General features: G+C 38.2%; 60 protein-coding genes and 1 other RNA gene (2 of these 61 cut by a window edge). 28 read left to right on the forward strand and 33 right to left on the reverse strand.

Features of this window, described 5'->3' with window-relative positions; all coding sequences use genetic code 11:
• A protein-coding gene (locus ACS604_RS14110; protein ID WP_151963481.1) for a UPF0149 family protein crosses the window boundary here: on the reverse strand, positions 1-394 show its 5' portion. 236 nt of this gene lie to the left of the window's left edge; only the first 394 of its 630 coding nucleotides appear in the window; its start codon is at positions 392-394; its stop codon lies off the left edge, out of view.
• Between the two features lie 64 nt (positions 395-458).
• Here ACS604_RS14110 and ACS604_RS14115 point away from each other — a divergent pair, with 64 nt between their 5' ends.
• The 3 genes from ACS604_RS14115 to ssrS all read left to right on the forward strand — a co-directional run bounded on the left by ACS604_RS14115 (position 459) and on the right by ssrS (position 1673).
• Positions 459-1019 (forward strand): hypothetical protein, encoded by a 561-nt coding sequence (locus ACS604_RS14115; protein WP_003652857.1) that lies wholly within the window; start codon positions 459-461, stop codon positions 1017-1019.
• Positions 1016-1300 carry a cell division protein ZapA gene (locus ACS604_RS14120; protein ID WP_003652859.1) on the forward strand — a complete coding sequence of 95 codons (285 nt, stop codon included), beginning with the start codon at positions 1016-1018 and terminating at the stop codon, positions 1298-1300. The genes ACS604_RS14115 and ACS604_RS14120 overlap by 4 nt, the downstream gene beginning before the upstream one ends.
• A 189-nt stretch (positions 1301-1489) precedes the next feature.
• Positions 1490-1673: non-coding RNA, 6S RNA (gene ssrS / locus ACS604_RS14125), on the forward strand.
• 132 nt (positions 1674-1805) lie between these two features.
• On the opposite strand, the gene ACS604_RS14130 is transcribed toward ssrS, so the two are convergent.
• The 3 genes from ACS604_RS14130 to ACS604_RS14140 all read right to left on the reverse strand — a co-directional run bounded on the left by ACS604_RS14130 (position 1806) and on the right by ACS604_RS14140 (position 2790).
• Positions 1806-2126, reverse strand: coding sequence for a hypothetical protein (locus tag ACS604_RS14130; protein ID WP_151963432.1), 321 nt, complete (start codon positions 2124-2126; stop codon positions 1806-1808).
• Positions 2127-2218: 92 nt separating this feature from the next.
• The gene (locus ACS604_RS14135) at positions 2219-2332 is read right to left on the reverse strand and encodes a hypothetical protein (protein WP_004793930.1); all 114 of its coding nucleotides are present in this window, start codon (positions 2330-2332) and stop codon (positions 2219-2221) included.
• 113 nt (positions 2333-2445) lie between these two features.
• Positions 2446-2790 carry a hypothetical protein gene (locus ACS604_RS14140; protein WP_174760277.1) on the reverse strand — a complete coding sequence of 115 codons (345 nt, stop codon included), beginning with the start codon at positions 2788-2790 and terminating at the stop codon, positions 2446-2448.
• Between the two features lie 223 nt (positions 2791-3013).
• Between ACS604_RS14140 and ACS604_RS14145 the strand changes: the two genes are divergently transcribed.
• The 5 genes from ACS604_RS14145 to ACS604_RS14165 all read left to right on the forward strand — a co-directional run bounded on the left by ACS604_RS14145 (position 3014) and on the right by ACS604_RS14165 (position 9422).
• On the forward strand, positions 3014-3598 hold the full coding sequence (locus ACS604_RS14145; protein ID WP_312821423.1) for a 5-formyltetrahydrofolate cyclo-ligase: 585 nt from the start codon (positions 3014-3016) through the stop codon (positions 3596-3598).
• Positions 3599-4043: 445 nt separating this feature from the next.
• Complete coding sequence (gene lon, locus ACS604_RS14150) at positions 4044-6473, forward strand: endopeptidase La (RefSeq protein WP_004793933.1); 2430 nt, start codon at positions 4044-4046, stop codon at positions 6471-6473.
• A gap of 303 nt (positions 6474-6776) precedes the next feature.
• The gene (gene rlmH, locus ACS604_RS14155; RefSeq protein WP_003652981.1) at positions 6777-7256 is read left to right on the forward strand and encodes a 23S rRNA (pseudouridine(1915)-N(3))-methyltransferase RlmH; all 480 of its coding nucleotides are present in this window, start codon (positions 6777-6779) and stop codon (positions 7254-7256) included.
• Between the two features lie 111 nt (positions 7257-7367).
• Positions 7368-8144, forward strand: a complete 777-nt coding sequence (locus tag ACS604_RS14160; protein WP_151963430.1) for a DODA-type extradiol aromatic ring-opening family dioxygenase — start codon at positions 7368-7370, stop codon at positions 8142-8144.
• Between the two features lie 168 nt (positions 8145-8312).
• Positions 8313-9422 (forward strand): META domain-containing protein, encoded by a 1110-nt coding sequence (locus ACS604_RS14165; protein WP_474772026.1) that lies wholly within the window; start codon positions 8313-8315, stop codon positions 9420-9422.
• A 54-nt stretch (positions 9423-9476) separates the two neighbouring features.
• Here ACS604_RS14165 and gdhA read toward each other — a convergent pair whose 3' ends face one another.
• Positions 9477-10880: an NADP-specific glutamate dehydrogenase gene (gene gdhA / locus ACS604_RS14170; RefSeq protein ID WP_474772027.1), complete on the reverse strand. Its 1404-nt coding sequence runs from the start codon at positions 10878-10880 to the stop codon at positions 9477-9479.
• A 272-nt stretch (positions 10881-11152) separates the two neighbouring features.
• Here gdhA and ACS604_RS14175 point away from each other — a divergent pair, with 272 nt between their 5' ends.
• Together ACS604_RS14175 and nth are read left to right on the forward strand one after the other, a co-directional pair.
• A complete protein-coding gene (locus ACS604_RS14175) occupies positions 11153-11944 on the forward strand; it encodes an RnfABCDGE type electron transport complex subunit B (protein WP_474772028.1) in 792 nt (263 codons plus the stop codon).
• Positions 11945-12634 (forward strand): endonuclease III, encoded by a 690-nt coding sequence (gene nth / locus ACS604_RS14180; protein ID WP_474772029.1) that lies wholly within the window; start codon positions 11945-11947, stop codon positions 12632-12634.
• Between the two features lie 37 nt (positions 12635-12671).
• Here nth and ACS604_RS14185 read toward each other — a convergent pair whose 3' ends face one another.
• The 4 genes from ACS604_RS14185 to ACS604_RS14200 all read right to left on the reverse strand — a co-directional run bounded on the left by ACS604_RS14185 (position 12672) and on the right by ACS604_RS14200 (position 15514).
• A complete protein-coding gene (locus ACS604_RS14185) occupies positions 12672-12809 on the reverse strand; it encodes a hypothetical protein (RefSeq protein ID WP_004793939.1) in 138 nt (45 codons plus the stop codon).
• Between the two features lie 71 nt (positions 12810-12880).
• Entirely contained in the window at positions 12881-13534 is a 654-nt protein-coding gene (gene adk / locus ACS604_RS14190) for an adenylate kinase (protein WP_004793940.1), read from the reverse strand.
• A gap of 86 nt (positions 13535-13620) precedes the next feature.
• Positions 13621-14934 (reverse strand): DUF445 domain-containing protein, encoded by a 1314-nt coding sequence (locus tag ACS604_RS14195; protein ID WP_004793941.1) that lies wholly within the window; start codon positions 14932-14934, stop codon positions 13621-13623.
• A 61-nt stretch (positions 14935-14995) separates the two neighbouring features.
• Complete coding sequence (locus ACS604_RS14200) at positions 14996-15514, reverse strand: hypothetical protein (RefSeq protein ID WP_474772031.1); 519 nt, start codon at positions 15512-15514, stop codon at positions 14996-14998.
• A 235-nt stretch (positions 15515-15749) separates the two neighbouring features.
• On the opposite strand from ACS604_RS14200, the gene mrdA reads away from it, so the two are divergent.
• Together mrdA and rsmD are read left to right on the forward strand one after the other, a co-directional pair.
• Positions 15750-17771 (forward strand): penicillin-binding protein 2, encoded by a 2022-nt coding sequence (gene mrdA, locus ACS604_RS14205; protein WP_107881131.1) that lies wholly within the window; start codon positions 15750-15752, stop codon positions 17769-17771.
• Positions 17771-18316 (forward strand): 16S rRNA (guanine(966)-N(2))-methyltransferase RsmD, encoded by a 546-nt coding sequence (rsmD, locus tag ACS604_RS14210; RefSeq protein WP_151963426.1) that lies wholly within the window; start codon positions 17771-17773, stop codon positions 18314-18316. Before mrdA ends, rsmD begins: the two co-directional genes overlap by 1 nt.
• A 73-nt stretch (positions 18317-18389) precedes the next feature.
• On the opposite strand, the gene ACS604_RS14215 is transcribed toward rsmD, so the two are convergent.
• From ACS604_RS14215 to ACS604_RS14255, 9 genes are all read right to left on the reverse strand, one after another.
• On the reverse strand, positions 18390-18845 hold the full coding sequence (locus ACS604_RS14215) for a hypothetical protein (protein ID WP_238612018.1): 456 nt from the start codon (positions 18843-18845) through the stop codon (positions 18390-18392).
• Positions 18846-18902: 57 nt separating this feature from the next.
• On the reverse strand, positions 18903-19472 hold the full coding sequence (locus ACS604_RS14220) for a HupE/UreJ family protein (RefSeq protein ID WP_151963425.1): 570 nt from the start codon (positions 19470-19472) through the stop codon (positions 18903-18905).
• A gap of 9 nt (positions 19473-19481) precedes the next feature.
• Positions 19482-20096 (reverse strand): urease accessory protein UreG, encoded by a 615-nt coding sequence (gene ureG, locus ACS604_RS14225; protein ID WP_002117800.1) that lies wholly within the window; start codon positions 20094-20096, stop codon positions 19482-19484.
• A 24-nt stretch (positions 20097-20120) separates the two neighbouring features.
• The gene (locus ACS604_RS14230) at positions 20121-20786 is read right to left on the reverse strand and encodes an urease accessory protein UreF (RefSeq protein ID WP_174759046.1); all 666 of its coding nucleotides are present in this window, start codon (positions 20784-20786) and stop codon (positions 20121-20123) included.
• A complete protein-coding gene (gene ureE / locus ACS604_RS14235; protein ID WP_474772032.1) occupies positions 20773-21255 on the reverse strand; it encodes an urease accessory protein UreE in 483 nt (160 codons plus the stop codon). Before ureE ends, ACS604_RS14230 begins: the two co-directional genes overlap by 14 nt.
• A 71-nt stretch (positions 21256-21326) precedes the next feature.
• A complete protein-coding gene (ureC, locus tag ACS604_RS14240; protein WP_004793950.1) occupies positions 21327-23027 on the reverse strand; it encodes an urease subunit alpha in 1701 nt (566 codons plus the stop codon).
• Between the two features lie 37 nt (positions 23028-23064).
• On the reverse strand, positions 23065-23373 hold the full coding sequence (locus ACS604_RS14245) for an urease subunit beta (RefSeq protein ID WP_013198608.1): 309 nt from the start codon (positions 23371-23373) through the stop codon (positions 23065-23067).
• 11 nt (positions 23374-23384) lie between these two features.
• On the reverse strand, positions 23385-23687 hold the full coding sequence (gene ureA / locus ACS604_RS14250; RefSeq protein WP_002117495.1) for an urease subunit gamma: 303 nt from the start codon (positions 23685-23687) through the stop codon (positions 23385-23387).
• A 100-nt stretch (positions 23688-23787) separates the two neighbouring features.
• Positions 23788-24663, reverse strand: a complete 876-nt coding sequence (locus tag ACS604_RS14255; RefSeq protein ID WP_217484081.1) for an urease accessory protein UreD — start codon at positions 24661-24663, stop codon at positions 23788-23790.
• Positions 24664-24864: 201 nt separating this feature from the next.
• Here ACS604_RS14255 and ACS604_RS14260 point away from each other — a divergent pair, with 201 nt between their 5' ends.
• Together ACS604_RS14260 and ACS604_RS14265 are read left to right on the forward strand one after the other, a co-directional pair.
• Entirely contained in the window at positions 24865-25188 is a 324-nt protein-coding gene (locus ACS604_RS14260; protein ID WP_004793955.1) for a hypothetical protein, read from the forward strand.
• Between the two features lie 186 nt (positions 25189-25374).
• On the forward strand, positions 25375-25845 hold the full coding sequence (locus ACS604_RS14265) for a copper resistance protein NlpE (protein WP_005303368.1): 471 nt from the start codon (positions 25375-25377) through the stop codon (positions 25843-25845).
• Positions 25846-25903: 58 nt separating this feature from the next.
• Here ACS604_RS14265 and ACS604_RS14270 read toward each other — a convergent pair whose 3' ends face one another.
• Positions 25904-27508 (reverse strand): isocitrate lyase, encoded by a 1605-nt coding sequence (locus ACS604_RS14270; RefSeq protein ID WP_004793960.1) that lies wholly within the window; start codon positions 27506-27508, stop codon positions 25904-25906.
• A gap of 587 nt (positions 27509-28095) precedes the next feature.
• On the opposite strand from ACS604_RS14270, the gene ACS604_RS14275 reads away from it, so the two are divergent.
• From ACS604_RS14275 to ACS604_RS14285, 3 genes are all read left to right on the forward strand, one after another.
• The gene (locus tag ACS604_RS14275; RefSeq protein ID WP_004703082.1) at positions 28096-29085 is read left to right on the forward strand and encodes a LysR family transcriptional regulator; all 990 of its coding nucleotides are present in this window, start codon (positions 28096-28098) and stop codon (positions 29083-29085) included.
• Between the two features lie 112 nt (positions 29086-29197).
• Entirely contained in the window at positions 29198-30523 is a 1326-nt protein-coding gene (paeA, locus tag ACS604_RS14280; RefSeq protein WP_004793961.1) for a polyamine export protein PaeA, read from the forward strand.
• 569 nt (positions 30524-31092) lie between these two features.
• A complete protein-coding gene (locus ACS604_RS14285) occupies positions 31093-32430 on the forward strand; it encodes a CitMHS family transporter (protein ID WP_004793962.1) in 1338 nt (445 codons plus the stop codon).
• A 41-nt stretch (positions 32431-32471) separates the two neighbouring features.
• Here ACS604_RS14285 and ACS604_RS14290 read toward each other — a convergent pair whose 3' ends face one another.
• On the reverse strand, positions 32472-32984 hold the full coding sequence (locus ACS604_RS14290) for a hypothetical protein (RefSeq protein ID WP_004793963.1): 513 nt from the start codon (positions 32982-32984) through the stop codon (positions 32472-32474).
• Between the two features lie 222 nt (positions 32985-33206).
• On the opposite strand from ACS604_RS14290, the gene ACS604_RS14295 reads away from it, so the two are divergent.
• Positions 33207-33755, forward strand: coding sequence for a DUF2239 family protein (locus ACS604_RS14295; RefSeq protein ID WP_474772033.1), 549 nt, complete (start codon positions 33207-33209; stop codon positions 33753-33755).
• 52 nt (positions 33756-33807) lie between these two features.
• On the opposite strand, the gene cysN is transcribed toward ACS604_RS14295, so the two are convergent.
• From cysN to lysS, 5 genes are all read right to left on the reverse strand, one after another.
• Complete coding sequence (gene cysN / locus ACS604_RS14300) at positions 33808-35421, reverse strand: sulfate adenylyltransferase subunit CysN (RefSeq protein ID WP_474772034.1); 1614 nt, start codon at positions 35419-35421, stop codon at positions 33808-33810.
• Positions 35422-35451: 30 nt separating this feature from the next.
• Complete coding sequence (cysD, locus tag ACS604_RS14305; RefSeq protein WP_000140408.1) at positions 35452-36360, reverse strand: sulfate adenylyltransferase subunit CysD; 909 nt, start codon at positions 36358-36360, stop codon at positions 35452-35454.
• The gene (locus ACS604_RS14310; RefSeq protein WP_002117520.1) at positions 36353-36484 is read right to left on the reverse strand and encodes a hypothetical protein; all 132 of its coding nucleotides are present in this window, start codon (positions 36482-36484) and stop codon (positions 36353-36355) included. The genes cysD and ACS604_RS14310 overlap by 8 nt, the downstream gene beginning before the upstream one ends.
• Positions 36485-36739: 255 nt before the next feature.
• Complete coding sequence (locus ACS604_RS14315) at positions 36740-38182, reverse strand: capsule assembly Wzi family protein (protein WP_353158239.1); 1443 nt, start codon at positions 38180-38182, stop codon at positions 36740-36742.
• Between the two features lie 186 nt (positions 38183-38368).
• Complete coding sequence (gene lysS, locus ACS604_RS14320; RefSeq protein ID WP_004793971.1) at positions 38369-39898, reverse strand: lysine--tRNA ligase; 1530 nt, start codon at positions 39896-39898, stop codon at positions 38369-38371.
• A 258-nt stretch (positions 39899-40156) separates the two neighbouring features.
• Between lysS and ACS604_RS14325 the strand changes: the two genes are divergently transcribed.
• Positions 40157-40645, forward strand: a complete 489-nt coding sequence (locus tag ACS604_RS14325) for a YqiA/YcfP family alpha/beta fold hydrolase (protein ID WP_004793973.1) — start codon at positions 40157-40159, stop codon at positions 40643-40645.
• A gap of 52 nt (positions 40646-40697) precedes the next feature.
• Here the strand turns inward: ACS604_RS14325 and ACS604_RS14330 are convergent, their stop codons facing one another.
• Positions 40698-41138, reverse strand: coding sequence for an SRPBCC family protein (locus tag ACS604_RS14330; protein ID WP_004793974.1), 441 nt, complete (start codon positions 41136-41138; stop codon positions 40698-40700).
• 435 nt (positions 41139-41573) lie between these two features.
• Between ACS604_RS14330 and rubA the strand changes: the two genes are divergently transcribed.
• The 4 genes from rubA to oxyR all read left to right on the forward strand — a co-directional run bounded on the left by rubA (position 41574) and on the right by oxyR (position 44927).
• Positions 41574-41738, forward strand: a complete 165-nt coding sequence (gene rubA / locus ACS604_RS14335) for a rubredoxin RubA (protein WP_000760495.1) — start codon at positions 41574-41576, stop codon at positions 41736-41738.
• Between the two features lie 94 nt (positions 41739-41832).
• Complete coding sequence (rubB, locus tag ACS604_RS14340; RefSeq protein WP_474772042.1) at positions 41833-43014, forward strand: rubredoxin reductase RubB; 1182 nt, start codon at positions 41833-41835, stop codon at positions 43012-43014.
• 53 nt (positions 43015-43067) lie between these two features.
• Positions 43068-44012: an esterase EstB gene (gene estB, locus ACS604_RS14345; protein WP_252060292.1), complete on the forward strand. Its 945-nt coding sequence runs from the start codon at positions 43068-43070 to the stop codon at positions 44010-44012.
• A 6-nt stretch (positions 44013-44018) separates the two neighbouring features.
• A complete protein-coding gene (gene oxyR / locus ACS604_RS14350; protein ID WP_004793979.1) occupies positions 44019-44927 on the forward strand; it encodes a LysR family transcriptional regulator OxyR in 909 nt (302 codons plus the stop codon).
• Between the two features lie 29 nt (positions 44928-44956).
• Here oxyR and ACS604_RS14355 read toward each other — a convergent pair whose 3' ends face one another.
• Positions 44957-45547 (reverse strand): SPOR domain-containing protein, encoded by a 591-nt coding sequence (locus ACS604_RS14355; protein ID WP_051075350.1) that lies wholly within the window; start codon positions 45545-45547, stop codon positions 44957-44959.
• 57 nt (positions 45548-45604) lie between these two features.
• Between ACS604_RS14355 and ACS604_RS14360 the strand changes: the two genes are divergently transcribed.
• Complete coding sequence (locus ACS604_RS14360; protein ID WP_174728552.1) at positions 45605-45748, forward strand: hypothetical protein; 144 nt, start codon at positions 45605-45607, stop codon at positions 45746-45748.
• Positions 45749-45792: 44 nt separating this feature from the next.
• Here ACS604_RS14360 and ppk1 read toward each other — a convergent pair whose 3' ends face one another.
• Positions 45793-47874, reverse strand: a complete 2082-nt coding sequence (gene ppk1 / locus ACS604_RS14365) for a polyphosphate kinase 1 (RefSeq protein WP_004793981.1) — start codon at positions 47872-47874, stop codon at positions 45793-45795.
• Between the two features lie 105 nt (positions 47875-47979).
• Positions 47980-48657, reverse strand: coding sequence for a monofunctional biosynthetic peptidoglycan transglycosylase (mtgA, locus tag ACS604_RS14370; RefSeq protein WP_004793982.1), 678 nt, complete (start codon positions 48655-48657; stop codon positions 47980-47982).
• 76 nt (positions 48658-48733) lie between these two features.
• Between mtgA and ACS604_RS14375 the strand changes: the two genes are divergently transcribed.
• On the forward strand, positions 48734-49543 hold the full coding sequence (locus ACS604_RS14375) for a rhomboid family intramembrane serine protease (RefSeq protein ID WP_107881116.1): 810 nt from the start codon (positions 48734-48736) through the stop codon (positions 49541-49543).
• Position 49544: 1 nt separating this feature from the next.
• Here the strand turns inward: ACS604_RS14375 and ACS604_RS14380 are convergent, their stop codons facing one another.
• On the reverse strand, positions 49545-52007 hold the full coding sequence (locus tag ACS604_RS14380; protein WP_474772043.1) for an ABC transporter permease: 2463 nt from the start codon (positions 52005-52007) through the stop codon (positions 49545-49547).
• A 3-nt stretch (positions 52008-52010) separates the two neighbouring features.
• Positions 52011-52703 (reverse strand): ABC transporter ATP-binding protein, encoded by a 693-nt coding sequence (locus ACS604_RS14385; protein ID WP_005303339.1) that lies wholly within the window; start codon positions 52701-52703, stop codon positions 52011-52013.
• A gap of 44 nt (positions 52704-52747) precedes the next feature.
• On the opposite strand from ACS604_RS14385, the gene ACS604_RS14390 reads away from it, so the two are divergent.
• The gene (locus tag ACS604_RS14390) at positions 52748-53371 is read left to right on the forward strand and encodes an arylesterase (protein WP_004793988.1); all 624 of its coding nucleotides are present in this window, start codon (positions 52748-52750) and stop codon (positions 53369-53371) included.
• A 35-nt stretch (positions 53372-53406) separates the two neighbouring features.
• Here the strand turns inward: ACS604_RS14390 and ACS604_RS14395 are convergent, their stop codons facing one another.
• Positions 53407-54021, reverse strand: coding sequence for a carbonic anhydrase (locus tag ACS604_RS14395; protein WP_004793989.1), 615 nt, complete (start codon positions 54019-54021; stop codon positions 53407-53409).
• A gap of 285 nt (positions 54022-54306) precedes the next feature.
• On the opposite strand from ACS604_RS14395, the gene ACS604_RS14400 reads away from it, so the two are divergent.
• Positions 54307-55332: an alpha/beta fold hydrolase gene (locus ACS604_RS14400; protein ID WP_474772044.1), complete on the forward strand. Its 1026-nt coding sequence runs from the start codon at positions 54307-54309 to the stop codon at positions 55330-55332.
• A gap of 26 nt (positions 55333-55358) precedes the next feature.
• Entirely contained in the window at positions 55359-56366 is a 1008-nt protein-coding gene (locus ACS604_RS14405; protein ID WP_474772045.1) for a hypothetical protein, read from the forward strand.
• Positions 56367-56388: 22 nt separating this feature from the next.
• On the opposite strand, the gene ACS604_RS14410 is transcribed toward ACS604_RS14405, so the two are convergent.
• A protein-coding gene (locus ACS604_RS14410) for a ligand-gated channel protein (RefSeq protein ID WP_474772046.1) crosses the window boundary here: on the reverse strand, positions 56389-57671 show its 3' portion. It continues 757 nt past the right edge of the window; 1283 of the gene's 2040 nt are visible here — the last part of the coding sequence; its start codon lies off the right edge, out of view; its stop codon occupies positions 56389-56391.

A 57671-nucleotide genomic window follows, 5' to 3' on the forward strand; every position in this document is an offset into this window, starting at 1 on the left:
GAAGGTTCTCAATCAACTCAAGTTCATCTTGACGAATATGACCTGATGCTAAACCGAAACCTAATACAACCCCTGCACACCAATCTGACAATGCTTGTACACGCTCTTGAAGTGGGTGCTCATCATCAGGAAGCATTGGTAAATAATCTAATTCATCATCAGATATAGCGTGAACGACATCTTCTGCTTCATCAGTTAAAAGCGTTAAAGCATCTTCACTTAACTCTGGCACATTAAGGGTTGTTAAAATTTGTGACCATTGTTCACGCGTTGGCGCTTCTGTCACACAAACAATACCTGTTAATAGACCATGTAACTCACTAGGGCTTGAAATTTCTTCAATTCCTTCAAAATGAGCGTTCCAATCTGTCCAGCCTGAAATATCGTCTTGCATTCGTTTATCCAATCTCTATACTTTGTATATATTACCTTTGATTGCAATTCTGTGCGACCTCGTTATGTTAGAACAATTACAGCGGCTACAAGCGCATATTAGCGTATTAAAAACACGCTTACATCATTTAGAGAGTGAACATGCGGCACTCTCAGAAGCTAAAGAACTGGCTGAAACAGAGCATCACGCACAAGTTGTGCAAAAAAATAGTATTATCACTAAAAAACAAGAGGAAATTGAGTCGGTAACTGAGCAACTATCTCAGTTAAAAGGTCAATTTCAACAGTTGAATCAGGATGCTAACACACTTGCGGAACGTTATAGCCGATTAGAAAAAAGTACGACTGATTTAAAAAATCGTTTTCAAGAAATTCTTGCCGAACGTAATGAATTACGTGTTGCAAAAGAAAAGTTACAAGCCCACCAGCGTCAAACTCAACAAGAACTTCATGATTTACAACAAGATCGTGATCGTTTGTTACAAAAAAATGAGCTTGCTAAATCAAAAGTTGAAGCCATTATTCAACGTTTAGGAATTTTAGGCACTGCCCAAGATCAGCATGCTCAAGAAATTCAGCAGCTTGCCCATCCTAATGCTGAAACTGGTGAGGAGACCCAATCATGAGTGAACAAGTCATGGTAGAGCTTAGGCTGATTGAGCAGACCTTTAGACTCGCGACTACTTTAGACAAAAAAGATGAACTTGAACGTGCAGCAGAACTTCTCAATGAGAAATTTAATGAGATGCGTCGTAGTGCTCCACGTGTTGAACACAACAAATTGGTCATTATGGTTGCTTTACAACTGACTCAAGAAGTACTGAGCCTTAATAAGTCTTTGCAAGAATACACTCACTGTGAACGTTTACTGCAAACGATATTGGATGATGTTGAACAAATTGTTTAAATAAATTATCCATACAAAAATGCCTTGCTCTATGAATAATAGATGCAAGGCGTTTTTTATTGGCACTATTAAGTGTAATTCAAATTACTTTATGCTTGTGAATGTACAAAGCTTCATCAAACGCAAACTAAGTTTACAGTTCCAGAGGTTTAGGTGATTGCCAACATGGTCAGATCGGTTATACTTAAACTGTCTCTGGGATGTTCGCCAGCGGGTCTATTCCCCTGCCGATACTTAAACTTATGGATGTGTTCTGTATATTTAGAGTGTATGCCTACCCTCGTGTAGGAAACCCAGCAAGTATACGTCGCGTCCACCTTGAACTCATCGGGTTCAGGGTAACGACACATGCAGCGGCATCTTCGGAGCATTTAGTTTTAACTTTAAGAGAAATTCAAAATATTTATTTTAATTTAGCTTTGCATACAGACCTTTCAGTCTAAAATTTTCTTTTTAAACATTAAATTGCAGCTTAACTGATTAATCTACTCCGCCTTCTCTAATATTATTTCTTATTTCTACTCAGACACTCTTCATACCAGCCTGTTTGAAAGTCTTCTATTGCCTTTCTTTTAAAGAAACTGGTTCTAAATACTTTGGCAGAGTAAGCCGAGTTAATTAAATCTTGGTAAAGTTGTTTGGCTTTTGGGTCTTCAAGACCATTCGCTATCTGTTGCAAGTCTTGAGATGGAACTTTTTGTTGACGTGCTTCCATGACAGTATGAGCCACTTTTTTTACCACATTACAAATATCAGGATCACTTACATTGTCGTCGGCATGACATCCTAAAGCTAAAAAACTAAGAAAAAATAATTTATACTTCATGATCCTACCTTATTTTTATAGTTTGAAATTTATAACAAAATTTAATTATAAAAAAAGAAATAGAAGATTTCTTACTATTTCTTTTTAAAAGATTACGCTGGATTAATCACGTAAAAATAAATAATAAGCCCAGCTAAAACAGTTGAAGCAATCGTTAAGTATGTACCGACGGTATTAAAACTCTGTAAGAATTTCAAGATTTCCATATCTAGAACCCCCTAAATTAGCAACTATAAAGACAAAATGAAATTTACCACAACTTAATAATGCCAATCAATTCACACTTATCGGATTTTTTGAGAGTTAATACATCAATTAATTATTGGTTACACCTAATTGCAAAGGCATCTTTGTAGTAATCAGTTGCACTCTTCAAATCTGACAATAATTTTTCTTCGGTATAAGGTTTAGGTGAAATTCTAATTAATGCAGGCATATATTGGGTCTTATAAACCTCAGGATAGTCATGGCACAAGATTTTGACTTTAACTTCTTGTGGCGTATTCGGATTATCCAGTTGATCTAAAAACTCTCCAATTTTACGGTCAGACTCTTCGAATTGAGCTTTATAGTCCACTTCAGCAGCTTCAGGTTCTGTTTGTTTTGTACACCCGTTTAGCATCAATACGGCGCTTATTGTAGTGGTTAAAATTTTTAACTTCATAGGCTTAACAATTTCACATTCATCCTTTTAAATATTCTTATCTGATTAAATGTAAATAAATACTGGTAATACGTAAAGAAATAGAATTTTTTATCGCTAAAGAAAATACCTCGCATCAAGTAAATTTTAAGTTATTTCTTAATTAGTCCTCTATTTCCATAAATCTTAAGAAAAATAGGTATAATTTTGCTCGACTGATCTCAAATCTTTGTTAGATTTACGCATGAATGAACTTACTTTTATTAGAAAAAATTTAAGATCTAAAAGACGCTCTTTGTCCCCCTTAGTGCAAAAAAAAGCTCAGCTTAATGTTCTGCATCATTTAAACAGTCTTGCTATTTTTCATTCATCAAAAAAAATTGGTTTATATCTGCATGCCTTCGGAGAAGTTCATACAGATCTGATCATAAAATTATGTTTTCAAAAAAATAAACAAGTTTATTTACCTATGATTTGTTCTATGAATCAACGTTTAGTTTGGGTAAAAATATCTAGAAACCAATATTTAAATCGACGTTTTTCTCATCATCCATTGGGTATGAAAGAACCCATGGCAACAAGAGGAAAACATGTATCAAAACTTGATTTACTATTAATGCCACTTTTAGCTTGTGATCACTACGGTACGCGTATTGGTATGGGAGGCGGCTATTATGACCGTACATTGGCTAGTGCAAAACATAAACCTTATCGTTTGGGAATGGCTCATCAATTTCAATTTATTGAACATACTTTAAAACGTCAAAGTTGGGATCAACCTTTAGATGCTTTACTCACCCCTCAACATATTTATTATTTTAAAAGATAATATTTATATGAAAATTAAAATTAGTCTTAAGTTTTTAATGCCCCTAAAATCATAAAAGTAACCACCCTAAGGATGGTTACTTCTACGTGACAGACCGATTTACCAATTTATAGTAACACGGCTATTTAATGTTCAACATTAAATAAGTTTTGCATTATTGTTAATTATACAATGCCGATAAATGACATAAGAAAATGGTTATTTTCCATCCAAACGTCTTTTCTACTATATGAATATTTCATAATTATTAAGCTAAATTACCTATCCTTTCTACAAAATTATATTCTTCTTAAGAATTAATCCATTGATTCATAATATTTTAATAAAAAAGTTGACTAAATTAGTCATTTTTTCCACATTTTCTATAGAGAGGCCCTTGTAATTTTTGAAATACACATCACTATAAAAAACATGGCAACCTCGTTGTCACTCATTAGGAGTGCCCATGTCTGAACTTATTATGAATGAAAAAACTGACTTAGAGCCTCAGGTTCCAAGTGTATTACCACTTTTAGCGTTACGTGATGTAGTGGTCTATCCACACATGCAAATTGCGTTATTCGTGGGTCGTGAAAAATCGATCAATGCAGTTGATGTGGCTCGTAACAGTGACAATTTAGTATTTGTAGTTGCGCAAAAAGATTCGCTTACAGAAGATATTGATCACGATAACCTTTATCAGTACGGAACTGTCGCTAAGATTGTTCAAGTTGTAAATCATGAGAATGATGAAAACTGTATCAAAGTACTGATTGAAGGGTTACAGCGCTCTAAGCTTGAAAAAATTATCGATGAAGATAGCCATTTGACTGCTGAGCATAGCTTAAGTCCAATGACAATTAACGTAGATAAAGCTACTCAAGAAACTCGTTTACAAGAGTTGCGTAATTTATTTGCTCAATATGCTGAAGCAAAATTACGTAATGCACGTGAACTCGTTGCAGCTGCTAATAAAATTGAAGACTTGCTACAGCTTATGTTCTTCGTGGCTACACGTGTACCTCTAAATATTGAAATTAAACAGAAGTTTTTAGAGCACGATGAATTTGAAGCACATTTGCAAGAGCTTATGAGCTACTTGGTTAATCAATCTGCCGAACAGCAAATTGAACAAACTTTGCATGACAGCGTAAAACGCCAAATGGAAAAAAACCAACGTGAATACTTTCTAAATGAAAAAATGAAAGTCATTCAACGTGAACTTTCTGACATGAATGGTGGCGCTGAAGATGACGTTGCTGAAATAGAAAAACGTCTAACTGAAGCTGATTTACCTGAACACGTACGTAAAAAAGCTGAAGCTGAGTTCCGTAAGCTTAAAGCAATGCAACCTGCATCTAGTGAAGCGGCTGTTGTACGTAACTATCTAGAAGTAATTTTAGATACGCCGTGGAATAAAGCGAGCAAAGTCAGCATTAACCTTGCGAAAGCTCAAGAGATTCTTGATACCGATCACTACGGCTTAGATGACGTTAAAGATCGTATTGTTGAATACTTAGCTGTTCAGTCTCGTGTTAAAAAACTCAAAGGTCCTATCCTATGTTTAGTAGGCCCTCCTGGTGTAGGTAAAACTTCGCTTGGTGAATCAGTTGCGAAAGCAACAGGTCGTGAGTTTGTTCGTATGGCACTCGGTGGCGTACGTGACGAAGCTGAAATTCGTGGTCACCGCCGTACTTATATTGGTGCGATGCCAGGTAAAATCGTGCAGTCTTTAACAAAAGTTGGCGTGAAGAACCCACTGTTCTTACTCGACGAAATTGACAAGATGGCACAAGACTACCGTGGTGATCCTGCTTCTGCATTGCTTGAAGTATTAGATCCATCACAAAACAGTAAGTTCAACGATCACTATTTAGATCTTGATCTTGACCTATCTGAAGTGATGTTCATCTGTACTGCAAACAGCATGAATATTCCTGAGGCATTGCTTGACCGTATGGAAGTTATTCGTCTACCGGGTTATACCGAAGATGAAAAAGTTAACATTGCTGAACGTTACCTTGTTCCAAAAGCGATTAAGAACAATGGTCTGCGTGCAAAAGAGTTAACAATTCATGAAGAAGCGATTCGTGACATTGTTCAGCGCTATACACGTGAAGCTGGTGTACGTAATTTAGAACGTGAAGTGTCTAAAATTGCGCGTAAAGTGGTAAAAGAAGCAGTAAGTAAAAAGTCTAAAAACTTACAACTTGATGTGACTTCTGCCAATCTTCCAGAATACTTAGGTCCACACAAGTTTGACTTTGGTATTGCAGAAGATGAAGCGCAAGTAGGCCGCGTAAATGGTCTAGCTTGGACATCTGTAGGTGGTGAGTTGCTTACCATTGAAGTTGCAGCTGTCAAAGGTAAAGGTAAATTCATTACGACTGGTTCACTCGGCGACGTAATGAAAGAGTCTATTACCACAGCAATGACTTTAGTACGCACACGTGCTGATGAGCTAGGTATTGAAGCTTCTCGTTTTGAAGAAACTGATGTACACGTTCACTTACCAGAAGGCGCAACACCAAAAGATGGTCCATCTGCTGGTTTAGCATTAACAACTGCGCTTGTATCAGCATTTACAGGTATTGCGATTCGTCCTGATATTGCAATGACTGGTGAAACAAGCTTAGGTGGTCGTGCAATGCGTATCGGTGGCTTAAAAGAAAAACTTCTTGCAGCACACCGTGGTGGTATTAAACTTGTATTTATTCCACAAGATAACGTTCGTGATTTGGCAGAAATTCCAGCCAATGTTAAAGAAGGTTTAGAAATCAAAGCTGTGAAAAGTATTGATGACATCTTGCCTTTAGCATTAGTTTCGATGCCAAAGCCTTTACCTAAAACACCGATTGTAAAACCGGTGGAAGGTTCAAAAGCAGCACGTCACTAATTAAAATGTGAAAAAAGAGAGCTTCGGCTCTCTTTTTTTTGTTACACAATTTGATTGAAAAATATCCAACCATCCTCATAATAGGTATTAAGAGTATTTAATTAAATTAAGTATTCTTCGTTATCTATTATTTTATAGATAGCCTTGTTTTATTCTCTATGATCATCTGAACTCCAGACAGATGATCATTTGATCGCAGTCCAACACCGTTTTTTGGACTGCGTTTTTTATGCCTATTTTACTACCACGAACTTATCTCTTCCTCAGGTATAATACGCCAGCTGTTTTAAATGAATAGATAATATGAAAATTCGTATTCTGACCATTGGTCAAAAAATGCCTGCTTGGGTTCTCACTGGTTTTGAAGATTACTTCAAACGTATTCAACCTTTTGTGCAAACTCAAGTCATTGAACTTCCTATGGCCAAACGTGGTAAGAATGATTCAGAAGCGGATATTTTAAAATATTGTCAAATTGAAGGTGAAAGTATTTTAAATGCTTTAAAACCGAATGAAACTTTAATTGCTCTAGAGGTTGGTGGCCGAGAACTCAGCACAGAGAAACTGGCTGACACCATGAAACAGTGGATGCTTGAAGGCAATGATGTAGTACTTGCTATTGGTGGGCCAGATGGTTTATCAGATCAAGTACGTAAAGCCGCCGCATGGCATTGGTCACTTTCAAAACTCACAATGCCCCATCCTTTAGTACGTGTTTTATTAATTGAGCAACTATATCGGGCAATGACTATTAATCATAATCATCCCTATCACCGTGCATAAAAACAACAACCGTTTCATTTTAGGAACAATCCGTTGAAATCAGGATACTTTTAACATGTCCTGATTTTGGCATAATAACTATTATTCTGCTTTTAACTCAGGTGTAATGCAATGGAACTACAAACCCTTCCCGGACTGTTTATTTCACATGGTTCACCCATGCTTGCACTTGATCCAGAACAAGTAGGCCCTGCTCTACACCGCTTAGGTGCTAATCTTCCAGCACCTAAGGCAATCATTGTGATGTCTGCGCATTGGGAAAGTAAAGCACTTGAAGTGAGTATTTCGACTCGCCCTGAAACATGGCATGACTTCCGCGGCTTTCCTAAAGAGTTATATGAAATTCGCTACAGCGCGCCTGGGCAACCAGAACTTGCTGAAGAAATCTTAAAATTACTGGCAGATGCTCATTTAGTTGCACATGCGAATAGTACGCGCCCTCGTGACCATGGTGTATGGATGCCTCTATTGCATATGTATCCTGATGCTGACATTCCTGTCGTCGAGATTTCTTTGCCAACTAATTTAAGCGCACAAGAAATTTATCGTATAGGACAAACGCTCGCGCCTTTACGTGATAAGCAGATTTTACTCATTGGTTCAGGCAGTATTACTCATAATCTTGCAGAGCTATCTTGGCAAGGAGACAACTCTAAAGTTCCAGAATGGGCCTCAACTTTTAGAAATGCTGTTGTGAATAAACTTACCCACCAAGATTATGATGGCGTACTGGACTGGCAATCGTTGCCGTATGTAAAACGCAATCATCCTACCCTAGAACATTTTGCCCCGTTGTTTTTTGCTATGGGCACAGGTAATCGTTTTACGATTGTTCACAGCAGCTTCACAATGGGCTCACTAGGCATGGACATCTATCGTTTTGATTAATTATTAGCAAATACCCCGTTTCGCGGGGTATACCATTATTTTTGTTGAAAATTAGAATAACTTACAAACTTATACATTTTAAAAACCGAAACAATCAAATGTTTACATTTTCTTTTTTTAAGAATGTTTTAAGCTTATTGCTGTTGTTTTTTTACTTGAAGTTTTTAAATGAAAATTAAATATTTAATTCTTGCGTTATTACCTTTTTCTTTGATGGCGTGTCAAACAGTTACTAATACTCCTGCTCCAATTGTATCTGAGCAACAACAAAACCTTGCAGCCACTTTAGGTGAATATGCTTGGACTTATCAAAATGTAAAAGCTTCTAAACCACTTATCCTTAACTTTAATGCAGATGGCAAATTAGCAATCAATACAGGTTGTAATGGCCAAGGCGGTACTTGGAAAGTTGAAGGTAACCAACTTGTTACATCTAACCTTGTTTCAACAATGATGGCTTGCCAAGATGATTTAATGAAACAAGAACAATTGTCGAATAGCATCTTTAGTGACGCAATATTACCAATCGAAATTAGTAACAATAATGGTCAGGTGATTTTAAGCGTGACAGACAAAACTGGTCAAAAGCATATTTTCCAAGGTCAAAAAGCAGTGAATACTCAAGCTTTAACAGACTACTCTTGGTCTTATCAGCCTGAAAATACAAAAAAACCTATCGTTCTTAACTTCACCAACGACCGTTTATCAATCGCAACAGGCTGTAACCGCCAAGGAACAACTTGGAAAGTTGAAAACAACACCATCGTAACTGCTGATGTAATGTCAACAATGATGGCGTGTGAACCTGCTTTAATGAAACAGGAACAATTTTCTAGCAGTCTTTTCCAAAAACGTGCGATTCCATTTGAACTCAATACCACAAACGTTGATCAACCAACACTAACGGTATCTGATGCTCAAGGTCAAAAATATACCTTTACTGGTAAAATGACACCTGAAGCAAAATATCAATCTGAAGGAAAAACTGTTTTCCTAGAAGTTGCTCCACAAACTAAATCATGTACTGGTGTCGCACCACAAACTTGTATGCAAGTTCGTGAAATTAAATATGATGACAAAGGCGTTAAAACTTACGCTGACAAAAACTGGTCATTATATTATGGCCAAATTGAAGGTTTTGAACACAATCCAGACCAACGCGTAATTTTACGTGTGAAACGTTTTGAAGTGAAAAATCCAGCAGCAGACCAATCTAGTCAAGCTGATGTATTAGATATGGTTGTTGAACAAGAATTAGTTAAAAAACCTAAAAAATAAGTTTTTAAACTAAAAAAATCCGATGCTTTTGCATCGGATTTTTTATTTCTATTTTTAGAAAATACCTTGAGCAAGCATTGCATCAGCCACTTTTACAAAACCTGCAATATTGGCACCATCAACATAGTTCACAGTACCATCTTCTTTAGTACCGTATCTTACACAATTGGCATGAATGTCTTTCATAATTGCATGTAGACGCTCATCGACTTCAGCATGTGTCCAGCTTAAACGAATTGCATTTTGAGACATTTCTAAACCAGATGTTGCTACCCCACCCGCATTAGATGCTTTTCCTGGCGCATACAAAATTTTAGCTTCGATGAAGTGTTCAACTGCTTCAAGTGTAGATGGCATATTAGCGCCTTCAGCCACACAAATTACACCATTTGCAATAAGCGTTTTAGCATCTTCACCTGTTAATTCATTTTGCGTAGCACATGGTAAAGCAATATCGACAGGAATATGCCACGGCGTTTTTCCTTCAAAATATTCAAAACCATGTTTAGAAGCAAACTCGGAAATACGACCACGCTTAACGTTTTTCAGCTCCATGACTTCAACAAGCAACTCATCTGTAAAACCTTTTTTTACATAAACCGTGCCGTTAGAGTCAGACAAAGTAACAACTTTTGCCCCTAAGAACATGGCCTTCTCTGCCGCATATTGTGCAACGTTACCAGAGCCAGATACTGAAACAGTTTTACCAGCAAAAGATTGTCCACGTGCTTTGAGCATTTCCTCTGCAAAATAAACCGTACCATAGCCAGTTGCTTCAGGGCGCATTAAGCTACCACCAAATGAAATTCCCTTACCAGTAAAGACACAAGCGGTGTCATTACTCAGCTTTTTCATCATGCCTGCCATATAACCGACTTCACGCGCACCCACACCAATATCTCCCGCAGGAATATCAGTATTTGGTCCTAAATGGCGATAAAGCTCAATGATTAATGCCTGACAGAATCGCATAATTTCAGCATCAGATTTACCTTTAGGATCGAAATCTGAACCACCTTTTCCCCCACCCATTGGTAAAGTAGTAAGTGAGTTTTTAAAAGTCTGCTCAAAACCTAAAAATTTTAAAATTGATAGATTGACCGATGGATGGAAACGCATTCCACCCTTGAATGGCCCAATTGCTGAATTGTATTGAACACGGAAAGCTCGGTTAACTTGAGTCTGACCTTGATCATCCATCCATGAAACACGAAATTGAATCACACGCTCAGGTTCAACTAAGCGTTCTAACAAACCCTGCTCTGCATATTCCGGATTTTTTTCAATAAATGGCCACAAACTCGTCATGACTTCTTCGACAGCTTGTAAGAACTCAGGTTGATGCGGATCACGCGCTTGCACGTAATTCAGGAATTCATTCAGGTTGTTATATTTCAATGCACGGTCCTCAGCATAGTAATGAATTAAATTGGTGCAATACATTATTAAATGCATCATTTAGCAGCAAAATATTAAATCCCTTTCCATCAATTTTAACAATAGTTATTTTAAATTATTTTATTAACCTTAATTATCAAAAACTTATTTTTAGAAAAACTACTCAAAGATAAGAAATAGTCATTTAACTTTTCACTTTTATTGATCTATTATTGTGCAGAATTAGCGACATTTTAGGTCAATTAAAAACCCGATAAATTCGTTAAAATCCATTGACCTTACTTAGCTTTTTCTTCATTATCGCATCGTTTTAACCAAGCTATTTGCCCACTATGAATTCATCTATTTCTCTCATACGCGAGATTGATGCGTTATTACCACAGACACAATGTGGTCTATGTGGACATCGTGATGGATGTCTACCCTACGCAAAGTCGATTGCTGAAGGTGAAGAAGCAAATAAATGTGTTCCAGGTGGACAACCTGTTGCTGATGCACTCGCAAACCTATTAAATCGCTCTCCATTAACTGCTGAAAGAAGCGTATGGCCTGTACAAACAGATGGCCGCCCACAGCGAATGAAGGCAATTATTCGTGAAGATGAATGCATTGGCTGCACCAAATGTATTAGTGCTTGTCCTGTAGATGCTATTATTGGCAGTGGTAAGCTCATGCACACCATTTTGACTGACTTATGCACAGGTTGTGAGTTATGTATTCCACCATGTCCCGTAGATTGCATTGATTTGGTTGAAGACACGCAAGCTTTACCAAATGAACAACAACGTACCGCAGAGCAAAATGATTTAAGACAACGTTATTACGCTCATATTCAGCGTGAAGAAAAGCGTCGCAGTCACCGTAAAGGTCCAGTGGTACGTGCTGAAATTGATACTCAACTGTTTGCGCAGTTCTCTCAGGCACTTGATGAATTACCTTCAATTGAACTCATTGAGAAATCTAAAGAGACTGTGCCAACTGATGCTAAAACTACAATTGAGTTAGCTAAAATTCGTACACAAATTAAGAAACTGGAAAAACAGCTAGGTGTACGTGAAGATGCTAAAAAACGTCTTCAACTCGAAGAATTACAACAGCAACTCATGCAACTACAGGAGGTCTGAATGGCTGTCAAAAACATGACGAAAAAGCAGATTCAAATTTTCTTTGAACGCCTTCGCGAACAACGGCCCTCTCCTCAAACCGAGTTAAAATATTCATCTTCTTTTGAGTTACTCATTGCAGTTATGTTGTCAGCTCAAGCGACCGACGTAAGTGTGAATAAGGCAACTGATAAACTTTACCCTGTGGCTAATACAGCCGAGAAAATCTATAACTTGGGCGTAGATGGGTTAAAGGAATATATTAAAACAATTGGCCTTTACAACGCTAAAGCCGAAAATGTCATTAAGACCTGTAAGATTTTAATGGAGCAATTTAACGGCGAAGTTCCAAGCAACAGAAAAGATTTGGAAGCTTTACCCGGCGTCGGACGTAAAACCGCTAATGTTGTTTTAAATACAGCTTTTGGACAACCGACTATGGCTGTCGATACCCATATTTTCCGAGTGGGAAATCGAACTGGTTTAGCCGTAGGTAAAAATGTACTTGAAGTTGAGCATCGCTTAATTAAGGTCATTCCTAAAGAATTTATTTTAGATTCCCATCACTGGCTTATATTGCACGGTCGTTATTGTTGTATTGCCCGTAAACCTAAATGCGCTGAATGTGTAGTTGCAGATGTTTGCAACTGGCCTGATCGCTTTGAATTTGGTGCACAAAAGCAAATTGCTATTAAAAATATTAAAGCCTAAAAATATGTTTGGGTATAGGGATCATACCCAATCAAACTTACTTTAGACGTTTTTTCTCATTACGCTCTTCTTTTGCTTGTTTTTGTACCTGCCTAAGCATTTTATAGCTCTGATAACTTAAAAATATGACGAGTGCCAGACTTAGCAATACCACCAAAATCAATATGATTTTCATATTGTTCTCCTGCACTGAATGAAAGAAAAGAGCCCTCACAAAGAGGGCTCTTTATCACAAATAATATTAAATTATTTGTCTAAGATGTTGAACAAATCTTTTTGTACATCTTCAATTGTACGCAAGCCATCAAGCTTGTCATAAGTCGGTGCATTCTCACCAGATGCAGCACGGCTTTGATAGAATCCAACCAATTGCTCAGTTTCTGTATGATAAGACGCTAAACGTTTGCGGATTGTTTCTTCTTGGTCATCTGGACGTTGAACAAGATCTTCACCAGTTTCATCATCTTTACCTTCCACTTTAGGTGGATTGTAAACTGTATGATAAACACGGCCAGAAGCTGGATGCTGACGACGACCAGAAAGACGTTGTACGATTTCTTCGTCAGGAACATCAATTTCAATCACGTGATCAATGCTAATCCCTTCTTTTTCCAAAGCTTCAGCTTGTGGAATAGTACGTGGGAAACCATCGAAAATGCAGCCATTTACACAGTCAGGCTGAGCAATACGTTCTTTTACTAAACCGATAATAAGTTCATCTGAAACCAAACCACCAGATTCCATTACACTTTTAGCTTTGAGACCTAATTCAGTACCTTCACGAATTGCAGCACGGAGCATATCACCGGTTGAAATTTGTGGGACATTGTAGCGCTTACAGATCAACTGAGCCTGAGTCCCTTTACCTGCCCCAGGTGGTCCGAGTAAAATAATGCGCATAAAAAACATCCTCATTTAAAACAATGAATATGAAGTCCGGCAGAAAAAGTCTCGTTAATCTTCAATAGATCCTGCCCGACGTCGAATTATAAGAAAGCCACAAACAAATGTATTGTACCAGCAATAAATCCGGTTACCCCACCTAGTACAATAAGAATCCACTCATCCTCCTGAAATGCAGGACGCAATAAATTCTGAAACTCTTTTGGTGTCAGTTCGCGAATACGCTCTTTAAACATTTGAAAAATCTTCTGTGCCCGGCTTGCGTTCAGCGCTGGGTCACATACGGGTCCCATCGTAATTTCAATTGAACGATCAATCAAGTCCGTCTTTAATCTTGCGTACTCTCTTGGCCCTAAAGAAAGCTGTAAAGATGTACGAACTAACGGTGTTTCCATAATTTCGTTAATATGACGCTTCACAATACGGCGAGTTTTATCTTTACGCGGCCCATACATCATTTCGGTCATAATCGATTTTAACGTAATTAAATCTTCTGTTACTACGCTTGAAAACACGTCAGAGACTTCCTCTTGACGCTTCATGAAAGCACCTTGGAAATTATAAGTCCCAATTCGAAGAACGGGTACAATCCAAGGGAACTTACGATCTTTTGTTAATCTAAAAATCTGTGGGTAACGAATATAATGTGGCTCAATCGGATTAAATACCATCCAGATCGCAATCCAGTTCGTTAAAAAGCCCCAAATTGAAGCCCAAAACGGTACAGTCCAGTGCCAAGGTACGACAAACCAAACAATCATTTGGAAAATACCAAAGAACATTCCAATTAAAGCACTAATATGCCAAATAAAGTTGATTTCTTTTTGCCCAACTTTTAAGAACATGCGTACCATTAAACGGCGGTCACCTTCCATCTGGCTCACTACCATTTCACGCATATTAACCAGTGACTCAACGTTCATGGTCAGCTCAGTCACTAATTCTCTTAATACACCTGGTAATTGTTTATGCGCCTGAGCATAAATACGGCGTTTAATTGAATAAGGTAAATTTTCCCAAAGTACGGCATTACGATCGATCATGACTTCATCAATCAGATGTTCAAGTTCAAATCCAACCTGCTCACCAATAATGCGTGCCATATCTTCAGGGTCCATTGCTTCTAAAAATTCACGCAATGAACCTAACTTAGATAATGTATTGTCGGTAATAATACCCGAGATACGTCCAGCTTTACGTGGCACAATACCTTGCCAACCTACTGGTAATGGACCTAAATGGAATCCCCAAAATTTAATTGGGTAAAACACCATTTTTAAAGCCATCCAAACGTGTGCCCATGTAACAAAGGCAGTGACTGGAATGATACTTAAAACGGCCCAAAAATCAGGTCTGTGTAAAAAGGTCTGCCACAATCCGCTGACGTACTCTAACATGTAAGACTCTCGTATTTATTTGTGCTCTGCTTATAGCGAGTTAACGATAAACTGCTTTGTTTTATAAACCAAAACTTAGAGAATAAGAAAATTGAATCTGTGGTTTAGTATCCGCAGCAACTGCCCCATTCTGGTCAGTTAGTTTTTCCGCCGCGCCAATACCTACACTAAAAGTACTAATTCTTTCTGAATTCAACAATACATAGGCCAAATCGACGCCAGCGCCTAAACGGGATTTATAATCACCATCGACCTCTTTACTATCGAGATGCCCAGCATAAAAACCAATATAGTAACCATTTTTATCTGTGCCGGTAAGATAGTAAGGATATCGAAACCCGACTTGGCCACCAGCAGTTTTGTCACCATTCAAAAATGCGCCAACTTTGGCATAGGCGATACCATAAGGGTTTACCCATTCGCCGTTTAAATGTAATAGTTTTTGTGTAAAACCAGCACCCACATTCAACGTAGATGCAGTATGTCCTGCTAATTTTGCTTCTGGAAGGAACGAATAATCTTGAGCATGAGCCCAACTACTTACCATCAGAACTGCAAGTAAGGGATAAATTTTTCTCATTATTTTCTCCATTTTCCCTAATCGTATGGTGAGAACAACCCTATTCTATTGAATGAGAGACTTTAACAGAATTATTTTGCTTCTTATATACAAGTATCTACAATTTTGTTGTCTGCAAAGTCAAAACGTATCTTATCGAAATGCACGGAAACTTTGAAAATTATGCAATATTTTAAGCGCTCTTGCGTTAGAATAAGCAGCTATTTTTCTACCCTATGTCACTAAGTCGATCCTTATGAAGCAGCACTTTCCTTTAAAAGATATCCAGCAAGAAAAGCGCATTTATCGAGGACGAATCTTTTTTGCCGTAGGTCTTGTTATCGTTTGCTTATTAGTGCTGATTAGCCGATACGCTTATCTGCAAATTTTTCACTATGACGAATTTTCTACAGCATCTGATAAAAACCGAATTCGCTTGCAACCACTTCCACCTGCTCGTGGTTATATCTATGATCGAAATGGCGTATTACTGGCAGATAATTATCCTGTTTTTACAGCAACTTTAAGTAAAACAGATGTAGAAGATGTGGATGGTGTTGTTGAGCAGCTACAACCTATTTTAGATCTAACACAAGAAGATATTGACCGTTTCAAAAGTCGTATAAAAACTGCTCGAAAAACTGAACGTGTCGCAATCAAACTTAATCTAACTGAAGCCAATATTGCCAAGTTCAGTGAAGCTAAATATAAATTTCCCGGCGTAAGAATCGAAACACAAATGACTCGTTACTATCCACACGGTGAGTTATTTGCTCATGTGATTGGTTATGTAGGGCGTATTAACGATAAAGAATTAAAAAGTATTGATAAAGATTTATATGCTGGAACCAATTTAATTGGAAAGATTGGCGTTGAGAAAAGCTATGAAGATTTGCTGCACGGAACACCAGGTTATGAATCTGTTGAAGCAGATGCTCACAGTAACATATTGCGCCATTTAGGTCGTAAAGATCCTACTCGTGGCAATGACCTCTATTTATCTTTAGATTATGGTTTACAGGTTGTTGCATCTCAACAGCTCGCAGGCCGTCGTGGTGCCATTGTTGCTATCGACCCTCGTACGGGTGAAATTCTGGCTTTAGTATCTAGTCCAAGCTTCAACCCTAATTTATTTGTGACTGGTATTAACCATAAAGATTATAGTTCTTTACGTGATAATTTAGATCAACCGCTTTATAACCGTGCGGTACAAGGTGCATACCCTCCAGGTTCTACCATTAAACCAATGGAAGCGATGGGCGGCTTACACTACGGTATTGTAAACTGGTCAACAGCCATTTCTGACCCAGGCTATTTCCACTTACCTGGCGATTCGCATAAGTTCCGCGACTGGAAAAAAACCGGTCATGGTATCGTAAACATGCATAAAGCCATCATTATGTCATGTGACACCTATTTTTATATTCTTGCCCATCAAATGGGGATTGATCAAATGAACCAATGGATGCGTCAATTTGGGTTCGGTCAGAAAACAGGTGTCGATCTACCAAGTGAAAGCGAAGGACTTTACCCAAATCCTGAATGGAAAATGCGTACTCGCAAAGCCAAGTGGATGAAAGGTGAAACGATTTCTGTGAGTATTGGTCAAGGTGCATTTACAGCTACACCTTTACAACTTGCTATGGCGACTGCAATTACAGCCAATCATGGTTCTCATGTCACCCCTCATGTTTTACGTGCAACGCATGGTGCAAAACCATTTACTGTACGTAATGCACCTGATGGCAAAATCAACTTCAACGGAACAGATGAAGACTGGATTCAAATGCGCGACGCTATGATTGATGTAATTCAATCAGGTACTGGTCGAGGCATTCGTACACCTCTCTATCAAATTGCAGGAAAGACAGGAACTGCGCAGGTTAAAAGTATTGCACAGGGTAAACGCTACAATGAAGCAGCCCTGAGCGAACGCCAACTTGACCATGGTTTATTCGTTGGATTCGCACCTGCTGATAAGCCAGAAATTGCAATTGCCGTAATTTGGGAAAATGGTCGTCATGGTGGTTCTGCTGCTCAACTTGCAAGACCTATTTTTGATTACTGGTTATTAACTCGTAAGAAAAACCCAGTCCGACCAGCAAACCACCAAGTCAATGGTGGACTAATGACCGCTGGAATTAAGCCAGGTGAGCTATCAAGCGGCGGCGAAGTTGCGAGCTCTACTCCAGCAGCATCAGCTACTTCAACTGCACCCGCAGCCTCAACACCACAGGCTACACCAGCTCGCCCTGCAACCAATGAGGTCGATGAATAATGAAGAATCAATTACGCATTATTGGTGGCGAATGGAAAAGACGAGTACTTCCCTTCGCTAGCATTGAGGGCTTACGCCCAACGCCAGACAGAGTGCGTGAAACTCTATTTAACTGGCTCATGTGGGATATTCAAAATGCGCATGTCCTCGATGTTTGCACAGGCTCTGGCGCATTAGGTTTTGAAGCGTTGTCACGTGGTGCTGCGTCAGTTTATATGATTGAACCAGACAAAACTCAGGCACGTTTCTTAAAAGATAATGTTGAGCTATTAAAAGCCAAAAACTGTCATTTAATCAATGCGACTGCTCAGCAAGCTTTACCCCGTTTAAAAGAACAGTTTGATGTTGTGTTTTTAGATCCACCTTATAGTCTAGACTTATGGCAAGAACTTTCGAACTTGGCAGAACCCCATATTAAAAAGAATGGGTATATTTATGTTGAAGCTGATCGAGATTTATCTCAACTTCTCCTCCCTTCAACATGGCAACAAGTTAAAACAACGAAAGCTGGAACTGTTCACGCAGGGCTTTATCAGAAGATATAATCATGTAGTTTTTTATCAAAAATTAATTTACCTGATCTATTTATTTGAATTAGATTATTTTAATTTTGTATTTTCAGAATAAATAGATCGTAAAAAATCGTATGAGTTGACCTCGATCATAAGGAAAACTCGAAATATATTCATAACCAATTTTCAGTCTTGGATTAACACTATAATTAAATCCATACCCAACTGAAATGGATAAATCTTGAATATTAATATGATTCGTTAAGCCATTAATGTTTTTATTCTGAAGTTGCCCTGTATCATAGGCTGTATAATTATAAATCACCCAACGTTGATTGGAATAAAACTCATTTTTGAGCACATTATAGTTATTAACTTCATCATCATGCTCAATGGCTAACCGCCTTTGTTCCAAGTTTAAATCTGATTGATCCAACAACTGGTCTGTATTTAGTAAAGTAGAATCACTTTCTGATTGAAAAAAATCATAGGCCTGAACATATCCACTATAAAAGATAATCAGAGCTGTAAAAATAGTATAAATATTCTTATGCACACACATTTTATTTTGCAAATCCAAAAAGGTAGCCTAAAGCTACCTTTTTTTGCAAGGTTTTAATTAACTTAAACCAATTACTGCAACAACAGCTGCACAGGCGCCAACAATTTTTTTGCCATATGGCACATATCGTGTAAGCGCAGCACCCAATGCTAATCCACCACAATAAATTAAAGCCATAGCTGAAACCATACCCATTACTAATGCAACAACATGACCTGAGTGTGCTAATTCAACACCATGCGCTATGCCATGAAAGCTTGCAAGTAATGCTGCAGCGATAGGTAAAATCCGATTTGATTTTGTCCACAAGGCAATTGCTGTAACGACTAAAGAAACAACAATTCCATATTCAGCAACATTTACAGGCACTAAGCCTTGAGCACCGATTAAAAAGCCAATAATAAGGGTAACACTCAAAGTCATGACACCTGCAATTTTCCATTGCTTAGCTGCCGACCAGAGTAGAACACCAAAAGCCAAAGCCATGACTAAATGATCTAAACCAGTAAATGGATGAATAAAGCCTGCCATGAATCCTGAATGTTCATGGTTATGTCCTGGGTGTGCCATTGTAAGTGCTGGCAATAATGCAAGGAGCCCTATGCCCCATTTTTTAATGAAGTCCATAATCTCTCCTTAGGCTTTAAATAGCCCTTGTTTCTCAATAAATTGAATGATTTCTTCAAGACCATCTTGCGTTTTCATATTTGAAAATAAGAATGGCTTTTCTCCGCGCATGCGTTTCGCATCTTGGTCCATAACATCAAGATTTGCACCAACCATTGGTGCAAGGTCAGTTTTATTAATAATGAGTAAATCTGACTTGGTAATGCCAGGCCCGCCTTTACGAGGAATTTTTTCTCCACCTGCCACGTCAATCACATATAGAGTTAAATCAGAAAGCTCTGGACTAAATGTTGCAGCTAAATTATCGCCACCGCTTTCAATGATAATAAGCTCCAAGCCTTCAAACTTTTCACACAAATCATCAATTGCTGCCAAGTTAATTGAAGCATCTTCACGAATTGCTGTATGAGGGCAACCACCTGTTTCTACACCCACAATACGATCTGGCGACATCGCTTCGTTACGGGTTAAAAAGTTTGAATCTTCTTTGGTGTAAATATCATTTGTCACCACAGCCATGTTGTATTTATTACGCAAAGCTAAACATAAATTAAGTGTAAGCGCAGTTTTACCCGAACCTACTGGTCCGCCAATTCCAACTCGTAATGGACTACGTTCTGTCATGATTTTTATCCTTCTTTCCTAAACTTAAGATCTGAATAACCGTGAATATTGTGTTTCATGTTTCATACTCAGCATTGCATAACGGGGTAAAGCACTACTCAATTGCTCATCACCAAGTTGCAAGGCTTTTTCCACAGCTTGGGGCACTAAACCATGTAAGTGCCATAAAATTCTTTGTCCAGCCATTTGCCCTAAAGGTACAGTTTTTACCGCAGCCAAAACCTGATTTTCTAAAACGGTAAAAGTATAAGCTGTGAGCACATCAACATCGTTAAGCCCAAGTCGACCACAGAGCTGTGCATAGACAGGCACAAAACCAAACTGCTTTTTAACCTCAACTGTTTTCTTTAAAACATCTTTAATCCATGCATTTAAAGAAAATGCCAATTGCTGAGATTCAGCGAGCAGTTCTTTACTTTCTCGACTGGCCTTATACAAATTTGCCCAAACCAAGAACTCTTCTGAGTTATCCTGATGCTGCATGAGACGCTTTAATACTGGCAACTCAAATCGCACTAACAGCATCTCAAGTACTTCTTCAAAGTAAGCAATCGCCGAAGTTTCATCATGTATTAAGCCAATATCAATGGCTGTTTCTACACCTTGTGAATAGCAATATGCTCCAACTGGCAATGCCGTAGAAGACAGTGTCAGTAATTGAAGTAATTGCGCGGCACTATGAATGGACATGATGCAAAGCTTTGATTGGGCTTAAACGGTGGTCATGACTATGCTGTGCATAGGCACCACTTTCAGGTTCAAACGGATGATCAGTTTCTGAGACTGCAAGCCCCAACCCTTCTACCATTTCTGCAAGCACATGATCAGGTTCAAAATATAAAGCTGTAGGCGTCAACATTAATGGCACATGTCGGTTACCAAGGTGATAAGCTGCTTTAAGCAAATCAAAGTCGGCTTGAGCAATGACTTGCATTAATCGCTCAGGCTTAGCATCGACACGTAGTACATCGCCCTGTTGCGTTGCAATGTATGAACCACTACGCAAAATTCCGGTACGCGGCAAATCAGCACCAATATCTATACCGCTAGATAAAGTTGCCCGAAATCGTGATTTCTGGCGGGTATCAAAAGTCAGCTCAACCGTTTCAAATGTCTGATCAGGAGAAATATCTTCAAGACGTTGTGTATAGATTTTCATTTAGCTTCTCTCTCCTTATTTATTTCATATCTACAAATACAGCAATGAGGCAAATCATCTCTATAAAATCATCAAAACAAAAAATAACGCTGTGCCATTGGCAATACTTCAGCAGGTTCACAGGTTAATAACTCACCATCTGCCCTCACCTCATAAGTCTCAGGATGAACCTGCATGACAGGACAATATGTATTGTGTTTCATATCAGCTTTGCTAATGGCGCGGGTGTTTTTACATGGACTAATTAACTTTTTAAGGTTTAGTTTTTCAGCAACATTTGCATCAATCGCTGCTTGAGATAAAAAGGTAATGCATGTGTTGTGTACACCACGTGGATAAGCACCAAACATTGGACGGTAATGCACTGGTTGAGGTGTCGGAATTGAGGCATTAATGTCGCCCATCGGTGCTGCTGCAATCATGCCGCCTTTAATAATCATGGATGGTTTCACACCAAAAAAGGCGGGCTTCCATAACACTAAGTCAGCAAGCTTCCCTACTTCAATTGAACCAATTTCATGACTTAAACCGTGTGTAATTGCTGGGTTAATTGTATATTTGGCAATGTAGCGTTTAACGCGATTATTATCATGGAACTCGTTGTCACCCTCTAAAGGACCACGTTGAATTTTCATTTTATGGGCAGTTTGCCAAGTACGTAAAATCACTTCACCTACACGCCCCATCGCCTGAGAGTCCGAAGACATCATGGCAATCGCGCCTAAATCTTGCAGGATATCTTCAGCGGCAATAGTTTCACGGCGAATACGACTTTCTGCAAAAGCAATATCTTCAGCAATTGCCGGGTCTAAATGGTGGCAAACCATGAGCATATCTAAATGCTCATCGATGGTATTAATCGTATAGGGCCGCGTTGGATTGGTCGAAGACGGTAATACATTACTTTGCCCGATTGCCTTTAAAATATCGGGTGCATGCCCACCACCCGCACCTTCGGTATGGTATGTATGAATCGTACGATTTTTAAATGCAGCTAGAGTTTCTTCTAAAAAACCGCTTTCATTTAAAGTATCTGTATGAATCGCTACCTGCACATCAAACTCGTCCGCAACACTCAAGCAGTTATCAATAGCGGCTGGGGTTGAACCCCAATCCTCATGCAGCTTCAAGCCAATTACTCCAGCTTTAATTTGCTCACGAATTGGGTCAGGTAAACTCAAATTCCCTTTGCCTAATAGACCAATATTCATAGGCAAATCATCAATCGCCTGCAACATGGTAGCAATATGCCAAGGACCTGGAGTCACTGTCGTTGCCGAAGTTCCTGCTGCTGGTCCTGTACCGCCGCCCACCATTGTTGTTGTACCCGACATTAGTGCCGTTTCAACTTGCTGCGGGCAAATCCAGTGAATATGAGTATCAATACCACCCGCCGTTAAAATTTGCCCTTCACCTGCAATCACTTCTGTTGCTGCGCCTAAAGGAATGGTAATATCTGGTTGAATATCTGGATTTCCAGCTTTTCCTATTTTCCAAATTCGGCCATTTTTTAAGCCCACGTCAGCTTTAACAATTCCCCACCAATCCACAATCAAGGCATTGGTGATGACCGTGTCAGCAACTTCATCAGCTAAAAGCTGTGATTGCCCCATCCCGTCACGAATAACTTTTCCACCACCAAATTTAACTTCTTCACCATAAGTCGTTAAGTCTTGCTCAACTTCAATAAAGAGCTCTGTATCCGCTAAACGAATACGATCACCAACCGTTGGACCAAACATCTCAGCATATGCACGACGTGACATTTTCATAACTTATTACTCATCTCTTTCATTATCGTTGTTATGTTTAATCCAACTTGCCCATGACTCGGCCTGCGAAACCATAAACCTCTCGTTTACCGACCAAAGCAACAAGCTCCACTTCTCGAGTTTGCCCTGGTTCAAAACGAATTGCTGTACCAGCTGCAATATTCAGTCGAAAACCCTTCGCCATTTCGCGATCAAACTGTAATGCATCATTTGCTTCATAAAAATGAAAATGAGAACCCACCTGAATAGGTCGATCACCAATGTTGGCAACTACAACTTTTAAAGTTTGTCGCCCAACATTCAGTTCAATATCAGCATCTGGAGTAATGATTTCACCGGGGATCATAAGCGTTCCTTTTATACGATTGGCTGATGGACTGTGACTAATTTCGAGCCATCTGGAAAAGTTGCCTCGACCTGAACCTCAGCAATCATTTCTGGCACACCATCCATCACATCTTCGCGCTTTAATAAAGTTGTTCCGTAATGCATTAAGTCGCTCACCGTCATGCCATCTCGCGCGCCTTCCAACAAAGCAGCAGAAATAAAAGCTATCGCTTCCGGATAATTCAGTTTCAAGCCACGAGCTTTACGACGCTCAGCAACTAAACCAGCGGTAAAAATAAGTAATTTATCTTTTTCTGTTGGATTGAGTTCCATATCTCTTTCCTAAATTGCATTTATATTGTTTAAGCAAAATGCATGCTCAAAAGCAGCATACGTGTTTTAACTGTTTTTAAAATACGCAATTTAACGTAACTTAGGTTTTCCAAATTCTTGGAAATTCTTCATCTAAATCAAACCAATAAAGTCTTAATCTCGCTCTTATAGCTGCAAAAGCATCATGACAATGTCGAACATCATTTCCCAAGAAACGCGCACAAACTACATCTTCTAATAATGTTAAAGTTACAGGCGCTTGCATACGCATCATTAATTCACGAATGAGCTCTAGCTGTTGTTCTAAATAAAATGAAGACCGATATTTCTCTGGTGGCACAGCCCAAAAGCTTCCCATCACGGCTTGATTATTCATACCTAAACATGAACGAAGCCAGCGATCTTCGCCTTCAAAAAACAGTGTGTCTGCGACCAATAATTTTTGCTCTCGCCACAACTTAAATTGGTTGTGGTAGCTTCCCTGCACAAAACGCTCAGCACGTGCCTGCCGCCCCAGTACCAACATATCCCATCCAATAAAACTCGCAGCATTATCAAGATGAATATGAGTTTCTGAATGTGCTAAAGCTCCATTAAACAGCATCGTTTCTTGTGGAACCCACTCTAAAATGGACTGATCTTTCACGTGCAAATGAATATGTTGAAAAGCTTGCTTACCATTGGTTTTGTACCATTTCCCTGCGCCCGGAGTAGTTACTACCGCATGAGCTTGATCTTTGGTTTCAATTTCAAAAGTAAGATGATCTCCCCCTGCAATTCCTGCTGGAGGATGAACAATAATGGCATGACATACACCCGTTCTTTCAGGCCAGAGCATTTTTTGCACCCTAACAGGGCCATGATGCTTTCTATGACTCATTATGGTGCGTGAATTTTCAAAACAAAATCCGAGCTCTAATCGTGCATACCAAAATGGTGCTAAAGAGTTTTTTGAAAACGTTTGTACCTGATTCATTCTGGTTCATATGTTCAAAATAAGTGCTTAAAGTTATAAGCAAAATACGCACCAAATATGAAAATAAGCCAACCGATAAAATTAGATACAATTTTTCGATTTTAATGAGTTAAAAAATCATCAATGTCTAACATAAAACCACAGTAACTTATGGAATTGTTTATACAATAGCGCCCACTGTTGCTTCCATACTTGCTCTCCATGAAACTTTTTTTCGTGTTAACCCCACTTGTCTTTTTAACTGGGTGTATTTTTGGCCAATCTAATGAGGTCAAACGTGCAGAAAAAATCCTGCACAATTTCGAATGTAAAAATGTTGAGACAAGCCAGCTTGCAACAAGCTCGATTAATTCTTATTACCAGCAATCTTTAGCGGTAAGCAAAGAAAAAGCAACTTCATACGTAGAAAGCTACAAAAATGGTGAAGAGTTATTCGACATGCCGCTAGATGAAGTTTTAAAGCAACAATACCAACTCTATAAATCAGCATGTGACTCTCTAGGTGGAGTTTCAGCGCAACCGTAATTTATAAGGTATTCATTAAATCGTTTTAGTGAATGCCTCCTTTTTATTTTTGTTTTAATAATTATTCAAAATTTACTCACTTTACCTTTTGTTAAAATTAAATTACATACTTAAACTTTTATTAAGCTCTCATATTTCATAGCCTGTTATTTGCTTTTTTATTTATTTTCCGAGGTTTAGATCATCATGAAAAAAACATTATTATCAGTTGCACTTGTAAGTGCCCTTCTTGTTGCTTGTAGCAAAAACGAAAATAAAGCCGATACAACCACACAAGCCTCTGCTCCAGCTCAAACCACTGAAGCGAATAACAATGCAGTAGATACTGCTCATACAGCTGAAAACTCACTAGATTGGAATGGCACATATAAAGGCACTCTTCCATGTGCAGACTGTGAAGGCATCAAAACTGATTTAGAGTTAAAAGATGATAAAACTTATGAATTGACCGAAACTTATCTCGGCAAAGGTGATAAGAAACCATTTGAAACCCATGGTACATTTACTTTTGACAAAGATAATACTTCAGTCATTACGTTAGATGATAAAGGACAAAACCGTAAATTCTTTATTGGTGAAAATACGGCAACTGCTTTAGATATGGAAGGTAAGAAAATTGAAGGCTCTTTAGCTGAGCATTATGTTTTGAAAAAATAATTATTTTTAATATAAAAAAACCCGCTCATGTGAGCGGGTTTTCTTTTGAAATCAATTCTTAGTGAGCTGCGAATTGGTTCATTGTGTTCTTAGCATCATCATGTGCTTTAAGAGCGTTGTCACCAGAGAAGATTTCTTTGTGATCATCACCGATGTCAGAACCAGCCATTGCCTGGTGTTTAACACAAGCGATACCACCACGGATTTCTTTACGTTGTACGCCAGCAACATAAGCCAACATACCTTCAGAACCGAAGTAACCTTGTGCAAGCTCATGTGTAGAAAGAGCAGCAGTATGGTAAGTCGGAAGTGTGATCAAGTGATGGAACACACCCGCTTCACGAGAAGCATCTGCTTGGAATGTACGGATCTTAGCATCTGCATCAGCAGCTAATTCAGTATTATCATATTCAGCGCTCATTAATTTAGCACGGTCATATGCAGAAACGTCTTTACCTTCAGCAACCCAACGGTCGTAAGCTTGTTGACGGAAGTTTAAAGTCCAGTTGAATGATGGGCTGTTGTTATAAACAAGCTTAGCATTTGGAACAACTTCTTTAACACGGTTAACCATGTGTGCGATTTCTTCTACGTTTGGAGTCGCAGTTTCGATCCAAAGAAGGTCAGCACCATTTTGAAGGCTAGTCACACAGTCAAGTACAACGCGGTCAATTTGTGTGTCAGCACGGAACTGATATAAACCAGAAGGTAAACGCTTAGGACGGTGTAATTTACCATCACGTTTGATCAAGATTTCATCTTCTTGAGCATCAGCAATGTCAATTTCAACAGTGTCTAAGAAACCGATATATTGAGAAGCAATATCACCTGGCTCTTTAACTACTGGAATTTTTTGAGTCAAGTCAGCGCCTTCAGAGTCAGTACGCGCAACGATGATACCGTCATCAAGACCCATTTCTAAGAATGCATAACGTAATGCATGGATTTTAGAGATGAAATCTTCATGTGGAACAGTTACTTTACCAGCTTGGTGACCACATTGTTTAGCATCAGATACTTGGTTTTCGATTTGAAGCGCACAAGCACCAGCTTCAATCATTTTACGAGCAAGTAAGTAAGTCGCTTCTTCGTTACCGAAACCAGCATCGATGTCAGCAATAATTGGCACGATGTGAGTTTGGAAGCCGTCGATTTGAGCAGTGATTTCAGCAGCTTTAGCAGTATCACCCGCTTCTTGCGCTTTTTTAAGCGCACGGAATAAATCGTTTAATTCTTTTGCGTCAGCTTGACGTAAGAAAGTGTAGATTTCTTCGATTAATGCAGGTACTGAAGTTTTTTCGTGCATAGATTGGTCAGGAAGTGGACCAAATTCTGAACGAAGAGCAGCAACCATCCAACCAGAAAGGTAGATATAGCGACGTTCAGTAGTACCGAAGTATTTTTTGTTCGCAATCATTTTTTGTTGTGCGATAAAACCGTGCCAGCAACCTAATGATTGAGTGTATTTGCTAGAGTCAGCATCATAAGCAGCCATATCACGACGCATAATCGCAGCTGTATATTTAGCAATATCTAAACCAGTTTTGAATTGGTTTTGCATTTGCATACGTGCAGCATCTTCTGGGCTAATATCGCGCCAAGTGCTACCGAATTTTGCTTTTAGTTCGCGGATTGCATCAATCGCTGTTTGATATGTAGTCATGATATTGTCCTGTATTCATTTTAGGATTTCATCGATTGAAGCGTAGAGTCATGTACTTAAATTTCTTATGACACCAGCTGCTTCGTCATGAACACAGCTTAGACTTAGCCAATCAATTAATCCAATATCCTTTATTAATCTTCAGTATTTATTTAAAAAATATACTGATAAATCGATATTATAGATAAAACCAAAAACATTAACACTTTGTTTATAAAAATAAAATTATTCCAAAGGAGTATAGAATTTTATTCTAAAAACCGAGTAAGTCTTATTTTTATACATTTTTTGAAGTTTTTCTAGCCATTTTTAATTTAAAAAGTCAATTGTAAATTAGGCTATTTTCGCCAATGTAAAAAGTCAACTTACATGCTAGAAAGTAATGAGTTATATATAAATATATTCTATTTATCACCTTCATACTTAAAAACGTAGCAAAGACAATAAAATCGAGCCTTTAAAGCACCTCTCACTCCTACTTAATTCCTACAAAAAATGTCGTTTTTCTCATCATTTTTTCACACAATAGTTATTAGATATGGCATAATTTGAAACAATTTCAGGGTTTTATTTTCGGTATTTTTTTTATGAATCTGGAGCGAGTAGATCTTAATCTATTAATATATCTTGATGTACTTCTTCGTGAAAAAAATGTTACACGCGCAGCCGAACAGCTTGGGGTAACTCAGCCTGCAATGAGTAATATTTTACGTCGTTTGCGTAATTTATTTAATGACCCTCTTCTTATCCGTTCATCTGAAGGGATGACACCAACAGAACGTGCACTTGAATTACAGCCTCGTATTCGTGATGCCCTTTCTGATCTCTCCATGATTTTGGAACCCCGTACTGAATTCCGCCCTTATACAAGTAATCGCGTTTTCCGCATTATGACATCTGACTATGCTGAGGCAACTTTAGTTCCTCGTCTTGTCAAAGCGCTCCGCTCTGAAGCTCCAAACGTTGTTCTTGATTTTCTTACACCGAGTGATGTGTCTTATAGAGATATGGAACAAGGTAAAGTTGATCTTGCAATTAATAGATTTAATGAAATACCGCAAAGTTTCCATCAGGTTTTAGTTTGGCGTGATAGTTTCAGTTGTATTCTGAACGACAAACATCCTGCTGTGACGCATTTAAATTTAAAAAGCTATTTAGATGCACAACACATCTGGGTTTCTAAAACAGGTATGGGTGTAGGTTTTGGGGTAAACCCAGATAAACAAGGTGGTTTAGGTTGGATTGATCAGGCATTAGAACGTATTGGTCAACGTCGTAAAATTTCTGTATTTACTCGCCACTACCAAATGCCTGCATTACTTGCTCAAAATGTAGATCTTATTGCTACATTACCAACCCGCATGGCACGCCTACAAACACAGAACCCTAAACTGGTTATAAAGGATCCTCCTTTTTATATTCCAGAGTTCGAACTTAAAATGGCTTGGTGTCCGTTGTTACATCATCACCCTGCTCATCGCTGGCTGCGCCAACTTATCTTATTTGTTGCTCGTCAAATGATTGAAGAAGAAAACCGTGAATTTCTAACCAACAATTCACAATTTTCTCACTATTAAATAAATTTTAATTTAATTGTCCTATCTTCAAGCGCTGAGCAATCAATCTGATTACCTCAGCGCTTTTTTATGTTAAAACATAGTCATAATAATGATGAACCTCAGGTGATTTGTGAGTCTCTTTCAAAATATCATTATCATCGTACTGCTTATCATCGGAGCAGGCTTTTTATCTTTAACCGAAATTGCACTAGCAGGTGCCAGAAAAGTTAAGCTAAAAATTCTAGCCGAAGCGGGTGAAGAACGCGCCCAACAAGTACTAGATTTACAAGAACAATCTGCTGACTTTTTTGCAGCCTCTCAAATTGGTCTAAATGCAGTTGCAATTTTAGGCGGTATTTTGGGTGAAGCTGCTTTTCGTCCTTATTTCGTCACTTTAGTAGACCGCTTTTACACAGGCCCTTGGACACAAACGATCGGTTTTGCCCTTTCCTTCACCCTAGTGACCTCACTCTTTATTTTATTTGCCGATCTAATGCCAAAACGTTTGGCTATGATTGCACCTGAAAAAATTGCAATTAGTGTTATTAACCCAATTCAGGTTTTTATTAAAATTTGCAAACCTTTAGCTTGGGGAATTAACGCAATTGCCAACTTGCTATTCCGTTTGTTTAAAGTGAATACAACGCGAGAAGATAACATTACTTTTGATGATATTTCAGCAGTCATGGATGCAGGTGCTCAAGCAGGCGTGCTTCAGAAACAAGAACATCACTTTATCGAGAATGTTTTTGAATTAGAAGAACGTAACGTACCTTCGAGCATGACTACACGTGAAAATGTTGTTTATTTCACTTTAAATGAACATGAAGATAGTATTCGTCAAAAATTAGCAGAGTATCCATATTCAAAATTTTTGGTATGTAATGAAAATATTGATCAAGTCATTGGTTACGTCGATGCCAAAGACTTTCTTGTTCGCATTTTAAATAACCAATCCCCAACTCAATTGAATGAATCAACCATTCGCACTGTCTTGATGATTCCTGACACCCTAACCCTTTCGGAATTACTTGATCGCTTCCGCTCTACAAAAGAAAAGTTTGCGGTTGTGATAAACGAATATGCGCTTGTCGTAGGTGTTATTACTTTAAGCGATATTATGATTACGGTTATGGGCGACTGGGTAACACCAATTGATGAAGAACAACAAATCATTAAACGTGACAATAACTCATGGTTAATTGATGGCAGCACACCGATTGATGACTTAAGACACGCACTTGAAATTGATGAAATGCCTGATGAAGAAAATTATGAAACTTTAGCAGGCTTCATGATGTACCGCCTACGCAAAATTCCACGTCCAGCAGATTTTGTAGAATTCGGTGGATACAAGTTTGAAGTAGTCGATGTCGATCATTTTAAAATTGACCAACTTCTTGTAACTCGAATTTTAGAACAAACAGAAGTACATTCATCAATTGATGACAACTAATTTATATTAATTTAAATACCTCACAATTTTATGCGGGGTATTTTTTTAATCTAAATAAATTTTTCAAATATGTGTAATAATTATTTTAGATTCATAAATTCAAGTTGCTCTTTTAATCTAAAAGCAATATTATTTAAATCATCAATTATATTAAATCTTAAATACTGAAAAATAATAGAATAATCTATATATCTCAATTACCACTAAGCAGTTAAGTCCCGATTTAAATTACCTCAAAACTTATGTAACTTAGCTCAAAGCAAGTATTTAAATGGTTCTCCTTCTCATCCACCCCATCAAACCATATATAATTTAAAAAAATATCATATAATTTTTATTTTTATAAAACCTTTATAATCTAATATAATCAATAATATTTATTATATGCTTACTATAATCTTAATATATATGTTCAGTATTTCGTCTAAATATACCCCTCCAACTGAATATATATTAACCAAATAAACTAAATATATTATTTGTCTTTTTAATAAAAATTAATAAGAATAACCAAGGTCAGAGTTTTGAATAAACTTGTTCAGTAAAACTATAGGCAAAGGATTGATTGTATGCTGACATTACTTGGTGTTGGCATGATTTTGTGCTTCATGTACTTAATCATGTCCAAACGTTTAAGCCCTATTATTGCTTTAATTCTCATCCCATTTATTTTTTCACTTGTTGCCTGGGGCCTAGGTCACTACTTTGAAAGTTTAAGTCACATTGAACTCAAAGGTCTCAGCGAGATGATGCTGGATGGCATCAAAAAATTAGCGCCAACTGGCGTAATGCTTTTATTCGCAATTTTATATTTTGCCTTAATGATCGATGCAGGTCTTTTCGATCCACCGGTTAAATGGATTTTAAAAAAGGTTAAAGGTGATCCTCTAAAAATCACACTAGGAACTGTGTTCTTAACCACAATGGTTTCTTTAGATGGCGATGGTTCAACAACCTATATGATCTGTGTAGCTGCAATGCTGCCACTTTATCAACGCTTAGGAATGAATACTCTCATCATGACTGCACTTATGCTGTTATGTAGTGGTGTAATGAATCTAACACCATGGGGCGGCCCTACAGCTCGTGCTGCAAGCGCCCTGCAAGTTGACCCAAGCCACATTTTCGTACCAATGATTATCCCGATGGTCATTAGTATTGGTTGGTTATTCTTCTTGGCGTACCTATATGGTCGTTACGAGCAAAAACGTTTAGGCGTTATTGAACTTGAAACTCACCATGGTGACAACATTACCGTATCAAAAGATCCTGAAGCGACTCGCCCACATTTACGCAAAGTAAATATGGTGCTCACAATCCTTCTTATGATTGCTTTGATCAAAGGCATTTTGCCTATGTCTGTGTTGTTCATGATAGCGTTCTGTATCGCAATGCTTATTAACTACCCAGATGTTGATATGCAGAAAAAACGCATTGCAATGCATGCAGACAGTGTCTTAGCTGTTGTGGGCTTAATTTTCGCAGCGGGTATTTTCACAGGTATTTTATCTGGCACAGGTATGGTTGAGGCGATGTCTAAAGAATTCGTCGCAATGATTCCTCCAAGCATGGGTCCATACCTTGCACCGATCACAGCTTTAGTGAGTATGCCTTTGACATTCTTTATGTCAAATGATGCATTCTTCTATGGTGTTTTACCTATTCTTGCTGAAGCTGCTTCACATTATGGTATTAGTGCAGAAGCGATTGCTCGCGCTTCAATTGTAGGTCAACCCGTACACTTACTATCACCTCTTGTTCCATCAACCTATTTGTTATGTGGTCTTGCTAAAGTCGATTTTGCCGACCATCAAAAGTTCACTTTAAAGTGGGCATTCATAACTTGTATGGTATTAATGGGTACTGCTTTAGTGATTGGTGTTTTCCCACTCTTTAGCACGCTTTAATTATTCATATGCAATAAAAAAGCCCCAATCGGGGCTTTTTTTTATTTCTGTACATATTCAATTAAGTGATCTAACACAATCTGAAAATGCAATGTAATGTCTTCTTCTAAAATTTTATAGGCATTATCAAACTGAACCATTGGCCAACCTTCTTTCCAAAATGGAAAAATATTGTGTAGACCTTCAGTCACGATCGCATCTTCACGACTAATCGCTTGAGCAACTTGAGCTAAAACCTGAGCGGTTTCTGCACCATCAATAGCTAAATAATCAATACCACGTGCTTTAAAAATACGGATACGGTCTTTTTTATAACGAATCTTTTTCGCCTGACCTGAATTCAAGCCTAATGCCAGCGTAGCAGCTTCTACAAACTTTTCTTCAAAGTTTGCATTCAACGCAACTAAAGCCTGTTTATGTGCTTCTTGACGCCCAGCTTTCCCCCCATTACGGATAATCTCATTTGCTTCCGTATCCAGCTTATCTTTTTTCATAGACTGTAAAATGTCTAAAATTTCGATATCGCTTAAAGATTCAGGAGATTGCTCAATCATGGGAGTCCTAATACACAAAAATAAAAAAACATTGTCTCATAAAAGCACTATTAAAGCCGAATAAAATTTTAAATAGCCTATTATCTTGACTATTTTTATAGTCCTAACTTCATAGACTACCCTCATAAAATCAAATAATTCTTTAGTTATAAAATTAATTATTTGCCAAATTAATTTTACCCTGATAATATTATTTTACCCAGATAAAAATATACGGCTAAAATGAATACTAAAATCACCTATACTGCTTTCACTGGAAGCACGCTTATTGCTAGTGACTCCCTAATTGAACTTGCAAAAAAACTTAAAGATCTTCCGAAAACAACGGAAAATATTCTGATTTTTAATGATCAAACAGGTCAACAAATTGATCTTGATCTTTCTGGTTCGGAGCAAGAATTTCAACAACGTTATACTGAACCGGAAGAAATTAAAAAAGTTGGACGGCCTAAACTCGGAGTAATTTCGCGTGAAATCACTTTACAGAAAAAACATTGGGAATGGTTAGATCAACAAAGTGCGAGTGCGTCAGCAGTAATTCGTAAGTTAATTGATAAAGAGTTAAATAATCCAAATTCTGAAGGCAATATTATGCTCGCCAAACAAGCCATCGACCGTTTTATGTCTGCCATGTTGGGCAATATGCCAAATTACGAAGAAGCAACACGCGCCTTATATCAAGGCGATCGAGATATATTTTTAAAAATGATTCAGAGCTATCCTAAAGACTTAAGAGAATATTTAACTTTAAAAACCCAAAGTGTTTTCTGAACCCAATAAAAAAACCCGCTTACGCGGGTTTTTTCAAAATCAATTCAGCCTATTAAATACGGACTAATTCCACAACTTTTTCAACTGCTTCTTCAACGGTTTCAGCAGTAACTTCTGTATCTGTGCCATCCACAGCCGTAGTGATAACCACAACACCTGTCTCACGCAATAAAGTAATTTGCTCAGCAGTTAAGTTGGCTTTTGCAATCGCAACTACACCTTGTTGGATCAATAAGCTTTCTAAAACTTGAGCTTTCTCGATTAACTGTGCAGAAATTCCAATCACCGCAGGTTTTTGACCTAAACGTGCAGCACGATCTTCAGCAGTAACAGGATTGCTATGTGCAGTCCACTCTACCGCAGACTCAACCATACCTGCACCAACCGTTACATTGCTTAAACGATCAATGAAAATAAATGAACCTGTGTATCGTGAATCTTGATATTGATCAAATACGACTGGCGCATCAAATTCAACAACAACGTCTGCAATTGCATTTAACTCAAGCTCTTCAACCTGAGTATGCTCAAGCGTATTCACATTCACACGATAGTGAATGTTCGTTACTTTAGCAGGAACAGTCTGTGTACCAATTTTAACGTTGTACAGCTTACCTTTCACCAATGGATGTTCATTCATCCATACTACTGAAGCACGAACACTGCGAGAAATTAATGGTTGCTCGCCAGCACGTACTAATACGTTTCCACGGCTAATATCAATTTCATCATTCAACGTTAATGTAACCGCTTGACCTGCAACAGCTTGGTCTAGATTTCCGTCAAATGTTACGATTTCTTTAACTGTTGAGCGCTTACCTGATGGTAATGCAACAATCTCATCGCCAACGTTGATTTCGCCTAGAGCCACAGTACCAGCGAAACCACGGAAATCGAGGTTTGGACGGTTCACATATTGAACAGGGAAACGGAATTCGTGTTTGTTTGATTCACGACTAATTTCCACAGATTCAAGAATGCTCATCAAGGTTTGACCCTTGTACCAAGCTGTATGCTCAGAAACATTTACTACGTTATCGCCATTTAAAGCAGAAATCGGTACAAACTGAATATTGGCTGGACGACGATCACCTAACTGACTTACGAAAGCATCATATTCAATCTGAATTTCAGTGAAGCGTTCAGGAGAGTACTCAACCAAGTCCATTTTATTGATAGCAACAACGATATTTTTAATACCAAGTAAACTAGCAATAAACGTATGGCGACGAGTTTGAGTTTGCACACCATAACGCGCATCAATCAAGATAATTGCAAGATCAGCAGTTGATGCACCAGTTGCCATGTTACGCGTATATTGCTCATGTCCTGGAGTATCAGCAATAATAAACTTACGCTTTTCAGTTGAAAAATAGCGGTAAGCCACATCAATGGTAATACCTTGCTCACGCTCAGCTTGTAAACCATCTACAAGTAATGCCAAGTCTGGTGCATCGCCTGTAGTTCCTACTTTTTTACTATCGCGCGTTACAGCTTGCAATTGATCTTCATAAATCAATTTTGAATCGTAGAGTAAACGTCCAATAAGTGTACTTTTACCATCATCTACGTTACCGCAAGTCAAAAAACGCAGAAGGTCTTTTTGTTCATGTTGCTTCAAATAGGCCAAGATATCTTGACTGATTAATTCTGATTGATGAGACATTGCTCAAACTCCACAAATTTAGAAATTGTCTTAGAAATAGCCTTCTTGCTTTTTCTTTTCCATTGAGCCCGCTTCATCATGGTCAATCATACGACCTTGACGCTCAGAACTCGTGGCTAAAAGCATCTCTTGGATAATTTCAGGTAACGTATCTGCTTCAGACTCAACTGCACCAGTTAATGGATAACAGCCAAGCGTACGGAAACGTACAGACTTCATCTGTGGAACTTCACCTTCTTTTAAACGCATACGTTCATCATCAACCATGATTAATGTACCGCTACGCTCTACTACTGGACGAACAGCAGAGAAATAAAGAGGAACGATTTGAATATTTTCTAAATAGATATATTGCCAGATATCCAACTCAGTCCAGTTAGATAAAGGGAATACACGAATACTTTCACCTTTGTTCACTTTACCATTGTAAAGATTCCAAAGTTCAGGACGCTGGTTTTTAGGATCCCAACGGTGTTTACTATCACGGAATGAGTAAACACGTTCTTTCGCACGTGATTTTTCTTCATCACGACGTGCACCACCAAAAGCAGCATCAAATTGATATTTATCCAAAGCCTGTTTCAGAGCTTGGGTTTTCATAATATCTGTATATTTTGAACTACCATGATCAAATGGATTAATTCCAGCTTCACGACCTTCTTTGTTCTGATGAACGATTAAATCAAAGCCATGAGTTTTTGCCATGTTATCGCGAAACGCGATCATGTCTTTAAACTTCCAACCTGTATCTACATGTAATAAAGGAAATGGAAGTTTCGCTGGATAAAATGCTTTTAACGCAAGGTGGAGCATTACCGCAGAGTCTTTACCAATTGAGTAAAGCATGACTGGGTTTTCAAATTCAGCAGCAACTTCACGGATAATATGAATACTTTCAGCTTCAAGTTGCTTGAGATGTGTGAGTCTTGATTCAGTCATGAACACGTCCTTCTCTATCCATTTTGCCCATAAAATCTAGAAGTAGTATTAAACCACCACCTAGAAGACCATGTGGAGGAACGAGTGCCATAACAACTCCAATTTTTCGTGATAGATAATCCAACCATAAACCTATATATGGCTTATAGCATTAGTTATGCATTATAGTGATTTAAAACCGATTTCTTTTGCTTGTTTTTTCATATTGATATTCGATTTCATCATATACATATAATATGCTGATTCACTTGCACAACTTTGCAATCGTAGCTTGTGTAGCGAACTTAAGCAAATTATGTTCTAGCCTTTAGATTTCTCTAAAAACCATAAAAAAAAGAGAAGCTTTGATCGCTTCTCTTTTCTAAAACATGATCTATTCTTAGAAACCGAACATTTTACGTTCTAATGGAATTTCAATCCCAATAGATGCACCTGCGTCATTACCTTCTAGATCAGAATCACTTACCCAACCATTAATTTTTAGCGGAAGATCAGGTTTGATGAAATGTGTCCAAGTTAAATCAAGCGCTTTAATTTCATCGTCTTTAGGGAATGCTTTATTGATTGTCTGGTTAGATTGATTAACCTTAACTACCATTGCACGACCGCTTAAACGGTTCATGACATCAAAGCGGATATCACCACCCACTGAGTACATTTGTCCATCACCACCAATCGCGTGACCTAAAGGAAAACCATGTTGGTAATAGCCATCTTTATAAACCGAATGCGTATAAGAGATACTCTTCACATCCCCATTAGTACGCGTATCCGCCCATTCTGCATAAAGTTGATAAGGCAAATTATTGTAGCTAGATGAATAGTCCACACCAGCTAAATACATTTTTTTAGACGGCAAATAACCAGCCTCATCCTCACCCACATATTGTCCATATATGCTAACTGGAACTTGGAATAGCGGTTGCAATAATAAGCGTCCATCAAATCCAGCCAATTGGTTTGACGGATTTTCAGTATCGCCATAGACATTATCATTGCCCTTAATAGCATCCCATAAAGAGCTAAAACTTTCCGAACGTCCGTCTCCACCCCACTGAATTGTACGTGAGGCGCCTAACTCTAAATATGGTAAAGGTTGTGCAGTTACACGCAATCCAATTAACTTTGCGTCTGGGACTGCTTTATAGTCATCTAATTGACCAGCAAAAGCTTGGTATTGCCAAGGCCCAATCCAAGATAACCATTTTGTATCAAACGCATTTTGCACCGCACGTTGTGCCGTTACGCCATAAACTGGGCGACTCGCATCACCACGAATTAAACTACCATCATGACCAGGACCCCACCATGTTGGAATTTGACCCGCCACTACCCACTGATTCCAAAGTTTACCAGCAACATATGAACCTTCAACATTCACATCGTGCCCATTATCAATTTGTGGATCTTTTTCTGCATTTACTCGGATTTTTGCATCCCAGTTTTCACCACCAGCATTAAACTCTAAAGAACCTTGATATTGAGCTTTTTGATTATCACCGAATGCTTGTGGAATATTTTTGCTATCGGTCTCAGCAAAAGCGCCCACTTTAACCGTATTGTTATCTGCTTTTAATGCATCAAGAACTGAATTAATAACTTTTTGTTGAGCTGGATGCGTCACTTGTGCTTGAGTGAGTGCTCTCTGGATTTCATCACCACTTAACGGCCAAGTTGAGGTGCTAATCTTGATAACACCTTGTTGATTTAACCAATTTAAGTCTGTACGTAAGTCCTCATTATTTAGCACTAAACCTTGTGCAAAAATAGCGGATGAAGCAGTTGCCAATATTGCAATCGAAAGTGTTTTTCTTAGAAACATGCCAGCCAATTCTCAAAGTTATTTATGAGCAACACCTTAAATTTTTTATCACAACTTTGCAATTGTTAAACTGTGCAATTACATTTTTTAACGCTATTTTAAGATTAGTGTAGATAGGTAAGTTTTTGAGATATAAAAGTAATAAAAAAAGGCAGTATAAATACTGCCTTTTTTGCCTTTAGAAGATTAACCTTCTTTACGGCGCATATGAGGGAATAAAATTACATCACGAATACTTGGAGCATCTGCAAATAACATAACCAAACGGTCAATACCAATACCTTCACCTGCGGTAGGTGGTAAACCATACTCAAGCGCTTCAACAAATTCTGCATCGTAATGCATTGCTTCATCATCACCAGCGTCTTTTTCAGCAACCTGAGCTTGGAAACGTTCAGCTTGATCAATTGGATCATTTAACTCGCTGAAACCATTTGCCAATTCACGACCACCAATGAAAAACTCAAAACGATCAGTAATATGTGCATTGTCATCATTACGGCGAGCGAGTGGAGAAGTTTCAGCTGGATATTCAGTAATAAATGTAGGCTGACGAAGTTTAGTTTCAACAGTTTCTTCAAATACAATCGTTTGAAGCTTACCTAAACCAAAACCTGGCTTAACTTGTTCTTTTAATTCTTCACGAATAAATTGAGCAAGGAACTCACGATCACCAACATTTTCAGGCGTAAATTGTGGGTTATTCTCTAAAATCGCATCAAACATAGAGATTTTTTTGAATGGCCCTTTGAAGCTAAACACTTCACCTTGGTAAGGGACATCAGTTGTACCCAAAATATCCAAAGCCAACTTTTCAAGCATGTTTTCAGTTAATTGCATCAAGTCTTTATAATCAGCATAAGCTTGATAAAACTCGATCATTGTAAATTCAGGGTTGTGACGCGTTGATACCCCTTCATTACGGAAGTTACGGTTAATTTCAAACACACGTTCGAAACCACCAACAACCAAACGTTTTAAATAAAGCTCAGGTGCAATACGTAAGAATAAAGGCATATCCAAAGCATTGTGATGTGTTTCAAACGGACGCGCAGACGCACCACCCGGAATCACATGCATCATTGGCGTTTCAACTTCCATGAAACGTTCATTGTTTAAGAATGCTCGAATACCTGCAACAACTTTGGCACGGATTTCAAAAGTTTTACGTGTTTCTTCATTCACAATTAAGTCAAGGTAACGTTTACGGTACTTAACTTCTGTGTCATTTAAGCCATGGAATTTATCTGGTAACGGACGAAGAGATTTTGTAAGAAGTTCAAAACCTTCAAGGTGAACATATAAGTCACCTTTTCCTGAGCGTCCGATATAACCTTCGGCAGCAATAATGTCACCAAGGTCTAAACCTTTAATAGTCTCAAGAATATCTTTTGGTAAACCTTTACGGTCAACATATAGCTGAATACGACCTGTCATATCTTGAATAACCATGAAAGAACCACGGTTTAACATGACACGGCCAGCCACTTTTACATAGACATGCTCAGCGCTTTCAATTTGTTCTTTCGACTGATCTTTAAATTGTTCTTGTAGATCAGCTGCGTAGTGTTCACGCTTAAACGTATTCGGCCAAGGACTCTTTCCAGTTTCCTTCGCAACATCTTGGATTTGCTTTAATTTGGCATGACGCTGTGCAATTAAATCGTTTTCGGAAATAGTTGGTTCAGAAGTCGATTGAGCGTTTTGTTGCGTCATCTCTGCCTCGATTAAGTAAAAATTAAGTGCTATATCCTAACAGATTGCGGGAGTTTTTCGAATGATTTCAATCAAACAAAAATGAAAAAAGACAATTTTATAGAACAAAACACCACTTTTTAAAGGCAAAGTGACTTAGACCAATCGCTAAGATCATTTTTTAAAGCATTTAGTAAAATATAAAAAAATCCAAATAACCTCGATATTCAAAAGGCCCGATTTGCCTTTTATTTTATCAATGAGATTGTGTCGTAAATAATGAAAATTCTATTTTTACATGGCTTGGATTCTTCCCGGGAATCGACAAAGTTCCATGCCATTTTACATCCTGAAAAATTTTGTATTGACGTCGATTATCGTAACTTAAGTTATGCATCTGTTGAGTATTTTTACCATCAGGCTATTCAGACGATCAAACCCGATTTATTGGTAGGTCATAGCATTGGAGGCTATTGGGCCCTAAAAACTGCTGCTCAACATAAATTAGCGGTGATAGTGGCAAATCCAAGTCTCACCCCTAATTTTCGGGCAGACTACCCTCAGCTTTCTGAAGATGAACTCATGCTCTCTAATCCTAAAATGGCCTATTTAGAATTAGGAGATGAGCAACTTGATATGTATCAGGTTCAAGAAAAACTTGCACCCTACATGAATATTGAAACGTTTGAAGGTGGACATCATCGCTTGGCCTATCCTTCTCGAATTAATGATCTGATTATAAAAATTTATAAAAAATATTTGGCCTAGATTTATATCGCTTGATTATAAAAAACTGGTTTATATCTGATGTAAAGAAGCTTTATTTTGCTTCTGCCATTTTTTTAACCACATCAAAACCTTGAACGAAGCCACTTTTCAACATACCCATATATTCGGGCAAGGTGGCCAATTCAACTTTCAAAGTGGTTATATTATCTTTTTGGTTTAGAAAATATTTTTCTTGAGAACCACTCCAACCTTTAACTTCTTCACTTTCTAAATCTTCTTTACCCTCCTTAATCATGCCTAAATGTTTAAAAATCAATATTTCCGGTTTTTGCATTTGTTCAATGGTAGAAACCATCCCATTTCCTTCACCATCAAGAAAATAAGTTTTTCCACCTACTTGCCAGTCGGTACGCATAGAAGAATCTGGCGCAAAGAATTTCGTCCAAGCGTTATATGTCTCACTATTCCAAAGTATGTTCCACACTTTTTCTATAGGAGCATCAATTTCCACTTCATATACTAAATTTTCCATATTTCACTTCCCTGATTTATACCGTCTTAATGCCAGCAAATTTTAATTTTCGGTTTTAATAATGACATTCTGTAGCAACGTAGTTTGTTGTTATTTAGCTTTCGTATGAAGTGAATCTTTTAACTGATGAGGTAATCTTTATTTCATGATATTTTCACAAATAAAATTAATTGTAAGAATGCATTAGTTATTATTAATTTATGGCGAAGTTTTGCCTAAATAACCACTTATTTGTCCTAACCTGCCATTCATCTTTGCTTATGAATGATTAAACTCCGTTATTTACTTTACTTTGAATGTAGAACTGCGTAAAAATTTGATATCCGATCAAAGGCACATTGGTTATTATTGACCGGATCGTAGTTACATTATTAATAGATGGAATAGTTTTACTGAAAGGCAGCTTTGAGCAAACTTATCAGTGCGGAGAGTCTCATGAAAAAATATCAATGTATCGTTTGTGGATGGATTTATGACGAAGCGGAAGGTTGGCCACAAGACGGCATTGCAGCTGGAACAAAATGGGAAGATATTCCTGATGACTGGACTTGCCCTGATTGCGGCGTTTCAAAAGCTGACTTCGAAATGATCGAAATCTAAGAATGCAAAGTAAAAGGCCATGATCGACATGGTCTTTTTTACGAATATTACCAATCACTGTATTAAATAAATAATTCTAACTCTGGAGAAAAAAATGCATCCTATCGTCATTATCGGATCAGGCATGGCGGGTTATACCTTGGCACGTGAGTTCCGTAAGCTTAGCCCAGAGCAAGAACTTGTGATGATTTGTGCGGATGATGCAGTGAACTATGCAAAGCCAACATTATCAAATGCATTTGCAGGTAAAAAAGCACCAGAACAAATTCCTTTAGGGGATGCTGCTAAAATGGGTACTCAACTCAATATGCGTATTGAGCCTTTTACTTTTGTAAAAGAGATTTTAGCTGAACGCCATGAACTTGTTTTAGAAAAGGATGGTGTAACTTCCCAGCAACCCTATTCAAAACTGATTTTAGCCGTAGGTGCTAACCCAATTCGCCTTGCAATTGCAGGTGATGGTAGCGATGACATTCATGTCGTGAACTCATTGATTGATTACCGCGCTTTTCGTGAAAATCTAGCTCAGCGTAAAGATAAACGTGTTGTTATTTTAGGTGCTGGTTTAATTGGTTGTGAATTTGCCAATGACTTACTGCATAGTGAATATGACATTACTGTGATTGATTTGGCTCCTCAACCATTAGGCCGTTTACTTCCAGGACATATTGCCTCTGCTTTCCAGCAAAATCTTGAAGAAGCTGGAGTAAAATTTGCACTTGGAACCACGGTTGAAAAAGTAAGCAAGATTAATAATGGCGAAGACTATGCGATAACACTCGCAAATGGACAAACATTGGTTGCGGACCTTGTTCTTTCTGCAATTGGTTTACAGCCAAATATTTCACTTGCTAAAAGTGCAGATATTCAAACCAGCCGTGGAATTATTACCAATGCCTTATTGGAAACAAATCAAGCAGACATCTACGCAATTGGGGATTGTGCAGAGGTAAACGGTACTTTACTTCCATATGTAATGCCGATTATGCAACAGGCTCGTGCTCTCGCAAAAACACTCAGTGGACAACAAACTGCTGTGCACTACCCTGCCATGCCAGTTGCAGTAAAAACACCAGCTGCTCCACTTACAGTTTTGCCAGCGCCGGTTGATGTAGAGGTGAACTGGGAAACAGAAGAGTTCGACGATGGTATGCTTGCCAAAGCAATTGACAATGAAGGAACATTGCGTGGTTTTGTATTGTTAGGTGCAACCGCAGGTAAACAACGCTTAACTTTAACAAAGCTTGTTCCAGATCTTATTCCAGCCCAAGCATAAGGTTTGTATCAGGAATACTCAGTTAGAGAGTATTCCTTTAAGGAATGAATAACATGAATAGCGCCTTACAGTTTAACATTTCACCGTACACATCTTTCATGCAAGAAACCAAAGTCAACTTAGGCAATGGAATTGAGTTGCATGTAGAAGTCGGTGGAAAGCCAGAGCATCCAACCATTTTGCTGATTATGGGCCTTGGCGCCCAGATGCTTTTTTGGCCAGATTTTTTCTGTAAATCGCTGATTGATCAAGGATTTCGTGTTATTCGTTTTGATAACCGTGATATTGGCCTTTCTTCAAAAGTACGCCACGAAGGTAAACGCTTAAATACGGTTAAGTTAATGGGCCGCTTTGCACTTGGACTAGCTAATCAGGGTGCGCCTTATACGCTGCATGATATGGCAGATGATGTATCTATGCTGATTGATCGTTTAGGCGTGAACAAAGCGCATGTAATTGGTGCCTCAATGGGTGGGATGATTGCTCAAATTCTTGCAGCAAAATATCCAGAAAAGGTTGAGAAGTTAGGGCTTATGTTTACAAGCAATAACCAGCCTTTTTTACCGCCACCTTTTCCGAAACAACTTTTGAGTTTAATTGGTAAACCCGAGTCACGTGACGAAGAAGGTATTGTTAATCATAGTTTAAAACTATTTCAATTGATTGGTTCACCTGGTTATATCAACCAAATTGAAGCAATACAAACAGCGCGTAAGCTTTATCAACGTAGCTACTATCCTGCTGGTGTACTTCAACAGTTTTTAGCAATATTATGTACAGGCTCTTTACTACAACTCGACCGTGAAATTAAGCAACCCGCTTTAGTCCTACATGGCTCTCGCGATCGCTTACTTCCGCCTAGCCACGGTAAGGCTGTAGCAAAAGCAATTTCCGGTGCTAAGTTTGAATTAATTGATGGAATGGGGCATGATATCCCTGCACATTTTATTCCACAGCTTAGCGGTTTATTTGCGCATCATTTTAAATCATCAGACTAGGACACTATGGCTGCATTACCCTCATTAAGACAGCTATCATATTTAGTTACGTTGTCGGAAACTTTGCATTTTACTGAAGCAGCACGCCGCTCTTTTGTCACTCAATCGACTTTATCAGGCGGCATCATGGAGCTTGAACGGTTATTAGGTGGCGTTTTGGTAGAACGTGATCGCCAGAATGTGCGTTTAACACCTTTAGGTGAACAAGTCGTTGCTCGCGCCCGTGTACTACTAGCAGATGCTCAAGATTTAATGCGTTTGAGCCGTGAAATGAGTGAGCCGTTAACAGGTGATTTGCATTTGGGTGTTATTCCAACAATTGCACCTTTTATCCTGACACGGTTACTTGATGAAGTGCATCAGCAGTTGCCTAAAATTCAGCTGCATTTGCATGAAGCACAAAGTGAAAAAATTGTAGAGCGTTTAGAACACGGTAATCTAGACATGATCGTTCTTGCTCTACCGTTTGACACTAGAGGCCTAAAAGTCGCTGAAATTTCGAAAGAAAACTTGTACCTTGTATGTAGTAAGCAAGATACAAATGCTCTTCAAGCAAACTCTCTAGATGATCTTGATTTATCAAGATTAATTTTGCTTGAAGAAGGTCACTGTTTACGTGACCACGTTTTAAGTGCATGCCCTATCGGTGAGCGTAAAAACGACAACCGTTTAAAAGCAAGTTCTTTACCAACGTTAGTTGAAATGGTTTCTTCTGATTTAGGCTTTACGCTTTTACCAGAAATTGCAATTGAAAATAGTATGATCAAGTTTAATGATCAGATTACTGCAAAACCAATTGAAGATGCACCGAGCCGTACTTTAGCTTTAGTGACTCGTAAAAGTACACCATTGCAAAGTGAGTTCGATGTATTACTGCAAATTATGCAGAAAATTACCACAAGAATACATGAATAAAAAAAGGAGTCTTCGGACTCCTTTTTATTTTATTGCGGTGTTAAGGATGCCCACTTAAACACCCAAGCAGATGGCATATTCAAACTATTATCAGCAATAATTTTTTCTCTAATAATTTGTGCAATGGCATAGTCATTTGCAGGGTCTACCATGACCCGTATGCCTTTAGTCGTTGCACTGGTTACAACCTTGTACCCTTTTGCTTCTAACTGCGACTGAACCGTATTTGCTTTATTTTGATTAGATGCTAGCGCAACTTGTACCATCCATTTCTTTTCACCATTTTCCAAGATTTCTTTAGCGACAGCTGCATCAAGTTGCTTTTTACTGTCAAAATTTTTCTTTTCTTCTATTTTCTTGGTGTGGACATCTTCAACTTTCTTTTGCGCTAAAAACTCATCTTGTTTTGGTTTTCTTTTTTGGATGATTATTTTTTTATTTTTCTCTCCACTTTTGTTAGCTTTATCATTAGAAGGATTTACAAAATAAGGATATATCGCTTGATCATTAAATCTTTGAAATACGATTATATCTCCATAACACTTCTGATCTGCGTAAGCGGTCACTGGTATTATCCCCAAAAGTATTTTAATAAGTAAACTTCTAATAAAGCATTGCATCTTATTCATTTACCAAAGTTAAGTATATTTAATGCGGCGTATTAAAGTAGATTTCTCGTGATTTGTATATTTTTAAAATTCAATGTTTTATGTAAAAAATCACATATTTTCGAAACATATTGCCGTACTTCAAATTATTATCGTTTATCCAGCAACCATTTAGAAAAACTAACTAAATTACTTGGAATTTCAGTCAATTAAAAAAGCCGACAAAATGTCGGCTTTTATTTAGTCTTGAAAGTTCATTATTTAATGATTTCCAATAATGCTCTTTGAGCATTATGCAATTTTTCACCCTCTGCTGGCTCAGCACGAATCCACGTACCATCACCTTGAAGCAGCCAAGCCTGTTGATTATCTTGTAAGTAGTTCACTAAACCTTGTTGATAAATTCGTTTTTTCAATGCAGGGTCTTCAACAGGGAAACACGCTTCTACACGATTAAATAAATTGCGGTCCATCCAGTCTGCACTTGAACAGTAAATACGTGCATCACCATTATTACTGAAGTAATAAACACGAGTATGCTCAAGGAAACGTCCTACAATTGAACGCACTCGAATATTCTCCGACAGGTTCGGCAAACCTGGACGTAAGCAGCAAATCGAACGGATAATCAGATCAATTTGAACACCCGCCTGAGAAGCTTCATACAATTTATTGATTAACTGGACTTCGGTTAATGCATTTACTTTAACAATGATTTGAGCTTTACGGCCTGCTTTAGCATTGGCAATTTCTTCATCAATAAAGTTAATGAGCTGAGCATGTAGGGTAAACGGTGCATGTAATAGCTTTTTCAATTTCGCCATTTTGCCCATGCCGGTCAACTCTTGGAATATACGATGTACATCTTCGCACAGATCTTTATCTGTGGTCATGAGACCATAATCGGTATAAATTCGGGCATTCATCGCATGGTAGTTACCCGTTCCTAAATGAACATAACGCACCAATTTATTATTTTCACGGCGCACCACCATAATCATTTTGGCGTGAGTTTTATAACCTACAATACCGTAAACAACGACTGCCCCCGCTTCTTGTAAAACGTTTGCTACTTCAATATTTGATTCTTCATCAAAGCGAGCACGTAATTCAATAACGGCAATAACTTCTTTTCCATTACGCGCCGCTTCTGCCAAAATTTGTACAATCTCAGAATCAGCACCACTACGATATAACGTCTGCTTAATTGCTAATACTTGCGGATCGCGAGCAGCTTCACGAAGTAGCTGAATTACAGGAGCAAAAGATTCAAACGGATGATGCAGTAAAATATCTTGCTTCTGCATTGCCGAGAAAATACTCTCGGTCTTTTTAAATACTTTAGGCACAACTGGCGTATGCGAGTCATAACGCAAATGAGGACGTTTAAAGTTTGAAACCAGACGAGCTAGATTTACTGGGCCATCAACTTTGTATAATTGCTCATCAGTTAAATCGAACTCTTCAAGTAAGTACTCATAAATATGCTGTGGGCAGTTATGGGTTACTTCCAAGCGAACTGCACGACCAAAACGTCGAGAACTTAATTCACCTTTTAATGCTTTAGCTAAGTCTTCAACATCTTCATTCAGTGCCAAATCTGCATTACGTGTAACACGGAATTGATAACATCCAGTTGCTGTCATTCCTGGGAATAAATCAGACACATGTTCATGAATAATTGCCGACAACATCACATGATGTTCTTTTCCACCTGTTAATTCGTCTGGTAGACGTACAACGCGAGGTAATGAACGTGGTGCAGGTACAACAGCTAAATCAATTTGACGACCAAAAGCATCTTTACCTTCAAGTGTAATAATGAAGTTCAAGCTTTTATTAACAAGTCGAGGAAACGGATGTGCTGGATCTAGACTAATTGGGGTTAATACAGGTGCAACTTGTTCCTGAAAATATTTTTTTACCCAAGCAGATTGAGCTGGAGTTAACTCACCACGACGTAGGAAGCAAATATCTTCTTCACGTAACTTAGGTAAGATTTCTTCATTTAAAATTCGATATTGACGCTCAATCGCAGCATGAGCAGTTTCAGAGATTTTTTGTAAAACCTGTCTTGGGGTAAGACCATCTGGGCTACGACTTTCGTTGCCCAGAGAAAATTGTTCCATTACCCCAGCAACACGAATTTCAAAGAACTCATCGAGATTACGCGAGAAAATGAGCAAGAAATTCATTCGCTCAAGCAATGGATGTAAAGGGTCTACCGCTTGCTCCAATACACGCAAATGGAAGTCAAGAATAGACAATTCACGATTTATATAACGGTCATTATAACTATATTCTATTGGGGTCGTTGTTGCTGTAATCGCTGTATTCATGTCTAACTCTATTCTCTATCCAGCCAAAATCTCTATAAACCAGTATGCTGCAAAAATATGACAATTTGGTAAAAACTAAAAAATTTACACATCTTTAAAACAGCTTTATTCAGGAATCTGGGTGCTATTCATATAACGTAAAATAACGCGTTTTCTATATTGTAGTTTATGATCGTTACGATGATCTTGATAATATTTCGGATCAGGCAATAACGCAGCTAAGAAAGCGGCTTGTTCACGCGTTAAGCTTTTAGCACTTTTACCATAATAATGATGAGCGGCTGCTTCAACACCATACAAATTTTTGCCAAATTCAACTGAGTTCATATACACCTCAAGAATTCGGCGTTTTGACCACATCCGCTCCATCATCCAAGTCGCGACCGTTTCTTGGCCTTTACGAATAAATGAACGTTTGTTGTATAAAAACAAGTTCTTTGCAAGCTGTTGAGACACCGTAGAACCACCCGCAACCACTTCACCCTCTTCATTATTTCGCTCAAGGGCAAAACGGATACCTTGCCAGTCAAAGCCATGATGATGGATAAATTTTGCGTCTTCGCCCGCTAAAATTGCATGTTTAAAATTGTCGCTGATATCATCATAGTCCAGCCACTGATGGACAATTGGCTCAGATGTATCAGACCAATAATCAATTCGCATGAACATGGTGGTATCCACTTCATGTGTCCGCCACCAGACCAAACTCGAAAAAATCCAAAGTTGTATAAGGAGAATCGCCCCAATAAAAATTAACAACACGCGAACAATAAAAGCTTTCATGTTCGTCCTGATCTCCTGTATTCAACTTTTTTCATGTTAAGCTGTAAAGCATGTTCATATATAACAAAAGCATAGCATGACTCAATATCAGCCTCCGCACATTAATCGTAAACTCAATGTACAAACTTGGTGGCTGACTGCCCTGCTCATCGCAATCAATGTAGGTTTGTTTGTCTGGCAAATTCTATCTGGCGTCGATATTAGCGATCCAGCCATGAAAGATGCTATTCATTGGGGTGCTGATTTTACACCACTTACTTTTTCTGGGCAGCCTGAACGTCTATTTACCAGCATGTTTTTTCATTTTGGTTTAGTCCATCTCATGCTCAACATGTGGGCCCTCTATATTTTCGGTAATGTTGCCGAGTCCCTATTTGGTCGCTTCTATTTTATAGGCATGTATTTACTTGCTGGTTTATTTGGGAGTCTTTTAAGTAGCTATATGACCATTCAAAATGGACATGAATTACTGCAACATTTTGACCAGAGCTTACTTCCTCATGTCAGTGCAGGTGCTTCAGGCGCTGTAATGGGATTAGGTGCTGCGTTAACAGTCCTTTCCTTATTTCCACCACTTCCGCATCAAGCCTACATACTCGATAAAAAAGCATTATTAATGATTATGGCAATCAACCTTATTTTTGGTTTTGTCGCAACTGGTATTAATAATGCCGCACATATTGGCGGCATGGTTATTGGAGCATTCCTCGCACTGATGTGGTACTTAAGCTACGTCAGTAAGTTTAAAAGTGTGCTCAAGATTTTAGGCTTATTAGGCGCAGTAATCATTACGGGTGGTTTTTATATGTACTGTGTACAACTCAACTCACCTTTACTTCCGCTATGGCATGAAATCATCATCCAAAATCCTGGCATTATTCCTTAAGTTACAGCTGATTTAATTCTCTTAAGCTTTGTAAAGGTGGTAAGTTGCAAAGATAACCGAGTCGATAACGACCTATCAACGCACAAATCAGCATCATGCCAAGAGGTAAAATCAGCCATATTTCAAAATGCCACTGTATTGCCATATTCATTTTATGACTAGCAATCGCACTAATCACCTCCGCAAAACAGCAGGCAACTATGCCTGCTAACAGACCAAGAAACCCAATCTCAAAACTGAGCATTTGCTTCATTTTATTTTTAGATAGACCAAATGAGCGTAGTAAAGCAACCTCACGGCGCCTTTCATCCATTAATAGGTTTAAACATGCAATCAGTACTAATACGCCTGAAAAACCAACTAACGCTGCCAGTACAGTCACTATTTTGACCAAGACATTCATTAAGCGTTTTACTTCATCTAAAATTCGATCAACATCAATAAATACTGTATTTGAGAACTGCTGAATAATATTGATCATTTTAGGTTGATCTTGCTTAGGTACATAGAAACTACCTAAATAACTTCCAGCATTTTCATCTAAGGTTTTAGGGGAAAAAATAAAGAAAAAGTTAGGGCTAAAGCTTTCCCACTCTACACTCCGGAAATTCACAACTTTGGCTTGTAATGTACCTTCAGGCAGGCTAAAGGTCAGCTTGTCTCCAATTTGGATTCCCAAACTTTCGGCAGTTTTACTTTCGACTGAAACTTGCCCCACGCCATTAAACTGGATTTGTCCTTTTGTAATTGCATTGTCATTCGGTAATTGATTCGATTGCGTCAGATTTAACTCACGGCGCAAAGAGTTATTTTGTTTTATGGCTTCTTCAGAAAAAGGCACATCATTCTTTGCTACCAGTCGCCCTCGGATATTTGGATATAACGGCGTGCTTTGCCAACCATGTTGCTTTAATTGTTGCTCAAAAGGTTTTAAATCGAATGGAAGTAAACCATAAACAAATTGATTCGGGGTTCCTTCAGGAAGTTGTTGCTGCCAACGCTGTAATAAATCTGTTCTTAATACGCTTAACACTGTAATGAGGCTTAAGCCTAAAGCCAGTGCAGTAATTTGTAAGGCACTTTGCGAGGGTGAGCGAATATAAAAAGATAAACGATTTTTCATCTTTTTTAGACTACGAAGCAAGAGCCAAACAAGGGTATACAGCAAAATACAAAGCACGATAATTGCAGCCAAAACCATAATGCTGAGCATCAAGTTTTCACTCAACACCAAACTAAAAACAATCAGACTGCTAATGCCAGCAAAAAACATAAAGAATAATGATTTTCGAGATTTGGCTTCTTCCCGAATCACCCGAATTGGAGGTGTATTTAAAAGCTCCCAAATGCTTGGCAAAATAAAACCGAGCAGCACAATCACACTCGTAAAAATAGCGATTGGTAAAGGCCCAAGTAAAAGTGGTATGAGCGAAAAACTTAACGCTAATTGAGGAATCAATTGCAGCATAAGTTGCAGCAGGCCATAACCCATTATCAACCCTAAAAGACTGCCCATCACAATTGAAATCGCACTGACAATACAAAGCAATCCAATATAGGCCCATAAAATTTGGAACTTACTGGCTCCTAAGCATCTAAGAAGTGCAATATGATCTTGGTTTTGCTGAACATATCTTTGACTCGTTAAAGCAATGGCAATCCCACACAACAAAATCGTTAAAATATTAGCCAGTTGCAAAAAGGTATCTAGGTTTTCAAGCGGGCGTAATAACCGACTATTTGATTCGCTCGCATCACGTAAACGCAAACCTGCCGTTTCATCTAATTCTTTATTCGTCGTTTGATGTTGCTGTTTAAACTGCTTAGAAAAAGTCTGAACCTGTTCAGGTTGACCAGACATTAATAAACGATAGTCAATTCTGCTTCCAGTCTGAATTGCATGTGTTTTAGCAATATCGGCTTGATGAATAATAACTGTTGGAGAAAAGCCTGAAAACCCGAGTTCCTGATTTGAATCACGCACAATCACGCCGCTAAAACGGAAGGTGCCATCTGCTATAGAAACGATATCTCCTAATTTTACTTTCAGCAAATCGGCTGCTCTCTGACTTAGCCAAACTTCTCCAGATTGAATCGCTTGAGTTTTGGGAGCAATTTCAAGCTGTCCTCTGAGTGGAAACGCAGGTTCTATTGCTTTTACATTGACCATGACAAACTGATCTTGGGTATGCGCCATAGAACTAAATAGAGTGACATTGGTTTGCTTTAAACCAAGCTGCTCTGCTCTTTGTTTCCATGGCTGCTCAATAGGTTCGTTATTCGACAAAACTAAATCAGCACCTAGCATTTGCGAAGCTTGCAGACTGACTGCCTGTTTAACTTGGTCGTTACTAAATTTCAGGGCTGTGGTTGCACTAATCGCAAGCGATAGAGCAATAATGAGTAGATATAATCCACCTGTACGAAAACTTTGTAGGAAGAGCGGTTTTAAAAGATTACGCATAATTTAACCACCCTGTACTGTCTTTAGTCGGCCATCATCTAACTCAACATGACGCTGACAAAGGGCTGCTAAATTACGATCATGAGTCACTAAAATCAGAGTCGTACCTAATTCTCTGTTTAAATCAAAGAGCAAACTTTCAATTTCTTGTGCTGTCTGACCATCTAAGTTTCCGGTCGGTTCATCCGCAAAAATAATTTGTGGTTCTGCAATAAGAGCTCGTGCAATCGCCACACGTTGTTGCTCCCCTCCAGATAAGACTTTAGGCGTTTGTTCAACCTGACGACTAAGACCTACTCGATGCAACCAATCTAAAGCTTTTTTCTCGGCGGTTTTATAGTCAAAATCCTTACGTAACCGTAAAGGCAACATCACATTTTCAAGCGCACTCAACTGAGGTAAAAGTTGAAAAGACTGAAATACGAAACCAATATGCTGCATCCTGATTTGGGCACGTTGTTCCTCTGTTAACTGATGAACAGCTTGACCACACAACCAAACTTCACCTTCAGAGGGTTGATCTAAAGTTGCCAAAATTCCCAATAATGTTGATTTACCTGAGCCAGAACGTCCAGTAATTGCTACCTGCTCGCCTTCAAAAATCTCTAAATCGATATCTTTTAAAATCGTAAACTGATTTTGGTTAATCTGAATAGTTTGTGTAACTTGATGGGCAGCAATGATGGGTTGTGGCATGATGTAAAAAGTCCTATGTATTCAGAATCAGGGTCGAAGTACAAATGTATAAATCTTTTTTGATTGGTTCTAAAAGCATCATGCTCATCTCATTAAGTATGCTGCCTATGCTTGTATCGGCGAAAACTATTTTAATTTTAGGAGATAGTATTAGTGCCGGTTACGGAATTGATCCCAAACAAGGTTGGGTACAATTACTGCAAAAACGCTTAGACCAACAGTATCCCAAACAACACAAAGTGGTCAATGCAAGTGTTAGTGGAGAAACAACCAGCGGCGCTTTAGCCCGACTACCTAAGCTATTACAAACTTATAAGCCAAATGTGGTCGTGATTGAATTAGGTGGAAATGATGGCTTACGTGGTCAACCACCTCAAATGATTCAAAAAAATCTGGATCAGCTCATTCAGTTAAGTCAGAAACAAAAAGCCCAAGTTATTCTTTTTGGCATGAAAATTCCGCCAAATTATGGGGCTGCATATAGCAAAGCTTTTGAAAATAACTATAAAGTTGCAAGCCAAAAATATCAGGTGAAATTACTACCGTTTTTTCTTGATGGAGTCGCAGGTCAAAAACAGCTTATGCAAAATGACTTGATTCATCCAAATGCTCAAGCACAGTCAAAATTACTTAATTTAGCTTATCCATATATAAAAGGTGCCCTGTAGGCACCTTTTATCTTTAAGCATTATTTTTAATATAATCAGAAATCAAAAAAGGTTACTTCACCAGTTTCTAGCGAATATTCTGCACCTACAACAATCAACTCACCTTTTGCAATCAGGCTCTCTAATACAGCCGAACCATGACGTAATTGATTGACCGAAGCAAAAACGTTTGAACGTACCGCATGACATGAAAGTTTTTTCAAATCATTTTTTAAATCAGTCTGCATCAAAATTTCAACTGACGGACGAACACGGTTCACAATCGACATTAAGTTAGATGATGGCGGGTGATCAGGATTCATTAACGTATCAATTGTGGCTTGAATAGCGCCACAATGACTATGTCCCAATACAACAACAACTGGACAGTCATAGCGTTCTGCCGCGAACTCAACACTACCGACTTGTGAAGGAGCAACCACATTACCAGCAACACGAATTACGAATAAGTCACCAAGACCTTGATCAAATACCATTTCTGCTGGAACACGTGAATCTGAACAACCTAATACAATCGCAAACGGATTTTGATCCTTTGCCATTTCAGCGCGTTCATGATGCGATAAGGTTTTTGCAAGGGAACTATTTCCATTTACAAATCGTTGATTACCAGCTTTCAGACGATCTAAAACTTCTTGCGCAGTAGGCATTTTATATTTCCATTGTTTTTTCAAGGTTGGAAATCATTTTAATGTGTCAAAATTTGAATGTCACTGACAAAAAATTAAATCCTTTTCCATGAAAGATTTTAAAAATACGTTCTCTATTTGAATGGAATGTTTATCGCAAATTCCTTACTGTTTAGCGAAAAAATAGACATACTTTGGTTCTCGGATTGACTATAATTTTTCTCCTTTTGATCATTTGGCAAATGACTCATTGGCAAAGTTTTTCAATAATTTTCAAACTCGCTTATGCCTCAAGGATGAAATCTTATGACGACGCTGTTTGTATCAACCAAAACGACCATAAAGAAAACAGCTATGGCACTTGCCTTGGCTTGTAGCCTTACAACAATAACAGGTGTTTTTCAGACGCAAGCAGCTGATACTATAGATATAAACTTTCAGAATATTTTACAGCAAGAGCGTAGCTGGGCAGGTTTACAAAGTAAAAGTTTAAAAGTCGGTGAGGTGACATGGTCATATAGTGAAGGTGGTTCTACCGCTAAACCGACGTTGCTCCTTATTCATGGATTAGGAGGGAGTCGTGATAACTGGAACCGAGTTGCGCGTTATCTCACAGCAAATTACCACGTTATTATTCCAGACTTACCAGGAAGTGGGGAAACCTTAGTTGCACAGGATTTCGACTACTCAGTACCCAATCTTGCCGAAAAGTTACGTCGATTTGTTGAAGCTGCAAATTTAAAAGGCCCAATTCACATTGCTGGCCACTCACTTGGTGGCTCAATTGCCCTACTCTATGCTGGACAATATCCATTTGAAACCAAAAGTCTATTCTTGGTGGATAGTGGCGGTATTTTCCGCTCTGCAAATACAATTTACCTAAAAGATCCAGCCTACTTAAAACAACTTTTAGTATCTAAAAAAGGTGATTTCAACTATTTGTTAAAGCAAACCATGTTTAATCCTCCATTTATTCCTAAAGAGTTCCTTCAAGCTCAAGAAAAGCTGATGATTAATCAGGCGCCTCAAACGCAGAAACTGGTTGATCAACTGATTGCACTCAATAAAGTCTATACGCCAGATTCATTTGCAGTGCTCACCAAGACAATCGATGCACCGACACTGATTTTATGGGGTAAGCAAGATAAAATTATTAACGTAGAAGTAGCAAGTGAACTAAAACGACTTTTAAAAAATGCCCAACCTCCGGTTATTTTAGAGAATGTCGGCCATATGCCAATATTGGAAGCCGAGCAGCTGGTTATTCAACAATATGTACCGTTTTTACTTAAAGTAGAAACAAATCAGTCTTCTAAAACGACTACACCTTAAATAAAACTTCGGACTTGTGAGACCTTATGTCTACCCAACCGCTTATAGAAAAACTCATTGAAGCTCATCTTGATTTTTTAGATGAGGAATTTGCTCAGCCCCAAATTATTCAACAAGAATTTGAGCAATTTTATCATTGGTTGGGTAGTCGGCAACTACAGCACCTCTGGACCTTTGAACAAATCCAGCAACTGATTCAAAAGCAGATTTTAGAAACTCCTGCTTCTGATTTTCTGCTTGAACAAATTGCAGAACATATTCGCTTTGCACTTATTCATCCAGCCAATGAAAATACAACAATTGAAGATGTTATTCCTGTTTTAACAATTGATGGAATTGCGCAATACGTTGCAAGTAAAGAACAGCATCGTAAAAAAATCATTAAAACGATTGTGAATAATCCTGCATTTTCAGCACTCTTGACTCAATTGATTCAACAAACAATGCATGATTACTTAGATGAATCTATGTCAAAACGTGTGCCGGGTGTAGGCCGTTTTATGAAAATGGGGAAATCTGTTCTAGAAACAGTGACTGATTCAAATCTAGACGACACGATTAATCATTATTTGCAAAAGAATATTTTAAAATTGAGTCAAATGAGTGAGCGCGTTTTAAACCAACATTTTGACAATGATAAGCTCTATCATTTTCAGGCAAATATTTGGCATAAAGTTAAATCTATGCCACTTTCTGTTTTAAAAAACTATATAGAAGTTCAAGATTTATCAAAAACTGTTGGTTTAGGACACGAGATTTGGGATCACATTCGCCAAACTTCTTACCTGAAACAACAAGTCCATGATGGTATTTACACGTGGTATGTTCGAAATCAGGAACGTAATTTTGACTTGCTACTTCGTGATCTCAATATTAATGAAAGTTTAATTCAACATGAACTGACTCAGTTGCTTGTTCCTATATTACAGCAATTAGTTACAACGGGGCATTTAAGACGCCGTGCTCGTGTTTACCTAGAGAAATTTTATTATTCTGAAAAAGCATTAAATATTATAAATAACAAAGGCGCTTAAAGCGCCTTTGTTATTTAACTAATTAAAATTTATAAATAATTCCTAAATTATAACGACGTCCGTCTAAAACATAATTATAAGTTGCCACATCAATGTCTTTATCAAATAAGTTATAAATCCCTGCCGCAACTTGGATTTTGTCAGTCGGTTTATAGTTCATACCAACATCAATCAGTCCATAAGCAGGCTTTCCTTCAGCCATTGATGTTCGACTTAAATATTCAGAGGTTTTGCTACGGAAATTCAAACGGCTCCACATATTTACTAAGTCATTAACTTGCCAATCAAAAGTGGTATTAAACATATGTTCTGGCATTTCGTTTAAAGGTTGGCCTTTAAATTGACCACTTTTTTGCTCAGTATCGGTATAAGTATAATTAGCATTCATTTTTAAATCTGGCGAAAGCAACCATCCAAACGTCGCTTCAACACCTCTCATAGACGCCTTATCCACATTTGTGCGTTGACTGACAAAATCAAATTTTGTACCTAACCAATCACAATTATAGCTACCTGCATCTCCTGAGCACGTTCTGACTTCTGTAATTTTATCTTTAAATTCACTATTAAAGATTGTTAAGCCAGCATTTAAGTTGTCTAAGTTATCCCAAGAGAATGAGAGCTCATAGTTTGTACTTTTTTCAGGCTTTAAATCTGGATTACCAACAATTACACCTGCGGAACTGCTCCCCCCTGTAGCTTGCCCCCATTCTGCTACAGTCGCTCTTAAGGCAGGTGTTTTATAGCCTGTTGATACACCGCCTTTAATGATCCAGTTATCATTTAAAGTCCATACCCCGTATAGTTTAGGACTGAAATGATCTCCAAATTTTTCGTCCTGATCCATACGTAAAGACATTGTTAAAGTAAAGGGATCAATAATATTCCATGCATCTTCTGCAAATAGCGCCCAGCTATAGCGGTCTAAATTAGAAACAGGTTGTGATCCACCAACCTTCAACTGGTTACCTAAATCGTCTAACTCTTCTTTTAAATAGCTCCCGCCAACACTAAGCGCATGATTTGCTAGTGTGATCTGGTTAAGCGTGTTGAATGTAGTATTTACAGCTTCCATATTTCTAGAAGGGTTCTTATTTTCTTCACGTTGAATATAAGAATGGGTCTTCACAGGACCAATATCACCACGGTGCGTTAAACTATATTCTGTACGGTAATAGTCTGTTAATGAATCTGCTGGTGGATTACGACCAGTTTGGACAGGTGAAACTGTTTTTCCAATTGTTGCATTACGATTCTGGATAGAACGCTGATATTCCAGTTCAATGGTATGTTGATCATTTGGTG

The organism is Acinetobacter sp. Li1LvA2 (assembly GCF_056156705.1).

Excerpts from the sequence above, each read along its gene's own strand:
- ACS604_RS14140 (WP_174760277.1), bottom strand. The coding sequence starts at position 2,790 with ATGAAGTTAAAAATTTTAACCACTACAATAAGCGCCGTATTGATGCTA.
- ACS604_RS14285 (WP_004793962.1), top strand. The coding sequence starts at position 31,093 with ATGCTGACATTACTTGGTGTTGGCATGATTTTGTGCTTCATGTACTTA.
- ACS604_RS14400 (WP_474772044.1), top strand. The coding sequence starts at position 54,307 with ATGACGACGCTGTTTGTATCAACCAAAACGACCATAAAGAAAACAGCT.
- ureA (WP_002117495.1), bottom strand. The coding sequence starts at position 23,687 with ATGGAACTCAATCCAACAGAAAAAGATAAATTACTTATTTTTACCGCT.
- lysS (WP_004793971.1), bottom strand. The coding sequence starts at position 39,898 with ATGACGCAACAAAACGCTCAATCGACTTCTGAACCAACTATTTCCGAA.
- ureE (WP_474772032.1), bottom strand. The coding sequence starts at position 21,255 with ATGAAAATCTATACACAACGTCTTGAAGATATTTCTCCTGATCAGACA.
- ACS604_RS14120 (WP_003652859.1), top strand. The coding sequence starts at position 1,016 with ATGAGTGAACAAGTCATGGTAGAGCTTAGGCTGATTGAGCAGACCTTT.
- mrdA (WP_107881131.1), top strand. The coding sequence starts at position 15,750 with ATGAAGCAGCACTTTCCTTTAAAAGATATCCAGCAAGAAAAGCGCATT.
- ACS604_RS14230 (WP_174759046.1), bottom strand. The coding sequence starts at position 20,786 with ATGTCCATTCATAGTGCCGCGCAATTACTTCAATTACTGACACTGTCT.
- mtgA (WP_004793982.1), bottom strand. The coding sequence starts at position 48,657 with ATGAAAGCTTTTATTGTTCGCGTGTTGTTAATTTTTATTGGGGCGATT.
- ACS604_RS14390 (WP_004793988.1), top strand. The coding sequence starts at position 52,748 with ATGTATAAATCTTTTTTGATTGGTTCTAAAAGCATCATGCTCATCTCA.
- estB (WP_252060292.1), top strand. The coding sequence starts at position 43,068 with ATGAATAGCGCCTTACAGTTTAACATTTCACCGTACACATCTTTCATG.
- ACS604_RS14215 (WP_238612018.1), bottom strand. The coding sequence starts at position 18,845 with ATGTGTGTGCATAAGAATATTTATACTATTTTTACAGCTCTGATTATC.
- ACS604_RS14405 (WP_474772045.1), top strand. The coding sequence starts at position 55,359 with ATGTCTACCCAACCGCTTATAGAAAAACTCATTGAAGCTCATCTTGAT.
- ACS604_RS14380 (WP_474772043.1), bottom strand. The coding sequence starts at position 52,007 with ATGCGTAATCTTTTAAAACCGCTCTTCCTACAAAGTTTTCGTACAGGT.
- ACS604_RS14355 (WP_051075350.1), bottom strand. The coding sequence starts at position 45,547 with ATGCAATGCTTTATTAGAAGTTTACTTATTAAAATACTTTTGGGGATA.
- ACS604_RS14395 (WP_004793989.1), bottom strand. The coding sequence starts at position 54,021 with ATGCCTACTGCGCAAGAAGTTTTAGATCGTCTGAAAGCTGGTAATCAA.
- ACS604_RS14275 (WP_004703082.1), top strand. The coding sequence starts at position 28,096 with ATGAATCTGGAGCGAGTAGATCTTAATCTATTAATATATCTTGATGTA.
- ACS604_RS14375 (WP_107881116.1), top strand. The coding sequence starts at position 48,734 with ATGACTCAATATCAGCCTCCGCACATTAATCGTAAACTCAATGTACAA.
- gdhA (WP_474772027.1), bottom strand. The coding sequence starts at position 10,880 with ATGATGCATTTAATAATGTATTGCACCAATTTAATTCATTACTATGCT.
- ACS604_RS14160 (WP_151963430.1), top strand. The coding sequence starts at position 7,368 with ATGGAACTACAAACCCTTCCCGGACTGTTTATTTCACATGGTTCACCC.
- ACS604_RS14270 (WP_004793960.1), bottom strand. The coding sequence starts at position 27,508 with ATGACTACATATCAAACAGCGATTGATGCAATCCGCGAACTAAAAGCA.
- ACS604_RS14185 (WP_004793939.1), bottom strand. The coding sequence starts at position 12,809 with ATGAAAATCATATTGATTTTGGTGGTATTGCTAAGTCTGGCACTCGTC.
- ACS604_RS14315 (WP_353158239.1), bottom strand. The coding sequence starts at position 38,182 with ATGTTTCTAAGAAAAACACTTTCGATTGCAATATTGGCAACTGCTTCA.
- lon (WP_004793933.1), top strand. The coding sequence starts at position 4,044 with ATGTCTGAACTTATTATGAATGAAAAAACTGACTTAGAGCCTCAGGTT.
- ACS604_RS14195 (WP_004793941.1), bottom strand. The coding sequence starts at position 14,934 with ATGTTAGAGTACGTCAGCGGATTGTGGCAGACCTTTTTACACAGACCT.
- ACS604_RS14255 (WP_217484081.1), bottom strand. The coding sequence starts at position 24,663 with ATGAATCAGGTACAAACGTTTTCAAAAAACTCTTTAGCACCATTTTGG.
- ACS604_RS14145 (WP_312821423.1), top strand. The coding sequence starts at position 3,014 with ATGAATGAACTTACTTTTATTAGAAAAAATTTAAGATCTAAAAGACGC.
- nth (WP_474772029.1), top strand. The coding sequence starts at position 11,945 with ATGGCTGTCAAAAACATGACGAAAAAGCAGATTCAAATTTTCTTTGAA.
- cysN (WP_474772034.1), bottom strand. The coding sequence starts at position 35,421 with ATGTCTCATCAATCAGAATTAATCAGTCAAGATATCTTGGCCTATTTG.
- ACS604_RS14330 (WP_004793974.1), bottom strand. The coding sequence starts at position 41,138 with ATGGAAAATTTAGTATATGAAGTGGAAATTGATGCTCCTATAGAAAAA.
- ACS604_RS14325 (WP_004793973.1), top strand. The coding sequence starts at position 40,157 with ATGAAAATTCTATTTTTACATGGCTTGGATTCTTCCCGGGAATCGACA.
- ureG (WP_002117800.1), bottom strand. The coding sequence starts at position 20,096 with ATGACAGAACGTAGTCCATTACGAGTTGGAATTGGCGGACCAGTAGGT.
- ACS604_RS14260 (WP_004793955.1), top strand. The coding sequence starts at position 24,865 with ATGAAACTTTTTTTCGTGTTAACCCCACTTGTCTTTTTAACTGGGTGT.
- ACS604_RS14245 (WP_013198608.1), bottom strand. The coding sequence starts at position 23,373 with ATGATCCCCGGTGAAATCATTACTCCAGATGCTGATATTGAACTGAAT.
- oxyR (WP_004793979.1), top strand. The coding sequence starts at position 44,019 with ATGGCTGCATTACCCTCATTAAGACAGCTATCATATTTAGTTACGTTG.
- ACS604_RS14220 (WP_151963425.1), bottom strand. The coding sequence starts at position 19,472 with ATGGACTTCATTAAAAAATGGGGCATAGGGCTCCTTGCATTATTGCCA.
- ACS604_RS14385 (WP_005303339.1), bottom strand. The coding sequence starts at position 52,703 with ATGCCACAACCCATCATTGCTGCCCATCAAGTTACACAAACTATTCAG.
- ACS604_RS14265 (WP_005303368.1), top strand. The coding sequence starts at position 25,375 with ATGAAAAAAACATTATTATCAGTTGCACTTGTAAGTGCCCTTCTTGTT.
- ACS604_RS14290 (WP_004793963.1), bottom strand. The coding sequence starts at position 32,984 with ATGATTGAGCAATCTCCTGAATCTTTAAGCGATATCGAAATTTTAGAC.
- rlmH (WP_003652981.1), top strand. The coding sequence starts at position 6,777 with ATGAAAATTCGTATTCTGACCATTGGTCAAAAAATGCCTGCTTGGGTT.
- ACS604_RS14200 (WP_474772031.1), bottom strand. The coding sequence starts at position 15,514 with ATGAGAAAAATTTATCCCTTACTTGCAGTTCTGATGGTAAGTAGTTGG.
- ureC (WP_004793950.1), bottom strand. The coding sequence starts at position 23,027 with ATGAAAATGTCACGTCGTGCATATGCTGAGATGTTTGGTCCAACGGTT.
- rsmD (WP_151963426.1), top strand. The coding sequence starts at position 17,771 with ATGAAGAATCAATTACGCATTATTGGTGGCGAATGGAAAAGACGAGTA.
- rubA (WP_000760495.1), top strand. The coding sequence starts at position 41,574 with ATGAAAAAATATCAATGTATCGTTTGTGGATGGATTTATGACGAAGCG.
- ACS604_RS14165 (WP_474772026.1), top strand. The coding sequence starts at position 8,313 with ATGAAAATTAAATATTTAATTCTTGCGTTATTACCTTTTTCTTTGATG.
- cysD (WP_000140408.1), bottom strand. The coding sequence starts at position 36,360 with ATGACTGAATCAAGACTCACACATCTCAAGCAACTTGAAGCTGAAAGT.
- ACS604_RS14135 (WP_004793930.1), bottom strand. The coding sequence starts at position 2,332 with ATGGAAATCTTGAAATTCTTACAGAGTTTTAATACCGTCGGTACATAC.
- ACS604_RS14130 (WP_151963432.1), bottom strand. The coding sequence starts at position 2,126 with ATGAAGTATAAATTATTTTTTCTTAGTTTTTTAGCTTTAGGATGTCAT.
- ACS604_RS14175 (WP_474772028.1), top strand. The coding sequence starts at position 11,153 with ATGAATTCATCTATTTCTCTCATACGCGAGATTGATGCGTTATTACCA.
- rubB (WP_474772042.1), top strand. The coding sequence starts at position 41,833 with ATGCATCCTATCGTCATTATCGGATCAGGCATGGCGGGTTATACCTTG.
- adk (WP_004793940.1), bottom strand. The coding sequence starts at position 13,534 with ATGCGCATTATTTTACTCGGACCACCTGGGGCAGGTAAAGGGACTCAG.
- ACS604_RS14115 (WP_003652857.1), top strand. The coding sequence starts at position 459 with ATGTTAGAACAATTACAGCGGCTACAAGCGCATATTAGCGTATTAAAA.
- ACS604_RS14295 (WP_474772033.1), top strand. The coding sequence starts at position 33,207 with ATGAATACTAAAATCACCTATACTGCTTTCACTGGAAGCACGCTTATT.
- ppk1 (WP_004793981.1), bottom strand. The coding sequence starts at position 47,874 with ATGAATACAGCGATTACAGCAACAACGACCCCAATAGAATATAGTTAT.